Raw genomic sequence first — 57,671 nt, forward strand, 5'->3', positions numbered from 1 at the left:
ATCATATTTTCAAGCATAAAGACATGCGCGTTGCAACAAAAAAAATCCTGCAGGATACGTCCAGCAGGATTTTTTTAGTTTTATCCGCTTCATATTTGAAGTGGACATTATAGCTGAATTACTAGCTAAACTATAGCCAGATTTTTTGTCAGAAGCTCATGCTGAAAAGCCTGTAACCCTTCCCCGGCTTTGACGGGATGGCCAAGTTCTATTAACGCGCGTTCTAAGGAACTGAGCACTGCAATGAGATCGTTCGAAGAGACCGATCCCATATGGCCAATTCTAAAATAGGATGTCTTCAATTCCGGAAGTAAACCTCCGGCAAGGATAATCCCGTCTTTAGATAACTTTGCGAGTAAAGCAGAACCATCGACTCCTTCAGGATAATAAGCAGCCGTAAGTGTATTCGCCGAAATTTCATTTGATTTTGGTAGAAAATCGAATTTCAGCGCAGCCAACCCGGCCCTGAAAGCTCTCGCCAATTCGCGATGTCTTTTCACCCTGGTCTCCATGCCTTCTTTTTGAATAATTTTCAGGCTTGTTTCCAGGGCAACAATCAAATTTACAGGCGGTGTGCCAAAGTAAGAAGGTCTTCTTTCCTCGTATGCCTTTATAATTGGAAGCCAGTTATTCCAGTCGGAATAATAACTGCCTACGGATGTCTTTCTATTTTCCCAGACTTGTATGGCCTTTTCAGAAGCTACCAGTAAGGCCAGGCCGGGAGGAACTCCTATAGCTTTTTGAGACCCGGTTAATACCACATCGATTCCCCAATCATCCTGTTTTATTTCTTCTCCGGCAACCGAGCATACACCGTCTAAAATACTGAGGCAATTATATTTTTGAGCCAGTTTCGCAATGGGTTCAGGGTCTACCCGAACACCGGTTGAGGTGTCTACATGAGTCAGGGTTAAGGCCTTGTATGCGTTGTTTTTCAATTCAATTTCAATGGCATCCAGATCTACAACTTCACCGACATTCGCTTCTAAAATGGTGGTTTTCGCACCATATCTATCTATGATATCTTTATAGCGTTTACCAAAATATCCTGTCGAGATGACCAGAACCCGATCATCTTTTTCAATCAGGTTGGCGGCTGCCATATCCATGGCTAAAGTTCCGGTTCCGGCTACGATGAATGGCTGTCCCTTTGGCGATCTCCAGACTTCTCTCATCAGCTCGATACATGTTCCGAAGCTTTCTATAAAGTCTGGCGCCACATGACTGCTGGTAGCTCTGCCCATGGCGTGCAGTACTTCCGGTTCGAATTCTATGGGGCCGGGGATCATTAATAATTTTCTGCCTTTCATAATTTTAGTTATTCTGTTTTCTACTTCAAATCATTCGTCACCCTGAATTTATTTCAGGGTCTCAATTTCAGGTTAACTTTCATAAGATTGAGTTTTTTGGTTAACAATCGAAAGCAGAAAAGCACAAGGCGGTCAATTTCACGCCTTGTGCTTTTCATAAGATTTATTTATCCATCACCAGTTCGCGTTTGGCGGTTTTTTTCTTTTCAGCAAACTGGTTGCTGGTGTTTTTCTCTCCACCGGCTTTAAGCGCTTTTTCACCTGCGAAGAAGGTCTTATGATCATCTCCCAGGTCTGAACCTGCCATACGCTGGTGTTTCACGCAGGAAACTCCTTTGCGTATTTCCTGTCTTTGTACACCTTCCACATAGGCCAGCATTCCGTCTTCAGAAAAATAACCTTTGGTAAGATCATTCATATGCAATGCGGTAGTGTGATAAGTAGGCAGCGTGATGAGATGGTGAAAAACTCCGGCTTCCCTGGCCGCATCTTTCTGAAATGTCTTGATCTTTTCATCGGCACGGTGGCAAAGTTCAGATCCGTCATATTCAGCATCCATCAGGTTATTTCGGTCATAAGCCGTCATATTCTCACCTTCGGCAAGCATTTCTTCGTAAGCCTGGTTGCGGAAGTTCAGCGTCCAGTTAAAAGAAGGGGAGTTATTATAAACCAGTTTGGCGTTTGGCACCACTTCTTTTACTCGGTTCACCATATGGGCGATCTGCCTGACATTTGGCGTGGGGGTTTCTATCCACAACAGGTCTGCTCCGTTTTGCAAACTGGTGATACAGTCTAAAACCACGCGGTCTATATTAGAACCATCTTTGAATTTATAGAGTCCGTTAGGCAGTCGAACCGGGCGCACCAGTTTACCGTCTCTTTTTAAAAGCACATCGTCTTCCCGGGCATCTTCAATAGCTATACTTTCAGCCTCTACAAAGGCCAGGTACTTTGAAGCCAGGTCACCTTCCTGCTGACTTACCGGTAACTTCTGAGTTAAACCGGCACCTTCAGAATCTGTCCTCGCTACGATAACGCCGTCTTCAACTCCCAATTCCAGGAAAGCATATCTTACCGCATTCAGCTTGGCTATAAAATCTTCGTGAGGAACGGTAACTTTCCCGTCCTGGTGCCCGCATTGCTTGGCATCTGAAACCTGATTCTCTATCTGGATGGCACAGGCTCCGGCTTCGATCATTTGCTTGGCAAGAAGGTAGGTGGCTTCCTCATTTCCGAAACCGGCATCGATATCGGCAATTATAGGTACTATATGAGTTTCGAAATTATCGATCTCATCCTGCACGTCTTCACCGTTTTCCAGCCTTTTAAAAAGATCGTTCAGTTCCACGGCATCGGCCTGGCGCAGGAAATCATAGATCTCCTTGATAAGGGCCGAAACCGCCGTTTTTTCGTGCATGGATTGGTCTGGCAGCGGTCCGAATTCTGAACGTAAAGCGGCAACCATCCAGCCAGACAGGTATAAATACTTCTTATTCGTTGTTTTGTGATGTTTCTTTATGGCGATCATGTTCTGTTGCGCCACAAAGCCATGCCAGCTACCAAGCGATTGAGTGTATTGAGAATGATCCTGGTCGTATTCGGCCATATCCTTTCTCATGATAGCGGCAGTGTATTTCGCAATATCCAAACCGGTTCTAAAACGATTCTGGGTGATCATTCTGGCGGCATTTTCCGGGTTAATGGAATTCCAGCTTTCCCCGTATTTCTGTTTCAGGTTTTGAACCTTTTCCAGGGCAGATTGATACTTAGTTTGCGATAAATTTTTCATAATTTTGCGTTTGATTATTGAATTTTTCTGAAATTTTGATAATTAGGTCTCGCAATCTATGGCAGTAGTTGCGAGACATTTTTTTATAGGTGTTTATACGCCGGAAGCGTTAAGAATTCTTCGAACCTTTCTGAAATGGCCAGTTTGTCGAAGAGTTTGAAGGCTAATTCAAACCTGGTGTTCTTTTTAATATTTGACTCCCCGTATTCGGTAAGTATCTTTTCAACTTCATCATCGAAAATATCGATATACAGCTCCATGTTGAATTTTCTTCCGTCTTCTAGCACCACTTCATTTTTCAACCATTGCCATAACTGGGTTCTGGAGATCTCGGCTGTGGCAGCATCTTCCATTAAATTGTATAGCGCCACCGCTCCGAATCCGCGCAGCCAGGCTTCCATATAAAGGATTCCGACATTAATATTTTTCCTGATACCGGCTTCGGAAACGCTTCCCTTTGGAATTTCAACCAGGTCTTTTTCAGTTATCTGAACATCATCTCGGGTTAAATCTAACTGATTAGCTTGCGGCATATGCTTATTGAATTCGGTCATGGCAACTTCCACGAGCGCAGGATGTGCTACCCAGGTACCGTCATGGCCATTCTTTACTTCACGCTCTTTATCTTTTCGAACCTTTTCGATAGCGGCGGCATTCGCGCGATCGTTATTTTTGATCGGAATTTGTGCAGCCATTCCTCCAATTGCCAGGATACCACGTTTATGGCAACGCTGTATCACCAGTTTGGAATAAGCATCCATAAACGGAGAGGTCATAGTCACCTGGTCACGGTTAGGCACCACAAAATCTTTATGGTTCCTGAATTTTTTGATATAGGAGAAAATATAATCCCAGCGACCGCAATTCAAACCTACAATATGGTCTTTGAGTTCATAAATGATCTCGTCTAATTGAAAACTTGCGGTGATTGTTTCTACCAAAACGGTAGCTTTAAAAGTTCCTTTTGGAACCTCCAGATAATCCTGGGCAAAATTGAATACTTCGTTCCACCAGCGCGCTTCCAGGTAGTGTTCCAGTTTTGGAAGGTAGAAGTATGGAGCAGTGTCATTTTCCAGCATGGTCTTAGTATTATGGAAAACATACAATCCAAAATCTACCAGGCTTCCAGACATTTCTTTATCTTCAACCAGCAGGTGTTTTTCATTTAAATGCAGGCCCCTGGGGCGAACCAAAAGAACCGCGGTTTCTTCGTTTAGCTGATATGATTTTCCACGTTTGGCATCGGTCAGGGAAATAGTCTTTTTGTTGGCATCGATCAGGTTACGCTGACCTTCCATTACGTTTTTCCAGGTAGGAGCGGTGCTGTCTTCAAGATCGGCCATAAAGGTTCTTGCTCCCGAATTCAAAGCGTTAATGATCATCTTTCTGTCAACAGGTCCGGTAATTTCAACCCGCCTGTCCTGAAGATCTTCCGGGATCTCTCCGGCTTTCCAGTCTCCTTCACGAATGGCTTTGGTTTCAGATGGAAACTCCGGCAAATTACCTTTATCAAAATACTTCTGCTGTTCCTTTCTTTTTTCCAGAAGCGATAAACGCTGAGCATTAAATTTCTCATGAAGCGTGACGATAAAATCGAGAGCTTCATCGGTTAAGATCTCAGGGTAGTAATTGGTTACTTCTTTTGAAAAGTTTAGATCGGCAATTTTTAATGATGTGGTTTCCATGATTTTAATGTTTTATAGGACAATATTAAAACAAAGAATTTAATAAAACAAGCGAACGTTCGCTAAATGAATAAATTCGCATTTTGAGGTGTTTCGCAGAATTGTCTATATTTGAGATATGGAAGAAGATTATATCAAACTGATATTTGGCTTGAAGCTAAAGCAGATAAGGACCGAGAAGAATTTATCCCTGTTCGGATTATCCAAACTTTCAGGCTTGTCAAAGTCGTATTTGAATGAAATAGAGAATGGAAAAAAATATCCCAAACCGGATAAAATTGCCTTGCTTTCAGACAAATTAGAGGTGCCATATGATCAAATGGTGTCCTTAAAGCTGGACAAAAATCTTGCTCCGATAGGGGAGTTGCTGCAGTCGAAAATCTTAAAGGAAATTCCGCTGGACCTTTTCGGGATCAAGGAAAGTAACCTGATAGACATAGTCTCTAATGCCCCGGCGAAGGTGAATGCTTTTATTAGTACGATCATAGAAATCGCCAAGCATTATAACTTCAGCAGGGAAAGTTTTTTCCTGGCTTCGGTGCGATCCTTCCAGGAAGCGAACAATAATTATTTTGATGACCTGGAGCAGCAGGTGCTCAAGTTTGCCAAAGCTTACCAGGTAGACCTTACCAAATCACCTACCTCAAAAGAACTGGAGGAGATTCTGATCGAGGAATATGGCTATAAGATCAATGAAAATGAACTGGCTAAATACGAAGACCTGGAGAGTCTAAGGTCTGTTTTTATTCCGAAGACCAATACTTTATTGCTGGCAGATGGAATTGATGAAGCCCAGCGCACTTTTATTTACGCCAAGGAGATCGCCTATAATTTCCTGGAGATCTCAGATAGGCTGCATTCTTTTCCCTGGATTAAATTTGAAAGATTCGACCAGGTGTTGAATAATTTTTATGCTTCCTATTTTGCGGGAGCACTGGTAATTCCGAAAGAAGAACTGACCTTAAAACTGGAGGAACTATTTGAAAAGGAAACCTTCGATGCTGAGTTGTTCACGAAAATGCTTAACGGATTCAATGCTTCCCCGGAGACCTTCTATCAACGATTAACCAACATCCTTCCAAAAGCTTTCAATATAAAGAACCTGTTCTTTTTAAGAATTACGCACCGGGCAAATAGCGGTAAATATTATCTGAATAAGGAATTGCATTTGACTCACCATCACTCCCCCAGGGCGAATGAAACAAATGAGCATTACTGCAGACGCTGGATGTCTTTGAAAGTCCTTGAAGACATATCCAAATCTGGTAACTCCCATGAATTTGGCGTTCAGATCTCCAATTATCCCAGTCATGAAAACCAGTACCTGATATTTTCATCGGCGACCCAAGATCCTTTCCGGGAGAATCAATACCGTAGTATAAGTATCGGGCTCCTTTTGAATAAACAGCTGGAACGTAAGGTGAAATTTCTTGAAGATGAAAATATTATTCGTAAAGATGTCGGGGTGACCTGTGAACGCTGTGCCATCCAAAATTGTGAAGTACGCCAGGCTCCGGCCATCGTCCTGAAAAAAAGGGAAAGGAACAGGAAGATCGAATCTATAGTGGATGAGTTAACAGAGAAGTTTCAGGTTTAGACTATATCTTCAGACTCCAAACTTCCAATATTTATTTCCATCAATATCCTTTAATCTTAAGATTACATTGGAGTTTTTTTGATTGGAATTTTACCATTAACCTATTGGTAAAATTCAATATTTCATGCGTGGGATTTAATTCTTAGAAAAAGTATATCAACCTATCCAGGAATTATTTAGAGCGAATTTTAATGATATAAAATAGGCGAGATCTTTCAGTGTATTCTTTGTTGTTCTTTGCTTAAAAATTTGCGGATTTTCATCAATACAATGCCATTTCCTTCAATTTATTTTCCCTTAGACTTCTTTTTTAGAGAACTCCTTATTTCTTTAACACTAAACAGAAGTTAAACTACGGTTAGCGTTAATATTTTTATTAAATGCGTTAGTTGTTAATTGTAAGCCAATTTTCTTTCGGTTACTTTCGAAATCCCTTAAAAATGGATTTTTAAACTAAAGAGTTAAACTCTTATTAATCAAATTTAAATTGCATGAAAACATTGACAAATTATTTTAAAAATGAGGAAAAAGATAGTGATCGTTCGCTGTCTTTAATCAACCTGAAAGGATTAAAAAAACTAAGTGTTTTAGGAATAGGTGCACTTATGTTAGCTTCCTGTTCTACGGATCCTGAAGGGACTGAAATTCAGGAATCCAGCGTTTTGGCAAAAGACACTTTTGTCCTGAACGATTTTGAAGGTAAATATCAATACCTGGAATCTAAAGGAGATATTAGTTCAATTTCCAAGCGTGCAACCGAGAAAGCAGGCCCAGACCAGGGACGTTTTAATATTTCTCTGAAATTTTTGGTTCCTGTAAGCGATAGGCAAAAGGAGATTTTTGAATCTGCCGCAGCCAGATGGGAGCGTATTATTATTAAAGATGAATCTTCTATTCCTGAAGAGGCGCTTGTGGGACCTCTTCCTTCTGCCTTCTTTGGATTTCCTGCTTTAAATGCTGATGGACCAGTTGATGACGTGGTGATCGAGGTAGTTCTTATTCCTATAGATGGACCTGGAAAAATCCTTGGATCTGCCGGACCTAGATTTGTGCGCACCAGTAACCGTTTGACCATAAGTGGGGTTATGCAATTTGATACTGCCGATCTTCAGTTTTTAGATGGTTTAGGTTTATTCGAAGATGTTATTGTCCATGAAATGGGGCATGTTTTAGGTGTGGGTACCTTATGGAATTCTGGCACTAAAAGGTTGCGTCAGGGGCCAGCAAGTAACCCTTATTTCGCTGGAGAAATGGCTAATGTATTCTGGAATGCCGAAGGCGGTGAGTTTGAACTTCCAGTTGAAAATATTGGAGGTCCTGGAACTGCAGGAGGACATTGGAGAGAATCTGTACTGCGTAATGAATTAATGACCGGATTTCTTAATCTAGGTGAAAATCCTCTGAGCCGTATCACTGCAGGTTCTATGAAAGATCTTGGTTACGGAGCTGCGACTGTAGGTGAGCAGTATGAATTGGCAAAAGGAACTCCTGGAGTTGATATAAGTGAGCTTGATGCCATGAATGTTGATGGCAGCCAGGGTATTAATATTTCTGAAAGTGAAGTTCTTCTACAGCCAGTAGGTGAGTTTAAAGATAAATAGATAACTAACTTTTACTTTAACTGAATTTTTGAAATTATTTAGCCTGATCTTTTTTAAAAAAGATCAGGCTTTTTTTATTCCAGGACTGGAGTTGCCTTTAGTTTAATTTTGGTATTAACTCGTAATAATTCCAGATTAGAAAGAAAGTTCCCGAAACCGCAAGCGGGAAAAAGGATTAAGATTATTTGAAACACGGAAGTCAGTATCAAATCCTTTTATAGAGGAGCAATCCAATAAATATTAAAACAAATAATATTGAGATCAGGATCAAGGTCCTCCAGAAAAGTTTATCGATGATATCCTCTGTCCTGTTGAAGGTAGCGTCAATACTTTGATTCGTTAAAGCATTGAGATCCTTAAAACTGGCTTCCCGCTGAGTGTTTATTTGTTCAGATAGTTCAGCCAAAATGATTGCCCTTTCTTTTTTGAACTCCTCCAGAATGATTTCCCGTTCCTGACGAAGAGCCTGGATTATTGCTATTCGCTCACCACTTATGTCCTTAAAGGCCGCCACTCGTTGGTTATCGATCAAATCTGAGCTCGATTCCAGTACTAATACCGTTCTTTTTAATAAGTTAGAAATAGAGTCAAAGCGATTGTTTAATTCAGCATTTGTCAATGCGTTATCGATAAGGAATTCAGACTCCCAGCGAACTTGTTTTGGTAGGACTTCCATATATGAACCTAGTTGAGCACGCATTTGATCAAGGCTTTGGGACATGTCTTCAGCCAGTCTTTTAAAAGTAACTTTCTCCGCATTCTGGATTTTGGTCATCAGTGGGATCGTTGACTGCCGCACGAAATATGAGCTGGTAAGAGGATGTTGTTCGGCGAAATTAGTTACGATCCTGGTTCCTTCGGAAATATCATTATCAGGTACCAAACTCCGGCCAATATCCAGCAGATCTTCCCAGAGCGAATCCACAGTCCCTATGGCAATATCCTGTTGCTGCCCGAATAGATCTCTACCCGCGCCTTTTTCAAAGTAGAGTTTCATCTGGTAGGTAAAAACGGCCATATCAATGTATCCGAGAAACGGATCTGAATTGTAGATCGCGGTATTGGCAACGGGGATGGAATTCATTTTCCAGATCAGGGCTTCCTTATCCACGGCTGGATCTGGTGAAGCTTTCATGATACTGTCGGCCGACTCGGTTATGCTCCGCTCGAACCTATAGAAGAAATCGTTCATGGTTGAGCTCAACTCCTGTTGTGAGATTTCAATTTCCCCTCCGCCCGGACCAACAGATTTCTTGTTTTTTTGAGCGGTGCAGCCCTGAATTCCAAATACCAGAATTAGAAATAACGAGAAAATGAAATGCTTTCTATGGAAGAAATTAAAACTGCTAGTTGAATGAGGAAGTAACATGATGTCGCCATTTATTGATTTATATCCTATAGTCAGGCCCAAACTGACCTTGTTCGGAATTGTCTAAATTCTTTTTTTCAGCCCATCGGGTATTGAATTGCTTTTAACCCATCTTTTATTTAACCCGCTTTCCGTAAATAGCTTTATTGACAATCAACTTTCTAGGTAAGAGGTTATTCTTCCTGTTTCTCTCTTCAATTTTATTTCAATAAGCTTACAATAAAAATTTTTAGTTCACTGAATTTCAGTATTTAAAAGATATAAAATAAATAGGAATTAAGTAAAAAAATAAAAATCCCTCCAGTCACAAATCTTCCCATAGGGAATAAGTATTTGCAGTATATTATAATAGATAGATCGCTATAAGGTCAGCGCTAAGGAGTAAATAATCATAAAATGAGCTCACTTTCGCTCAATAATGAGCTTCCGCTAGAACGGTATTCTGAATAAATTAAAAAATCCAGTGGAGGCTAGTACTGGGTCAAAAAATATCTAATTACGTCTGTAGTGGTTACGATACCTATCAGGTTATCATGCGACACTATAGGTAAAGCATGAAATTCATTTTGAGTAAATATAGTAGCGACTTCCCTGATACTGGTTTCAGGCGAAACGCTCACTACTTTTTTTGTCATTACATGTTCTATAGAAAACATATCATAAACGGTAGTCTCAATCTCTTCTTCATCATCTTCAACGGCATCTGCGAAAGAAATTCTAAGCAGATCATTATAACTTAGCATACCTACTATATGCTCTCCTTCCACTACCGGTAAATGTCTTATACGGTGTTTTTTAAAGAGTGCTTCGGCCTGGGATAGTTCATCCTGCAGATGAAGCTTGATGAGGTTTTTCGTCATTATTTCGGAAACAGGAACTTGCTTATCCATAATCTATGTATTTCAGGAATTAATCATTCATTACGAATCATTAATTAATACTTAAAAATACGGCCTATTACCCTAAAAATAGCTGTTGAAGTCACTTTTTTGACTGCAAAGGAATACCCGGAACGGGGAGAAATTGGGAAAGAAAGATGTTGACATCCCAGACAATTAGGAAATTGTATTCAAATCTATAGAACAAGCTTCAATAGATTTAATTTATTCCGAGAACTTCTTTGGGCATATGCATTACTACGAGCATATGAGGTACATCTACGGTTTCTGCAATTTTTAGATCTCCGGCCAGAGAGCATAAAGCATAAGCCTCATTTTCACTCAAATTATGCTCCTGCATTAAATAATCTATCATGTATAAGGTTGCTTTCTTAGCAGCGTCATCTATCGTGGTTGCAAAACCTGTAGTCGCATAGTAATCTTCGGTTTCATATTGAGGTTCTTTCATGGTTTTGTTTTTTATAACCTCTAATTGATAAATAACTCTTAATGGAGCTTCAATGGCTGTCCCACATACCTCACCAAGACCCTGAGCTGCATGCCCATCCCCAACTGAAAATAATGCGCCTTCAACAAATACGGGAAAATAAACGGTAACGCCTTCTGTAAGATTTGGATCGTCCATATTTCCTCCATTTGCTCGTGGAGGAATGGTAGATAGCATCTCATCTGTTGGTGGGGCAACCCCCATAACACCTAAGAACGGTTTTAATGGGATTCTGATATTATCATTGAAACTTACATGAGTCCTGTCTTTACCCAGTTCATAAATTCTTAAATATTCTCCTTTTATGGAATCTGCGACAAAACTAAAACCGGGATAAATAGCATTAAAACCCCATTCACCAAGTTCAATTTTGTGCAAAGTAACTTTTAATATATCTCCGGGAGCGGCATCTTCAACATAAACGGGTCCGGTTAAAGGATGGATAGGTTCAAAATTTAAATTCTTTAGATCTTCTACTGTAGAATTTGGATTTAATTGCTCATCAAAAGCATCCTCTGTAAAGACTTCAATTATAGCACCCGATTTAACCTTTAGAATGGGTTCTATAGCACTGCTAAATTTATTATGAGTTTGATCTTTGGTAAGCGTGAATTGCGGAGTAATTGTATTTTCGTTTTTTTCTATCTCCAATTTATTAGTTGCCTGTTCTTGCTCGGTATTTTCATTTTTACAAGCAACCAGGATCAAAGTGAAAAGACAAAAGGCGGACAGTAAAATACTTTTTTTCATGATTTAGCTTATAAAAAATAATTAATAATAAAATTTCTAATTTAGATAGACGCTTCCAGCCTGGCTACGATATCTTCGGGTAATTTATCTTTGTGGTCTTTCAGGATAATTTTATAAATCTCCTTCCACTCCGCGGCATCAGGATTTTTTAATGCAGTACGGTTATCTTTTAAATATCTCAGCATCGAATTGAGGTTATACTTACGGAATTTCTCACCGTACTCCTCTAAAGCAGATATACTTCTATCAACATCTTTATTTAAGGCTGCGAGCAGTGCATCCTGTAAAAGCCTGCTTGCTTCCTTTTCTTTCTCTTCAGATCCAAAATCGATACTCCCAAACTGCAATTGTATACTACGATCTGCGATGTCCTGCTCGGGAGAAGAAGGGCTTAGATCATCTGAATCTTTTATAACTTCTTTTCCTTGATATTCTTTGATCGCCATAACCTGCGGATATAAACTGGTTTCCTCATCATAAATCTTTGATTTTATCGTCGCAAGTGCCTGCATGGCATTTTGAATCGTAGTTTGGTTGATTTCAGAAGGTAAAGGGATCAAAGAGGTGACTTCCTTTGATTTGATACCAATGACTTCAATTATGAGTGTGCCGCTCAATTTTCCCTGTTTCGCAGCAAGACCAATAGAATAGAGGTCACTTATGTTGATCCCGGCTTCAGCAGTATTGATCAGCGAAATTAAACGTAGCCCAACTCCAACTCGCCGGGATCCAATAAATTTTTGGTCTGAAAATTTCGCCAAAGTGGCATATTTCATATAATCCATGGTGATCTTATAGCTGGTATTCTTTTTTGAAAATGCAATGGGTAGGTATTCCAGCGATCCCTCCTGCTTAAATTCACCTATAGAAACCAGGACAGTTTCATTATTTAAGAACCCCAGAGTTTCTTCCCGGCTTAAAAGCTTTATAGCTTTAGAATCCAAACTGCCGTTTATATTCTTAATCTTGATTTCATCTTCGAATTCTACCGGATCCACCGGTTCATAGCCCCGAAAATTTTCAAAGCTTTTACCCTCCAGGAAAATATCCTCTTTAAACTGAGATGTTTTGCAACCGACGAAAATAAAGAGGAGGAAGAATGACCAGTATTTCATAAGTAAGGAATTTTAAATCAATGAAAAATTCATATTCCTTCATAATCATTCTATCAAATCCAGGGAATATTTATTGTAATATCGTAAAAAATTGAATATCAGTGGTTTTTGATGGGTTTTAAATGAATTGAAGTGACCAGAAGAGTAGTCACTATTGGATGTAAAAGCGGCTAGTAATTTTATTTTCTGAGAAATTTTAAGGACTGGTTTAGAGAGCTTATTTTCCAATTAGCCTGTTAATTCAATTAATAAAAAAACCCCGTAAACACAAGGTTTACGGGGTTTTGTAATGGAGTCGGAGGGGTTGACTGCGTCTTCCCCTAAAGAATCCCATACTGCAAATGTCAGCTAAGCTTAACCATCCCTGCGGGCTGGGCGTCTTAAAACAAAAAAAATCCTGCTCGAATAAATTCGGCAGGATTTTCTAGATTTCATTCGCAGTCCAGCTGCGTTTAATTGTGGAGTCGGAGGGGTTCGAACCCTCGTCCAAACAAGCAATTCAGATGCTTTCTACACGTTTAGTTTTCACTTGATTGTCGATGCAAAGCCGGCCGAAAACCACCAACTTTACACGTATCCTCACTCGAGTTTCGCAACCGCATCAAGGCCCTACGGTCACTATATTTACTTTATCGGTGCCTCTGGTGTGGACGCCGTAAATCAAGGCTTCCACGAGACATCTTGGCTCCCTGCCTTGCAGGGACTAAGTATAACCTACTGTGATTCGGTTACGCAGCCAAGGCGTAGTTATTCTCGCCGTTTAAAAAAGTGTGAAATATGAGATTTAAGAGCTATATCCCAGCGCTCTACGTGCTTACAACTCAATTAGACTCGCTGTCAAAACCAAGTCGACCCCATAAAATAATGAACATCTCGAAGTAGGAATTCCGAAGTTAGAATTACAAATTTTTTATCATTCGTACTTCGTTTTTCTTACTTCTAATTTCAATGATGGCGTTGCCACTACACTCTCGCTTCCTGGCCGGACTATTCGCTGCAATCTATTTATTTTATCAGCTCGAGCGGAGTCGAGAGCCAAAATAAAAAGGATTTTCGCAGCTATCCCTAACGCAAAATTTTCAAAGAAATCCGATCGTAGTTTACGATCGGGCCAGCAAAGATACTCATTTAAATTTATATCTTTGAGACACTACAATAAGAAGCAAAACCCATACCAGAATGATAAAATTCGCCCTGATCAAAGAACGAAAAACTCCGCCAGATAGAAGAGTGATTTTTTCACCGCAAATGCTAAAAAAAGTAGTTTCCCAATTTCCGGAAGCTTCTTTTAAAGTGGAAAGTTCTGATATCAGGATATTTAGCGATGAGGAATATCGTGAGGCAGGTTTTGAAGTTTCTGAAGATATAAGCGATTGCGACGTACTGCTTGGAGTAAAAGAGGTGCCCATCCCGAACTTGATACCTGACAAAAAGTACTTTTTCTTTTCACATACCATCAAAAAGCAGCCATATAATCGTGATCTGCTTCGTGAAATTCTGTCAAGAAACATTGAACTATACGATCACGAGGTGATCACCAACAAGAACAAGGCACGTTTAATTGGGTTTGGACGCTATGCCGGCCTGGTAGGTGCTTATAATGGAATTAGATCGATAGGGATTAGAGAAAACAGTTTTGAACTTCCTAAGGCCGAGACCTTGCCAGATTTAAAATCAATGCTGGCAGAATTGGATAAGATCAAATTGCCTGCTTATAAATTTGTATTAACTGGTAGCGGTAAGGTTGCGCATGGTGCCAAAGAGATCCTGGAGCATCTGAACATAAAACAGGTGGAACCGGAAACCTATTTGGTGAATGAATTCAATGAACCGGTTTTTTGTCATATAGACGTGCTGGATTATTCTAAACGTAAAGATGGCGCCCAGGGAAGCCGCAAGGAATTCTATAGGGTGCCAGAGAATTATGATTCAGATTTCATGAAATTTGCGAAGACCAGCGATGTATTTATTGCCGGTCATTTTTATGGGCAGGGCGCTCCGGTGTTCTATTCCAAAGAGGATATTGAGCATAAAGATTTCCGCATTAAATATGTGGCAGATATTTCCTGTGATATAGCAGGTCCTGTTGCCAGCACAATTCGACCTTCTACCATTGCTGAACCTTTTTATGGCTATGATCCCGAGACTGGTGCCGAAACCGATTTCCGTGATCCCAAAGCGATCACTATCATGGCGGTAGATAATTTACCCTGTGAATTACCCAAAGATGCCAGTGAAGGATTTGGAGAGATGTTCCTTAAGAATGTGATACCGACTTTTTTCAATAATGATAAAGATGGTATCCTGGGAAGAGCAAGAATGACCGAAAACGGAAAGCTGACTCCTTTATATTCTTATTTGCAGGATTACGTAGACGGTACCGCGTAAATATTTCTGGTGTATTCCAATAGCAGGCAGGTGAAAACTCCAAGGCTGTAAGCCAGCAGGTCCCGAACCGAAAAACTGCTGCCAAGAATGATCATCACTATTTTAGGTGGCTGATACTGCAGCACTTTTACAATGTTGATAAGCTGGAAAAACTCGACCGCGAAAGAAAATAAGAGTACCGTGATTAAACCTTTGATAACAGAGATTCTGCTAACGTCCATCAGGAAACAATAAATCAGGATCACCACCAGGAAATCTCCCAGGTTTGGCCTAATAAAATCATCCTTTATATAGCTTGCTATAAAGATCTCGATGACCAGGAGGATGGTAAACCCGAACCAATAGTAAATTCTTTTATTCCTTTTCAAATTCATCTTTTCTCCATAAAATCGGTACGATATTTTTTAAGTTTAGAGAAAATAAGCCGACTGTTTTCAGTCTATTAATTCTTCAATTTCAATCTTTCTTGCGCGGTCTTCCTCAAATTTTATTATCAAAGTATAAAATTTCCATCCCATGGCGTGTCCTTCATTTCCCAGATTAAACTGCCAGGTAGTTATAGTATCCTGATCACTTTTCTGGCTGGAATTTGGTGAACCCAGCATTTCAATAATTTCAGCTTTGCTCTTTCCAATTAAAATATCATTTTCGACCAGGTCTGTGCTCATTTCATGACGATTCTGAATTTCTTCATTCCAGCTTTCCTTATTGAAATCCCGTTCTGGGTGATATTCATAGAAAATAAGGCTGAAGAATGCGATCAATATTCCCTGGTAAATTAGTGGACTCAAAATAATGCTACATAAAGCAGCAAACGGGACTTTTGGAATTCTGTTCTTCCAGATCTTTCCAAAAAGCCCATAGAAAAAAAATCCAAGCAATACGCTTATTAATAGGATGTAAGGCCAACCTGTAAAAAAATCAATAAGATTGTTTTGAAAATAATTTGTCATAAAAGTTAAATAAGAATAGGCATAAAATTATACTGAGAAAGCATTGCTCTGTTTGTGATAGCTTTGATTCTGTCCTGATACATCAGCATGATATATTTTAATATTTGTTTTCAGTGATTTAATTAAGTCGGATTAAAGTCCATCGCCCTTATTTCTTTTTTATATTCCTGGGGAAGGATAAGCTCCTTTAGCAACCAGTCCAGGTTGATACTTCGGCTAATTTTATAGCCCAGGATCAAAGGGCTTAGAAGAGAGATACTCCGCAACATTAATAGTCGCCTTACTTTTTTTGGGGTAATAAGGATCTGTGTTTCTAAAAGCAGTCTATACCGAACCCAGCCCAGATGTTTTGAATATTGCCTGTAAAGATCTTTGGTGTACTCGCCATAATCAAGATGTTGCTCCAAATGATTCTTCCGCATTCTTTCATAGGCTGCAAAAGTTTCCGGAAGGTCTTTAAGATGCATGGCTTTCCCAACTCTGAAAAAGACATCAAAAACTTCTGCTTTTTCGGAAAGGTCTAGTTTTCTTTCCAGGATCTCATAAGACCTAATGGAATAATCTATAAGCATAAAAAGTACATCCCGGTATGCCCAGTCTGGAATACTGCTACCACGTTTTGACTCTACCGAAGCGTGGATCTTATTCATGCCATCAATGGCAGAAAGGGCAGACTGCTTTTCTGAGTAAACTATTTTCCTGGCATAGCCAACGGTAGAAAATAATCTGCCTAGCGGGTCTTTAGGTAAACGTCCCGTATAATAAAGCCAGTCAACAGCTTTGTTTAGGGCAAATTCGGCAGAGGCACCAGCGAAAATGAAAAGGATCGTATCGCTTTTCCCCCATATCTCCCTGACTATCGAATCTTTTTTTACAAAATAATCCATATTCTAATTTTTAAGATTTGATCTCGAACATCTAACTACCGGCAAATGGAGTACCAAAGATGCCTACAGCTAGTTCTGCCCAGATAAGGAATAGCCCGAACAGAATTAAAGCGCAGGCGATTATTCTGCTTTTCATAGTACGTAATCTGCTTAAGGCAAATTCTATGGCCAGGCCAGTACTAAAAAGCAGTATTCCCATGATGATAAAATCCCGGATATCCCAGTCTACACCTTCAGCTCCAAGTTGCATGGCAAAAAATGGGATCGAAAGGATTGTGGCGGCGATTGCTAAAATGATAATTAAGCGTGTACTTTTCATATTATGTGGTTTTAGTTAATTTAAGTACTTTGAAATTCAAAGTGAATAGGTAAAAAAATATAGTTTGGTTTCTTTTATTCTTTTTTGCCGAGGTCATTGCTGTTATGTAGCAATTTTTCTAGGGCATCCAGATGTTCCTGGAATGCCTTTCGGCCCGTGCCGGTAGCAATATACCTGGTGTTTGGTTTCCGGTCTATGAATGATTTTTCAACTTTAATATATTTCTGTTTTTCTAAAGCTTTGGTGTGACTGGCAATATTACCGTCTGTAGCACCCAGAAGTTCTTTCAGGGTTTTAAAATCGGCGTGATCGTTCACCATAAGTACACTCATGATCCCCAATCTGATCCTATGATCAAAAGCTTTATTTATATTACTTATTATGTTCTTCATTAAGCGCTTTTTCTGTCATATTTATTATGCATCCAGATGCCGTAAATAATATGAAAGAGTCCGAAACCGATCGCCCAGAAATACAATCCATAACCAATAAACTGGGTAGCCACAAGGCCCAAAATCAAATTGGCATATCCAAGACCCTTAAGGTCTGCAAAGGTATACTTACTGGCATGAATTAAGGCCAATCCATAGAAAATAAGCATACTGGGGGCAATAAGGCCAATCAGATTATATTGTAGCAGAACCACGCAGAAAAGGCCTCCTGCAATTAGGGGTGCAAAAAAGTTCACTACCAGTCTTTTGCTCGTACTATCCCAGATCTTCTGTTCATTTTTTCTTGCTTTCCGGGTAGTTAGGAAAATAGCCGTACCAATCGCCAGCACAAGCACTGCCAGGGCAATAGTAACTAATTGTAAGGTGACGTCTGTATTTGCAATTCCGCTTGAGACAGATTCATAGGATTCATTGTAATATGAAGTATTGCTGTTTAGAACCATTTTCGCCATTACGGCACCAAGAATAGCATAACATCCGGCAAACACTCCTGAAAGTCCGCTTAAAGAAATAAAACGGGAGGAGCGATTCATCATATTTTTGATCTCGCTAAGATCCTTAAGATACTTTTCGTTTTCCATATTAAAGTACTTTGAAATACAAAGTAAAATAAAAAAGTCTAATTTAAGCTTATAAATTTTTAAAATTTTGATTTGACTCTATCTTTATATGGAATTTCAAAACTTATAAAAAATTCAATTTATGAGAATACTTTCACTCTTATTCTGTGTTTTCCTTTTTCAAATTAGCGTAACTGCGCAGGAGATCGAGGTAATGACCTATAACATAAAATACGCCAATGAAAATGATGGTGAGAACAGCTGGTCTAAGCGCAAGGACTGGATCACTAACCAGATACATTTTTATGAACCCGATGTTCTGGGAGTGCAGGAAGCCCTGAAATCTCAATTGGATCATTTTACCGATCATATTACTAGCTATAAAATGCTCGGAGTAGGCAGGGATGGAGAAGATAAAGGTGAATACAGTGCTATTTTATATAAGCAGGAAAAATTTGAGGTACTGGAATCTAATACGTTCTGGCTTTCGGAAACACCCGATAAAATAAGCATAGGCTGGGATGCCGCACTTAACAGGATCTGTACCTATGCTTTATTTGAAGATAAAGCTTCCGGAAAAAAGTTCTGGATCTTTAATACTCATTTTGACCATATGGGGGAGAAAGCGAGATTAGAAAGTTCAAGGCTTATCGTTCAGAAAATTAAAGCGATGAACCAGGAAGATCTTCCCGTTTTCCTTATGGGAGACTTCAATCTTGAACCCGATACAGAAGGAGTAGGGAGCATCCTTAGCTATCTCGATGATGCTAAACAAGAAGCCGAATATACATTTGGTCCCGCCGGAACTTTCAATGGTTATAATTTTTCTGAACCGGTGACCCGACGAATCGATTGTATTTTTATCAATGATAAAGTTGAAGTAGAAAAGTACGCCGTAATTAGTGATTCAAAGGATCTTAAATATCCTTCAGATCATTTGCCTGTTCTGGTAAAGGCGAAACTTATAGAATGATCTCAAATTGGAATAATTAAAAAAGCCCCGGCAAGTTGCCGGGGCTTTTTTATTTATTTTCTATGATTTAAGCTTGCGGAGATTTACTTTCCTGAGTCAGCTCAATCATCAAACTGATCTCTTTCAGCATTTTTTCATTATTCCCGCTATAGCCTACTTTCTTAAAATTCACTTTACCTTCAGGCCCAACAATGATCTTGGTTGGAATACCATTTATACCGAAGTTAGAAGTAGTCGTGAATTCACGACTTCCTTCAGCAACTGGTTCGTCCATAAGTACGTGGAAAGAATAATTGTTCTCCTCAATGAATTCTGAAACATCCCTTTTTCTGCTATCGCCATTTTCCCAGGTATTTACAAATAGAAATTCTACATTTTCATTATCTGAATATTCTTCCACCGCTTTTTGCATTCCCGGAAATGATTGTTTGCAAGGTCCGCACCAGGTTGCCCAGAAATCAAGGATAACGGTTTTACCTCTCAGGTCACTTAATTTCACCGTATTTCCTTCAAGATCTGTAAGTTCAAAATCCTCTGTCTTTTCACTCAGCATGTTCTTCTTTAAATCTTCCCTGGCTTTGGTTGTCGCTTTTTCTTCAAGCCTTGCCAGATAAGTTTCAAATTCTTCTGAATTATCATTTTCGGCATAAGCTGTTTTTAAATAATCGGTCATTTCAGCATTTGCCCGGTTATCTGCAATAAATTCTTCTGCTTTTTCCTGGGCCTTCTCAAATTTTTCAGCTTCTATAAGATACTGTACATATCTTGTGGTCATATCGGCGCCAGATTCTTCTGAAAGAGCTTCTTCCTGGGTTTCTATAGCACCTTCAAGATCACCTTGTTTGAACTGGATCAAAGCATAAGTATCTGAATACATGGAATGACTCCATTTCATTGCTCGGTCATATTGCTTGTTAGAATAAAATTCCGGTTTTGCTGAATAGTCGCCTGTCGCAGAAGAAATGATATTAATAGATTCTTTAGAGATCTCTGCTGCTGTATCGAGGTTCTCGCCATCTTCTGCAAGCTTCCAGGCCGTTGAGTTATAAAGCCTTGCTTTTTCCCTGGGCTCATTAATTTGAGAAGCATATTTTTCAAAAGCTTCCCAGTTTTCTTCTTCAGCAAATTTTGAAGCGATGAGGCGCAGCATTACGTCTTTTTCATAAACTGATTTAGCCCCATATACTTTTTCAAAATCTTCTAAAACTTTTACCTGCTCGTCAGAAGATTTCGCCTCAAATACCTTGATAAGCCAATCACGACGGGCAATTTCACTTTTTGGATACTTTTCTGCCACAAGTTTTGTAATAGAATCATTCTTGGCCTTATTTTTCTTGAGAGAATATAATCCGGAGAGCGCCTCATAATTTTCATAGTTCAGCGAATCCTTGGAATTATAATAATCGATCCTCTTCTGAATATACTTATCTGCCTTCTTCTGGTCTGCGGCCAAAAGAGCATTAGAATAATCCACATCAAAACTTTCCTCGATCTCTGGATCTTCACTAATAGCGTTTTCAAGGATTGCTGCAATCGAGTCGTTTTCAAGCTTTATATCAAAAGTATTCGCTGCACGTGTAAAATATACGCCTTTGGTAGCCTGAGATCGCTTTAGTTCTTCACCATTTTCATCATATAATGATAATACATAGCCATTTTTATTATTACTGTCGTATTTGTCGCCAAATTTGAAATTAAAGGCCATGGCATGTACCGTATCCGGGATGCTGATTTTTCCAAAAAGTGCATTTGCAGAATCTTTCAGTTGTATATCGGTAGGATAATACTTTTTTCCAACCAGGTAGTTAACGGTTGCCTCAGGCGCTTCAGATTCCTGATTATCGTATTTGATCAAAAGATCTTCTCCCGGTTGTGGTTTCGAATTTGAAACATAGAGATTGCCCATTTCTATGCCTGTATCTTTCGTTTTATCCTCCTCACAGGAAGACAATGAAACAAATATGGCCATAGCCAGTAATTGGGTTAAATTTTTCATTTTAAATTTAGGTATAGATTGATAGATGCCTAAATCTAAATAAATTATCCCCGATATTATAAAATTTCAGGACTTATTCGACGACTAACGCTTAGGAATGCAAATTTACTTCGCTATCCAAAGAGGAAGCTTCAGTGTAAGATCGAAAAGTTCATCCGTAACACTTCCCACTAAAAGTGAAGAAAATACGTTGCCTCCTTTATCTGCAACCATTAGTAGATCGGCTCCCGCCTTACCAGCTTCTGAAGTAAGTTTTTCAGCTACGCTAACATCGCGCCCGCGAATGATCTTAACATCGCAATCGGTTATTTTATATTTCTTGGCGAACTTTTCAAATTTCTCCCGGGTATGCTTTTCAATTTTCGGCACCATTTCCTCCTTGTTGAGGTAAGGGGTGAACTGTACCGGAACATTATAAATATTTACCGCAGAGATGCTCGCTCCGGTGTGGTTCGCCAGGACAGAAGCAGTCTGGAAAACCTTCGCAGATTGCTTGGAGAAATCTGTACCTCCCCAAATTTTATTCATACTGCATTTCACATTCTCCGGAACAGAAATAATATCACATTTAAGCAGTCGCATTAATTTATCGGAGACTATCCCAGTTCCTTCGCTTTTTGATTTATTACCAACCATTACCAGGTCGATCGCATATTTATGGACGATATAGTTAATGAGGGATTCTGTATAGGGATCTTCAGAAATAAGTACCTGCGATGGAGTGTCTGCTTTAAAATGCGTAGCAACCTTCTCGTCCAGTTCGTCGCTAATTAAAGTTTCCAGGTCCAGTTTTTCCAATTGTTCCTGGAATAGTTCTGAGATCTCGTATTTCTTAATATTATGTACAAAATATACCTTTTCTGGTTTCAGGGTATCACATAAGAATGAAGCATACCGTATGAGGTCTGTATCGGTTGAAGTAAGGTCAAGCGCGACAAGGATCTTATCTATATTTTTCATAATTACTGTTTTTTATCTGATTCCTGTAAATTTCTTTTGTTCACTATATCTGAAACGATCTCCTCGTAATTCTCCAGTTGTTTTTCGTCTTTTTTCTCTTTCAGTTTTTTCAGGTCTTCATTTAAACCTTTATAGAGGGAATAACACATGACCATTAAAATGATAGCGAAAGGCAAACCGGTAACTATAGTTGCTGTTTGCAGGGCCTGTAAGCCACCACCAACTAATAATACTGCAGCGACAGTACCTTCAGTAACCGCCCAGAAGATTCGTTGTCCCACAGGAGCATCTATTTTTCCTCCGGAAGTAAGGCTGTCTACCACTAGAGAACCTGAATCTGAAGATGTGATAAAGAATCCTGCAATTAATAGCACTGCAACCACATTAATGACCATCGATAACGGGTAATCCTGGAAGAATACGAATAATGCCGTAGCGATATCATCATTCACGGCCTGGCTTAGAGCGTCATTTCCAGACATGATCTCATTGATGGCAACGCTACCAAAAGCTGACATCCAGAAGAAGGTTACCAGAGAAGGAACCAGCAGTACTCCCAGTATGAATTCTCTTATCGTCCTTCCCTTGGAGATCCTGGCGATGAACATTCCCACAAACGGAGACCAACCTATCCACCAACCCCAGTAAAATACGGTCCAGTCGTTTTGCCAGTCGCCTTTGGTGAAGGTTTCACTCCAGGTAGAGATTTCCAGAAAATTGAAAAGATAACTTCCGGTATTTTCTACAAAAGATCTGAAAATAAAAATCGTTGGACCAAGAATAAGTGCCAGAATGAGAAGTACCACCGCGATTCTCATGTTCCATTCACTCAGAACCTTTACTCCTTTGTCTACTCCCAGGACCACTGAAGTTGTGGCAATTGCGGTTATTGCTGCAATAATGAGGATCTGGGTAGTAGTGCCATCGGGCAGGCCAAAGACATGGTTTAATCCTGAAGCGATCTGCTGAACCCCGAATCCTAGTGATGTAGCCAGTCCGAATAAGGTTGCCAGTACGGCAAAAATATCTATGATATCTCCAATTCTTCCGTAGATACGGTCCCCCAGGAATGGATAAAAGATAGATCTAATGGTAAGAGGAAGTCCCCTGGTATATGTAAAGTAACTAAGAGAAAGTCCCACCAGGGCATAAACGGCCCAGGCATGAAAACCCCAGTGCAAAAAGGTAAAATTCATGGCCTCTTTTGCTGCTGCCGCAGTACCAGCTTCAGCCATAGGAGGAGAATTAAAATGCATTACGGGCTCACCTACACTAAAGAATAAAAGACCAATCCCCATCCCGGCACTAAAAAGCATGGCGAACCAGGATAAGGTCTTGAATTCTGGTTTGGCATTCTGTCCACCAATACGAAGTTTTCCAAACCGGCCCAAAGCCAGGTAGAGAAGGAACACAAAAAAGATATTTATGGCGAGGATAAAAAACCAATCGGCACTCTCTGCCACCGTGTTTTGCAGTTCTTCAAAGAAGGTTTCTGCCTGTTCTTTGTAAATTAAGGTTAATGCGATGCTTATAATGATGAAAATAGAGGACGTAAAAAATACCGGACCGTTAACTTCCAGTCCGAATATGGATTTTTTCTCATCACTTCTGGTAACTTTCTCTGCCATATATCTAGTTTCTGTAGGGTTTAAAAATAATATCCGATATTAATATTGAATCTTGCTTCCCATTTTGCGTCAGGATTTCCAACACTAAAATCATCCACGAAATTTCCACCAAGCCACGAATGATTATAGCCGGCAGCGTAATCTATATATGTATAAACCTTCCCGGCGCTCACAAGAACTCCGGTAACGTTCATAAATGAATCTTCGAATCGATCAACTTTTTTATCCATGTAACCGAAGTCATTATAAAACTCCAGGTTACTAATAGGACCAAGTTTTACGGGAATACTTTTGGAAACAGCCGCAGTATATACACTAAAATCTGAAGCTACTTCATAAGGGACGCCGTAAGCTCCCATTTGCAGAATCTCGTCAGATTCTCCGGGTAAGTTCTTAGGATCATGATTAATGATCATTCCCTGTAATTTGATATTCCAGTTTTGCACATTCATCTCATAATGCAGAGCCAGCCCATTATGTGAGCCGGTCTCTTTAGTATCGAGATTGTATAAACCACCATATTGTGCCGAAACACCAAGCCTGCTCTTAATGGAATCACCGAACTTATAGATCAGTTTCCCATTGAACTGGTTTACTTCTTTATTCCTGCCCACTACATCATAGGAATACCTGTTGGGAGAAGATTCACTATCACCACCAAATGTCAATTCTTCAGAATTTTTATAGAAGGCGAGGTTGTATTCGAACCTGTCGTCTACATGCAAATATTTTACCCCCATATCGTGATCATCTTCCAGGCCAAAATAATAGGTGAGGTTGAAAAACCAGTTGTGCGAATTGTACTGCTGTATACCGAAAGGAACCTGGTTTAATCCAACCTGGATCTCATCCTGCTCATTGAAATGATAACCTACCCAACCCTGTTTTAGGAATCCTCCTCCAAATGCTTCAGAATACAGACGGTATTCAGCATTCAGATATATTTCTTTATAGGAACTGTTGAAATTGACTCTGAACATGTCGTACCCAAAATCACCACCACGGTTTTTCTGGCCTTCTTTCCACGAGGAAAGGTTATAGTTAAATCTTAATGCGCCGCCAACATCAACCTCCAGTTTATCCTGGGCATAAAGAGTCTGGTTTCCAGAAAGTGAAAAAAGAGAATAAATTGTGGCTAGAATGGTTAGTTTTTTAATCATCGGTAGGGTTGTAGAATTTCAAAATTAAAATAAAATCGCGTTAATGCTTGTGGTATGAGGCCTATTAACTTTAATTTAGAATGCTGAGGTTCAATTACTAAATTGTGTTAAAAGACAGTTTTAATTCGAAAATTGAAATTTTTGACCTGGTCAGTTACCGAAAATAAAATGATGAGATCTTGCTGAACTTTACTGTTTTTAGAAAACCTGAAAAAAAGAAAAAGCCACCTGATCCAGGTGGCTTTTTCTTTTGACTGAAATATAATATTTTAAAGTGTATTCACTGTCTTTCTGATAGCTACAAGATTTGTCAGTAGCTTTTCCAGGTGCGCAAGATCCAGCATATTTGCCCCATCGCTTTTGGCGTTTGCAGGATCAAAATGCGTTTCAATGAAAAGGCCATCTACATTATTTACAACTCCTGCCCGGGCAATAGTTTCAATCATATCTGGTCTTCCTCCGGTAACACCACTACTTTGGTTAGGCTGTTGTAATGAATGCGTTACATCCAGAACAGTAGGAGCGAATTCACGCATGGTTGGGATCCCTCTGAAATCTACGATCAGGTCCTGGTAACCGAACATGGTTCCGCGGTCTGTGACCATTACCTGCTCATTATTACAATCGGTTACTTTGGTCACCGCATGTTTCATAGCATCCGGGCTCATAAACTGGCCTTTTTTAAGGTTTACCACCTTGCCTGTTTCAGCCGCAGCAACTACAAGATCTGTTTGTCTTACCAGGAAAGCAGGGATCTGGAGAATATCTACATATTCCGCAGCCAATTTAGCATCGCTAATCTCATGAATATCTGTAACCGTAGGAATGTTGAAAGTCTCAGAGACCTTGCGAAGTATCTTTAGAGCCTTTTCATCTCCAATTCCGGTAAAACTATCAATTCTACTACGGTTTGCTTTTTTGAAGGAGCCTTTAAAAACGTAAGGAATTTCAAGTTTATCTGTGATAGCCACAACTTTTTCTGCGATCCTCAGGGCCATATCTTCGCCTTCGATAGCGCAGGGACCTGAAAGAAGAAAGAAGTTATTACTATCGGTGTGTTTTATATTAGGTATTTTGTCTAGTCTCATTATTTCAAAATTTGTCGCAAAGATAACTCAATTAATGCCGCATTGCAATTAAGCTATATTTTGAAATTGAATACCTCTGATTGTATTTTTCTGTAAATTAGGTAATTGTTTAATTTCAAGAATTTCAATTATGAAGATCCATGAGTTTCTAATTCCCCAATTGCAGCAGGAAGTGGCCTTAACCGAAAAGTTCTTAAAACGTATTCCGGAGGATAAAATGGGATGGAAGCCTCACGAAAAATCCATGACCATACAGCAGATAGCAAACCATTTAGCTGAAATTCCCGCCTGGATCACCGGTACTATGGAGGCCGAAGCCTTGGATCTAAAAGGATATACCTCGCCAGATCATGGAACGGTAGATGAGATCATAAAAGAGCTAAAGCAAAATACCGTCGCTGCCGAAACTTCGCTAAGAAAGTCTGATGAGGAATTTCACAGGACCTGGAAGATGACTAAAGAAGGAGAGACCTTATTTGAGATGCCAAAATTCAATGTTTTACAATCTATGGTATTGAATCAATTTCCTCATCACCGGGCACAACTGGGTGTCTATTTCAGGCTGCTGGATATTTCTGTACCCGCTACTTATGGGCCTTCGGCAGATGAGTCTTAAAATAAAAAAACCGCCAACTGGCGGTTTTTAGTTTTCCTATATAGTTTCTACTACATTTCATTCAGTTGCCCACAAGCTACTGGAATGGTGGCAACATATTCACCGTCATTATTAAGACCGTGAAGTACGATTACACGATCGTCAAGATCTGCCAGTTGAGCTTCGGTTAACACGTCATTCATACCTAGAGTGAAGGTTTTTTCATAAGATATGTTTCCATCGGCATCTGCCATTGGGAAATCATCTAGTGGCAATAATACCTCTCCGTAGAATGGAGCTCCTTCAGGAATTGTGATAATTCCATCTTCGTCTGCATCTGCAGAGGCTGGAGGACAGGTTGCTTCTTCACCATCACTCAATCCATGGATGTGCTGTGGGTGAGGCTGGTTTGGTTCCAGTCCCTGTGCTAATACAGTTACGGTTAATTGATCTCCGTTTTTGGTAACGGTCGCAGTTCCGCTAACTCCAGAGTCATTAAGATCTCCAAGTTGTGCGGTGTATGACATCATTTCGTTCATGTCGTCATTGTCATCGTCATCATCGCAACTAGCGAATCCAAGAAATAGTGTGGCTAAAAATAATCCTTTAATAATTTTCATAATATGATTTTATTTTGGCCGAAACTAGATAGAAAGCAGATTCTTCTGAAACTTTTTAGAATGGGTTTAACAGCATGGCGATTTTAATTTAACAGCACTAAAAAGCTAAGCTCTGCAGATTATTCTGTAGTTCAATTTGCTATGGAATATTTACAGGAAAACCGGATTGAAAAGATTAACGTTTTTGGGAATTTTTTTCATCCTGCGCTTTAATCTTGAATTTTTGAAATGCTTCCGGTTAAAATTAAATGGAGTGAGTGGTTGAAAGCTTCTGATTTACAGTAAATTAAAATCTTTTCATTATGCGCTGGTTTAGAGAAAAATAGCTGTACATTTGCAGCCTTAAAAATAAGGCTTCATGACAGCTATTAGAAATATCGCGATTATCGCACACGTTGACCACGGTAAAACAACCCTGGTAGACAAAATAATGCATCACTGTGAATTGTTCCGTGATAACGAATCTACGGGTGAACTTATCCTGGATAACAATGATCTTGAAAGAGAGCGTGGAATTACCATTACTTCCAAGAACGTTTCTGTAACCTATAAGGATACCAAGATCAATATTATCGATACTCCTGGCCACGCCGATTTTGGTGGTGAGGTAGAACGTGTTTTGAACATGGCCGATGGTGTTTTACTATTGGTAGATGCTTTTGAGGGACCAATGCCTCAAACGCGTTTCGTACTTCAGAAGGCGATCGATCTTGGATTGAAACCTTGTGTGGTAGTAAATAAAGTAGATAAGGAAAACTGTACACCAGAGGAAGTTCATGAAAAGGTATTCGACCTTATGTTCGAACTTGGAGCAGAAGAATGGCAGTTGGATTTCCCAACCGTTTATGGTTCAGCTAAGAACAACTGGATGAGTGACGACTGGAGAAACGAAACCGAAAATATCGAGCCTTTGCTTGATATGGTGATCGAGCATATCCCGTCTCCAAAAGTAGATCTTGAGGGAACTCCTCAAATGCTTATTACTTCTCTTGACTTCTCTTCTTTCACAGGACGTATCGCTATTGGTCGTCTTCAAAGAGGAACTTTGAAAGAGAATCAGCAGGTTTCTTTGGTGAAGCGTGATGGTAGCATCAAGAAAACAAGAATTAAAGAATTACATACTTTCGAAGGTTTAGGCCGTAGAAAGATCGAAGAGGTGCAGGCAGGTGATATTTGTGCGATCGTTGGTCTTGAAGGTTTTGAAATTGGTGATACTGTTGCCGATTTTGAAAATCCTGAAGGATTAAAGACCATCGCTATCGATGAGCCTACTATGAGCATGCTTTTCACAATTAACGATTCTCCTTTCTTCGGAAAAGACGGGAAATTCGTTACTTCAAGACATATCAAGGAAAGACTGTATAAGGAACTTGAAAAGAACCTTGCACTTCGTGTAGAGGAGACTGATAGTGCCGATAAATTCATGGTCTTTGGTAGAGGGGTTCTGCACTTATCTGTACTTATCGAAACGATGAGACGTGAAGGTTATGAACTTCAGATCGGTCAGCCGCAGGTAATCATCAAGGAAATTGACGGAGTTAAATGTGAGCCTATAGAAGAGCTTACTATCGACCTTCCGGAAGATGTTTCTGGTAAAGCCGTGGAAATGGTGACCATGAGAAAAGGGGAGATGTTGAGCATGGAAGCTAAAGGAGAAAGAATGAACATTCAGTTCCTTATTCCTTCTAGAGGTATCATTGGGTTGAGAAACCAGTTGCTTACCGCTACTGCAGGAGAAGCGATCATGGCTCACAGATATAAAGAATACCAGCCTTTAAAAGGTGGAATTCCAGAAAGACAGAACGGTTCTTTAGTATCTATGGAAAAAGGAAAAGCAATTCCTTATTCTATCGATAAACTTCAGGATAGAGGTAAATTCTTCGTAGATCCGGGTGAGGATATCTATGAAGGTCAGGTTATCGGTGAGAATTCACGTCAGGATGATATGGTAGTGAACATCACTAAAACCAAGAAGCTTTCTAACGTACGTTCTTCTGGAGCAGATGATAAAGCGAAGATCGTTCCTGCGATCAAGTTCTCTCTGGAAGAAGCTTTGGAATATATCCAGAAAGATGAATATGTAGAGGTAACTCCACATTTCTTAAGACTGAGAAAAGTTCTTTTAACTGAAAATGAAAGAAAAAGATCTAAAGCGATCTAATTGAAATTATATAATATTGAAAAGCCTGCCGTAAGGCGGGCTTTTTTATGAAATAAAACTAATCCCATGACTGAAATTTTTGGAATCACTATCACCGAATGGATAGGCTACCTGGCTTCTTTCTTTGTGTTGCTTTCTTTTCTTATGAGAAACATTGTAACCCTAAGATATGTGAACAGCATTGGCTGTCTTTTTTTCGTGGCCTACGGAATTCTTTTAGATTCATGGCCGGTGATCATCACCAACGTGGCGATCGTTTGTGTGAACATCTATTACCTGTTCATCAATAAAAAGCAGGTGCAGGAAGCTTAAATTTAGGTACTGTATTTATTTTTTGCAGCGTAGGCTGCACCAAGGATACCAGACCTGTTTCTTAATTCTGCTGGCACTAATTCGGTATTTACTTTCAGGAAATCCTCATATTGTTTCCAGTGTTTAGAAATTCCACCGCCAACGATGATGAGGTCTGGATTCAGTATTAAATGGGTGTAATTCAGAAAGACGTTGAAACGCTTTGCCCATTCCTTGTAGCTAAGGTCCTCTTTTTTCTTTGCCGAGGAAGCCGCCCAGTCTTCGATCTTTTCATAATCCAGGTAAGGGGTTTGGCCGAGTTCAAAATTGGGGATCAATTCACTATTAAGATAGGCGCCACTTCCTAATCCGGTTCCAACCGTTATCATTAATATAAACCCATCTTCGTTTTTACCGGCGCCGTAATTTACTTCGGCCAGCCCGGCAGCGTCGGCATCGTTGATCACTGTAAAATTAAGGCCTGTGGCTTTTTCAAATTCAGCCTCAACATTTAATCCCACCCATTTTTCACTTAGATTTCCTTCATCCTTGCAGATACCTTTCTTTATGATCGTGGGGAAACCACAACCTACAATTCCCTCGTAATTAAAATGCTCTACCATTTCTTTTACTTTTTCGGTGATCGCTTTGGGGGTGCGGGATCTAGGCGTAGGAATTCTGTGTCTGGGAGTTATAAGTTCACCTTTATAAAGGTCTACTACAGCTCCTTTAATGCCAGATCCCCCTATATCTATACCGAGTATTTCCATTTTATTTATTGAAGTAGCTACAAGTTATCAAAAATGAAAATTTCAGGGAAGGATTTTAGAAAGGATTATGAAGGAAAGCGATATTAAATTCCTTTTTTCATGCATCACGTCATGCTGTCCGATTGCTATCGGCATATTTCAGCATTTGTTGAGATACAGGAAGAGTTTGCTTCGTCGTTGCACTTCTCGCAAAGACGTTTCTTTGAAGAGTCTCTGCGAGCATAGCGAAGCAGTCTCACCTTAATAGGTTTTTCATGCTTTCCTGATTGCTATCGAGATATTTCAGCATTTCAGATACTGGAAGAGTTTGCCTCGTCATTGCATTCCTCGCAAAGACGTATCCTTGGAGTGTCTCTGCGAGCGAAGCGTGGCAATCTCATTTAAAGTATTTAAGACTCTTTCTTATTCCTTCTGTTATGCCGAATGGAGATAGTCATCGAAATTAGGATAAGAATATTTGCGACTGTGCGAAGCCAAAATCCAAGGTCAAAATCATTAGGATAGGCGTTCCAAAGATTTGCGAAAAGAAGTAATACAGTTAATATCGCAACGCCATAGGCGACCCTAATATCCTTCATTACACCGATTTCTGAACTACTTCAAAAACCCTTTGCCCGTCGCATTTTAAAGTTTTAGAAGGATACTTTAATAGAAGGGCATAGTCATGGGTGGCCATTAAGATGGTATTTCCATTTTTACTGATCTCCTGCAATACTTCCATTACTTCCACCGAAGTCTGAGGATCCAGGTTCCCGGTAGGTTCATCTGCCAGGATCAATTCTGGGTCATTAAGCAGGGCACGGGCGATCGCCACACGTTGTTGTTCCCCTCCAGAAAGCTGATAAGGATATTTAAATCCCTTGGTTTTCATGCCTACCTTATCAAGAACTTCGTCGATCTTGCTGTCCATTGCTTTTTTGTCTTTCCAGCCGGTTGCTTTCAGCACAAAAAGCAGGTTGTCCTTAATATTCCTGTCTGTAAGTAATTTAAAATCCTGGAATACCACTCCCAGTTTTCGGCGTAGGTAAGGAATGTCCTTTTCCTTTAAAGTTCGCAAGTTGAAATCCACAATATGGCCTTCTCCTTCGGTTAGGGGAAGATCTCCATAAAGGGTTTTCATAAAACTACTTTTTCCTGTTCCGGTCTTCCCGATGAGGTAAACAAAATCGCCTTTGTTCACTTTTACGTCCACTTCAGATAAAATAAGGCTTTCGCGCTGGTAGATTGCTGCGTTTTTTAATTCCAGAACAGGTTGAGACATGAAATTATTGGTTTGGTGTATTATACTGAATTATTTTTTCTTTAAAATCAATCGTCCTGATTATCATTTTATTGCCTCGTGGCACATTAAAATCAGGTATTGAAATAGCCTTTAAGGGCATTCAAATATACATTTTTCAAAAGGCGCTTACATACTTTTTTTTTCATTAACATAATTATAGAACTTAATCGCCGTTATAGAAGCAAGCTTTAAATTATCTTTGAATTCCAATCTAAAACACCTTAAATGACACTTAAAAGAGCTTACCTGCTAGTCGTTTTTATATCTATCTCATTTTCTGCTGTTTGCCAGCAATCTGCCGCATATACCCATGAGCTGGTAGACTTTAATCGCGCTCTGGAATTATATAATAACGAACAGTATTTAGCTGCCCAGAATCTCTTTGATGAGGTGATGGATGAAACCGATGATGAAAAGATCAAAGGGGACGCGGCTTATTATATTGCCAACGCGGCGGTTAGAATGAATCAGCCCGGAGCAGACCGGTTGATGGAGAATTTTGTGACCAGATATACTACGAGTACAAAGACCAATTCGGCCTATCTTGATGTAGCCGACTATTATTTCCAAACCGGAAAATATGCCCTTTCCAGGAGATGGTATGATCGTGTGGATGAAAAGGCCATGAGCAAGAAGGACCGTGAGCGTTTTTACTTTAATAATGGTTATGCCTATTTCAGGGCAAACCAGTTCGAAGAAGCTCAAACTTACCTGAACAGGGTTCGTGATTCCAAAGAATATGGAGCACAGGCGAAATACTATTTAGGATATATCGCTTATGAGGGCGATGATTATGAAGAAGCCAATGAATATTTCGAAGAAGTAAAAGGTAACGATCGTTATACCGAAGATCTTTCCTATTTCCAGGCCGATATGAACTTTAAACTTGGAAATTTCGAAAAAGCCATAGAGCAGGGACTGGAACAACTTCCGAAAGCTAATCGCCAGGAAATTCCTCAGCTGAACAAGATCATAGGTGAAAGTTATTTCAATCTTGGAAAATATGAAGAAGCCATTCCTTACCTGAAAGGTTATAACGGATTGCGCGGTAAATGGAATAATACAGATTATTACCAGTTAGGCTATGCTTATTACAAGCAGGGTAATTATGAAGCAGCGATCAATGAATTCAACAAGATCGTGGATGGTAAAAATGCTATCGCCCAGAATGCGTATTATCACCTGGCTCAATCTTACCTTGAATCTGGACAGAAGCAACAGGCCTTGAACGCCTTTAAGAATGCCAGTGAAATGGAATTTGATGCAAAGATCCAGGAAGATGCCCTTTATAATTACGCCAAGCTGAGTTATGAAATTGGTAACTCTTACGAGAGCCCTTCACAGGTTTTGATCAATTACTTGAACAAATATCCTGAGTCTGAGAACAGGCAGGCGATGGAAAGTCTTTTAATAGATTCATTCATCACTTCAAAGAATTATGAAGAGGCGATGAGATTACTGGAAAACAACAGGAATTTCAGCGATAAGCAGGCTTACCAGAAAGTAGCTTACTACTATGGTCTGGAACTTTTTGAAGAAGGGGATTATGAAGCTGCGATTCAGAATTTCGATAAAGCTTTAAAAGAACCTCGTGACCAGGATATCACTGCGAAAGCCACATTCTGGAAAGCTGAAAGTGAATACAGCATCAATAGAATGGAAGATGCCATCCTTGGATACCGTGAGTTTAAAGGAATGAGTGCGGCCAAGAATACCAAGGAATATGATGACCTGGATTATAATATTGGGTATGCTTATTTCAAAAAGAACGATTATTCCCAGGCGGTAAATTATTTTAAATCTTATACCTCCAGCCCGAATGCTGAAGGTGCCAAGAAAAATGATGCTTACCTGCGACTTGGTGATACTTATTATGTGACCAGCCAGTACTGGCCGGCTATGGAAGCCTATCAAAAAGCTATAGATAACGGGGTAAGCAACGCTGATTATGCGGCATTCCAGAAAGCGATAAGCTATGGCTTTGTAGATAGAAACGATACCAAGATCGAAGAGCTAAGCAGCTTTACCAGAAAATATCCGCGTTCGCCTTACCGTGATGACGCAATGTATGAACTGGGAAATACCTACGTGGCGGCAAATAATGTAAGCCAGGGGATCGAATCTTACAACCGATTGATCCGTGAGGTGCCTGAAAGTGCCCTTGTACCAAAAGCAATGTTGCGACAGGGACTTATTTATTACAATAATAATGACGGTAATAAAGCACTGGAACGCTTAAGAAAAGTGGTGGCAGAATATCCAAATACTCCGGAAGCCAAGCAGGCGGTTTCAACTGCCAGAAACGTATATGTAGATCTTGGAAGAACTGATGAATATGCCAGCTGGGTTAGAAATATAGATTTCGTGGAGGTAAGCGATGCAGATCTTGACAACACTACTTACGAGGCTGCAGAAAATCAATACCTGAACAATAATACCGATAAGGCGATCGCCAACCTGGAGAAGTATATTCAGAATTTCCCTAACGGAATTCATTCCATAAACGCCAATTTCTACCTGGCGCAGTTATATTACCGCAATGGAAATGTAGACAGGTCTATCCCGCATTATCGCTATGTAACTTCTAAACCTAAGAATGAATTCAGCGAACAGGCTTTAGCGAGATTATCTGAGATCTATCTGAAAAAGAACGATTATGCCCAAGCTTTTCCTTTACTTGAAAAACTGGAGGTACAGGCAGATAATGAGCAGAACGTGGTGTTCGCCCAGCAAAACCTGATGAAATCATATTACGAGACCGGTAACTTTAATAAAGCGAACGCTTACGCCGAGACGGTTTTAAACAATTCCAGCGCTGAAACTGCCGCCAGAAATGACGCCAGGATCATGGTAGCCAGAGCGGCTATAAAATCAGGGAATGATAACAAAGCTCGTTCAGCATATAAAGAAGTACAGAAAACCGCGACCGGGGAACTGGGAGCTGAAGCCCTTTATTACGATGCTTATTTCAAGCATAAAGACGGAAATTACGAAGCCTCAAATGCTGCCGTACAGATCCTGGCCAAGGATTTTTCAGGATATAAATTATGGGGAGCAAAAGGACTTGTCTTAATGGCCAAGAACTTTTATGCCCTTGATGATGCCTACCAGGCAACCTATATTCTGGAGAACGTTACCAAGAACTTTCAGAAGTATCCGGAAGTAGTAAAAGAAGCCCAGGCCGAATTATCCAGGATCAAAGCCCAGGAAGCAAAGACCAATTCTTCCGTAGAAACAAATAACTAAACTTAATCTAATAGATTCACTGCTATATGCAATTTAAAGCAATCAAGAAAAGTCTGTTTTTTAGTCTGTTCATATTTAGTGGGGTCCTATATGCCCAGGATCCTATTGGAAGCGAAAAAGTAACCGTTGTCAAACCTTATACGCCTTCGGTAAGAGATGCAAATAAGATAAGAGAAACCCCCAGCAGAAGCGATTCGGTAAGCCTGCAAAAGAAACCGGTGCAGTATTCGATATTTTCGGTGCCGGTAGCTTCAACATTTACCCCGGCGAAAGGTAGAGCGACTACTGTAGAAAGAGTAAGACCGCCTAAGGTGTATGATAATTATGCCACCCTTGGTTTTGGTAACTATTCTAACGTTCTCGCAGAATTCTATTCTAACCTGGAAATTGACCGAAGCAGTAATTTCGGGATCTTTCTTACCCATAATTCTTCCCAGGGTGGGATCGAGGATGTTCGCCTGGACGATAAATTCTATGATACCGAGTTAAACCTGAATTATAACACCAGGAACAGAGATCTTTCCTGGATGGCCGAAGTAGGTGGAGAGCACCAGCTATTCAACTGGTATGGCCTTCCAGAAACTGCCATCTTAACAAATGAGGAGCTGGCTAATATAGACCCGGCACAGAATTATTATTCGGTTTATTTAGGAAGTGAAATAGAATTGTATGATTCTTTCTTTGATAGTGCTAAAGCGCGTTTTCGCCATTCTGGTGATTCTTATAGCACGGCTGAAAATCATTTTAATGCCGAGGGATTATTTGAATTCGAGATCGCAGAAGAACTGATCTCGACAAAAATAGAAGCCGATATCGTAAATGGTGTTTTTGATAGAGCATATGATGTGAACAATGGTTACGATTATACTTTTATGAACTTTAGTGCGACTCCAAGCCTGCTAATTTTAAGAGATGATCTTAGTATCAATCTTGGGGTGGATTTCGTGTATGGAATGGATGTGGAAAATAGCGACGGAAGTTTTTATATCTATCCGCAGATATCTGCGAGTTACAGGCTTGCCGGCGATTATTTCACGGCCTATGCCGGGGTAGATGGAGACCTGCAGCAAAATACCTATTACAATTTTTACCAGCAGAACCCATATGTTTCTCCAACCTTGACGATCCAGCCTACAGATAATGAGTATAAAGGATATCTGGGTGGTAAAGGTAAACTGAGCAATGCCGTTTCTTATAACGCCAGGGCTAGCTACCAGTCGCAATTCAATAGAGCTCTTTTCAGAAGAAATTATGAAGCGGCTACTTTAGGTGGAGAGCCTTATACTTATGGAAATAGTTTTGAGGTGGTTTACGATGATGTAAAAACGCTTTCTTTTTATGCGGAATTGAATGTTGATGTAAACCGAAATTTCAGACTTGGAATAAACGGAGAATTCTTCGATTATAATACCGATGAACAGGCTGAAGCCTGGAACCTTCCTGCAATGAAGGCAAGCCTTAATGCCGATTACCAGATCACCGAAAAATGGTACACCGGCGCGAACCTATTCTATGTGGGAGAACGTAAGGATGAAAACAGGTCTATCAGCCTGGTTTTTGATGATCCTGTCGTGACCCTGGATAGCTATTTCGATGCGAATGCACATTTAGGATATCGTTTCAATGATCGATTATCTGCTTTTGTAAAAGGAAGTAACCTGCTGGATAATAACTACCAGAAATGGCTGGATTATGATGTACAGGGAATCCAGGTATTAGCTGGAGCGACCTATAAATTCGACTGGGATTAATAGAGACAAACTGAATAAAAAAACCGGGCTAATTTTAGCCCGGTTTTTTTTTGTCTTTATGTAGCTGTGAAGAAAATCGTTCATAAAGTAAAACCTCATAAACCTATTTTTAAGAAGCAGAAGGCGGCGGATATTTCTGAAGAATTTTATCACGATTTATATCAAAAATGAAAATGGAGTAAAAAGAATCATCCTGTTAATTTTTAACTGAATTAGTGATAGATGGTTTCAGCTCTGAAACCTTTAAAACCTTATTCTTTGTAACCACTGCATTGATAGATTCAAGATTTTCAATACTTTCCATAGGATTTTCAGAAAGGATAATAAGATCTCCGATTCTGCCTCTACCTATTTTTACATATAAATGTTGCAGGTCAAAGAATCTTGGGCCGTTCTTGATAGAGGTGAGCAATGCTTCCTGTGTATTTAACCCGGCATCAACTAAGGCTTTAAGTTCCTGATGTAAGGATTCTCCGGGATAAACAAAGGAGTTATAGGGACCGCAATCTGATCCCGCCAGTATCCTTATTCCCGAATCATACATAGGTCTGATCATTTTCTGAAAAACATTCTCGGGATAATCGCGCATACTGGAACCTGATTCTTTTGCCCGTTTAGCAGACATGATCCTGCCCTGATAAGTTTCCTGAATTCCCGGACCAATAAAATCAAGCAATTCGTCTCTGCTATGATCTGCGTCTGCGAGATCTTTCAGGATGCTTCCAATATTTAGAGTAGGGGTAACATAGAATTCTGCTTCCGCAAGTTCCTCAAAGACTATCTTTGCCACAGAATCATTGTAGGTACGGGCAAGTGGAATGATCATGGAATATCCTGATTTAACCTTTTCGATACTATCTTTTTTACCTGAAGTGGCTTTCATTACATAATACAGATGTTCATTCCCGTCTAAACCGAACTTTACAGCTTCCGTCACATCTGCAGATAAAGGCATGTGCCCTGTTACTTTCAATTTTCTTTTTTCAGCTTCTTTAATGATCTCGTAATACATCTCTTTGGTGATACTTCCGTCGTAAATTTTAATGTAGTCGGCATTCATCTTTTCAAGAGAATCCAGAGCCATCTGAACATCATCTTCAGTACTTACCGAAATTGATCCAGGCCAGGCCGGATTTTCGCCATCCAGTTTCGGGCCGGAAGAAAATATTCGCGGACCTTCCAGCTCTCCGTTTTCTATCTGTTCTCTCCACTTGAACACAGATTCACTGATATCTCCGCCTGCATCTCGTACGGTGGTAATGCCGTATTTCAGAAAAAGCGGTAACAGATCTTTGTTTTCAGAAATCAAGGTATCACCACCTCTAAAGTGTACATGGTTATCCCACAGCCCTGGCATCACGAAATTACCCTCGGCATCGTAGACTTCAGTAGCATTAAAATCGTTCCTGTTCCGCATGGTTTTTACCGCAATAATGGTATCATTTCGAATTGCCACAAACCTGTTGGGCCATTTTTTGTTTTGCTCTATATCCAGAACCGTAGCATTTGTAATAAGAAGATCCACCTCTTCTGGTTCTGAATTACAGGAAATCAGGCCTATCAAAAAGGAAAGAGAGAGCAGGAAAATTCGGTTCATAGATGTCGGAATTTGGAGATTTTTGTTTTTAAAAGTATCAATTTTAATTCAAATCGAATATCTATTGTGAACGCTGAAATATTCAAAACTCCTTATATAGAATAGCTTTCTTAATTCCTTTCTTTATTTTTAGGCAAAATTCTTTTAAATGAAAAAATTATCCGGATTACTATTATTAGCCATTTTCATGGTGAGTTGTGGCTCAAATAAAGAAAAAGCAGATCTGCTTATCTATAATGCGAAAGTCTATACAGTAGATGACAATTTTAGCGAAGTAGAAGCTTTTGTGGTAAAAGATGGAAAATTCCTGGAAACAGGAACTTCTGAAGCGCTAAGAGATAAATATGAATATTCAGAAAGTATCAATGCCGAAGGAAAAGCAGTATATCCTGGCTTTATCGATGGCCATGCTCATTTCTATGGTTTAGGAATGCAACAACAGCGGGTGGACCTTACCGGGACCAAAAGTTTTGATGAGGTAGTGGTGAGAATTGTTGAGTTTCAACAAAAGAATGGGGTAGATTTCATCGTGGGAAGAGGATGGGACCAGAATGACTGGGAGGTCAAGGAATTTCCGGCGAAGGATACCCTTGACGATCTTTTTCCTGATACGCCGGTAGCGATTACCAGAATAGATGGTCACGCCATGCTCGTAAACCAGGCCGCTTTGGATAAAGCAAATATCACTACCGAAACCGAATTTGATGGTGGCGATATCGAACAGAAGAACGGTGAACTTACCGGGATTTTGGTGGATAACCCCATGCTTAAAATAGAAAAGATCACCGATGATCTTGATATGGAAACTCAAATTAAAGCCTTGAAAGACGCCCAGGAGATCTGTTTTGGTTATGGCCTTACTACGGTGGTTGATGCTGGAATCGATAAGCAGGTCATCGAATTGATGGACAGCCTTAATGAATCTGATGAGTTAAAGATCAGGATCTATGCGATGGTAAGTAACACCAAAGAAAACCTAGACTTCTTCCTGGATAAAGGACCTTATAAAACAGACAGGTTGAACGTAAGATCGGTTAAATTCTATGGTGATGGGGCTTTAGGTTCCAGGGGAGCAGCTTTGAAAAAAGAATATTCAGATAGACCCGATCATTTTGGAGCTTTGCTTTCACCGGTTTCAGAATTCAAAGCTACGGCAGAACGTATCGCGAAATCTGAATTCCAGATGAATACTCATGCCATTGGGGATTCTGCCAATTATCTTGTATTAAAAACTTACGACTCACTTATTGGGGATGCTGATGACCGCAGGTGGAGAGTGGAACATTCGCAGGTGATAGATTCGGCAGATTTTAAATATTTCAGTAAAAACATTATTCCTTCTGTACAGCCAACCCATGCTACCAGTGATATGTACTGGGCTGAAGACAGGTTGGGATCTGAAAGGATCAAAGGAGCCTACGCATTTAAGAAGCTCCTTGATCAGGCTGGTATCGTAGCTCTTGGAACCGATTTTCCGGTAGAAGAAGTGAATCCTTTTTTAACCTTTTACGCAGCAGTAGATCGACAGGATACAGATAATTACCCTGAAGGAGGTTTTATGAAAGACCAGGCGCTTAGCCGTGAAGAAATATTAAAAGGAATGACCATCTGGGCAGCCTTTGCAAATTTTGAAGAAGAAGAAAAAGGGAGTATTGAGCCCGGTAAATTCGCAGATTTTATTATTCTGGACAGGGATATTATGAAGGTTGAAATAGACAGTGTACCAGATACGAAGGTCATCTCAACTTTTGTGGATGGCGAGCAGGTCTATAAAAATTAAACTGGATATCTTTGCACTCATCAAAAATTAAAAAAATGAACGACGGATTATATGCTAAATTTCATACTACCAAAGGAGAGATCCTGGTAGAACTGGAATACGAAAAAACGCCGGGAACTGTAGGAAACTTTGTTGGCCTGGCAGAAGGTAAAATAGAAAATGACCCAAAAGAAAAAGGAGAGCCATATTACGACGGTTTGAAATTTCACCGTGTGATTCCCGATTTTATGATACAGGGAGGTGATCCACAGGGAACCGGTGCTGGTGGCCCGGGATACCAATTCGACGATGAAATCCATCCCGAACTTAAGCATGACGCTCCTGGAAAACTTTCTATGGCTAATGCCGGTCCTGGAACCAATGGTAGCCAGTTCTTCATTACTCATGTGGAAACTCCTTGGTTAGACGGTAAGCATACCGTTTTTGGAAGTGTAGTAGAAGGTCAGGAAATTGTAGATAAGATCCAGCAGGGTGATAAACTTGATAAAGTAGAGATCATTCGTGAAGGTAGTGATGCTGAAAACTTTGATGCTGTACAGGCATTTGCAGATTTTAATGCTGAAAAAATAAAAAAAGAAGCCGAGGCAAAAAAGCAGGCGGAAGCTGAACTTGATAAACTGGCCGCAGGTTTTGAAAAAACTAAAAGCGGACTTCGTTATAAACTTATACAGAAAGGTGACGGTAAGAAAGCTGAAAAAGGTAAGAACGTTTCAGTTCATTACAAAGGCCAGTTGGCAGATGGTACTGTTTTCGATTCTTCATATAAGAGAAACAAACCTCTGGAATTCCCTGTTGGAGTAGGTCATGTTATTCCGGGCTGGGATGAAGGTATTCAATTACTTCATGTAGGCGATAAGGCGAGAATGGTAATTCCATCTCACCTCGCTTATGGCGAAAGAGGAGCGGGCGGAGTGATCCCTCCAAATGCGATCCTAATTTTCGACGTGGAGTTAATGGACGCTAAATAGAACTTTAAATAGTTTCCGTAGAATTAAAGTTATAACGTCACCCTGAACTTGTTTCAGGGTCTTCTAAAAAAGAGATGCTAAAACTCCCCAGGCTTTGGGACAGCATGACGATCTAAACGAGATTTATTTTAAGGTTCTAAACCCATAATATAATGATAAAACGCGCTGAAGTCTCAGCGCGTTTTTTTATTTTTAAGAATGAGTACAGATGAATTAGAAGTTTTGAAATATCCTATCGGGAAAGAAGAGATCCCAGAGGAAATAACTTCGGTCGAGATCAATGAATGGATCGATGATATTAGTGAATTGCCTCAAAAATTAAAAGAGGCTGTAAATAAGATTACCAAGAAACAGCTGGACACTCCATATCGCCCTGAAGGCTGGACCTTGAAACAATTAATACATCATATCGCCGATAGCCATATGAGCGCTTTGCTTAGATTTAAATGGGCGCTAACAGAAGATGAGCCAACCATCAAAGCTTATGATGAAAAGGCTTTTGCAGAGCTTTATGATTCCAGGCTGGCTCCCGTAGAAATATCTCTTGATTTTATTAGTGCCCTGCATGGGAAATGGGTGATCCTCTTAGAGAACATGAGTACAGATGATTTTGATAAGACCTTTGTGCATCCGGAAACGGGCCAGAGGTATACCTTAAAAGAAAGCCTTGGGCATTATTCCTGGCATAGCAGGCATCATTATGCCCATATGCACAATTTATTGCAAAGAAAAGGCTGGTTATAATACCAGCCTTTTTTATTGATCCAATTATTTTTTCAATTCCGGTTCAGGAGTCATTCTTAAATAAGGTTTTATCTCCTTATATCCTTTTGGGAACATTTTATCTGCTTCTTCATTGCTTACAGATGGGCTTATCACCACATCTTCGCCATGTTTCCAGTTAGCCGGTGTGGCTACCTTATTGTAAGCGGTAAGCTGCAGAGAATCTATCACCCTTAATAACTCATCAAAATTCCTACCGGTACTGGCGGGATAGGTAAGGGTCATTTTAATGGTCTTATCTGGCGCGATCACAAATACAGATCTTACGGTAAGTGTATCATCGGCTTTAGGATGGATCATTCCGTAGAGATCAGAAACCTTTCTGTCTTCATCGGCGATGATAGGGAAATTAACCGTGGTATTTTGAGTTTCGTTAATATCCTTGATCCAGCCTTTATGTGATTCCAGGCCATCGACACTGAGTGCCATAACCTTTACATCGCGTTTTTCGAATTCAGATTTATAATTGGCAACTGTACCTAATTCTGTTGTACAAACTGGAGTATAGTCTGCCGGATGCGAAAAAAGTATCCCCCAGCTATCCCCAAGGTAATCGTAGAAATTGATTTTTCCTTCTGAGGTTTCAGCGTCAAAGTTCGGGGCTTTGTCTCCTAATTTCAAATCACTCATAATCAATATATTTTTTTAATTAATAATAAAAACCTATTAAATCTATAGGTTTATAAATTTAAAGAAAATAACAGGCCAAAAATGCAAGATTCAGTTAAATTAATCCCTCCATTTTATATTACACCCAATACTGGGTTTCTGGTTCTCGGCAACCTTTCGGTTATTCAGTACTGCGTCCATAGCTTCTCTAAGATCTCTCCCGTTAGGGTGAATTCCATTTCCCGGCCGGCTTTCATCTAACTGGCCGTGGTAAATAAGTTTGAGTTCGTCATCAAATAGGTAGAAATCCGGGGTGCAGGCGGCATCATAAGCTTTGGCGATCTCCTGGGTTCCGTCAAAAAGATAGGGAAAGGAATACTGATGTTTGGCAGCATGCTCTTTCATCTTTACGGGACTGTCCTGCGGATATTTTGAAACATCGTTGCTCATGATTCCGGCGAAGCCGAAGCCAAGCTGCCTGTATTCATTAGCGATATGCACGATCTCCTCATTCACATGCTTTACAAAAGGGCAGTGGTTACAGATGAACATAATGACCGTGCCTTTCTCTCCCTTTATTTCGTCCAGGGTGATAAGGTGATCGGTGATAGTATCCACCAGTTTAAAATCGGGAGCTTTCGTTCCCAAAGCGATCATATTAGAAGGGGTAAGTGACATCTTTTTCTTTAAAATTAATTATTAATGCTGAATATTAGCTAATTTGAAGCCTTTAAAATAGAAAGATGAAAGAGATCGATTGGAATGATTTTGAAAAGATAGAAATGAGAGTGGGAACTATTATTTCTGCGGAAGATTTTCCGGAAGCAAGAAATCCTGCCTACAAGCTAACCATAGATTTTGGAGAAGAATTGGGTGAGAAGAGATCTTCTGCTCAAATAACCCGCAGATATACCCGGGAAGAATTATCGGGAAGGCAGATCATAGCGGTGGTGAATTTTCCAGTAAAGCGAATTGCGGGATTCAAAAGCGAATGCCTGGTGCTTGGTGTTCTTGGAGATAATAAAGATGTTGTTTTGCTTTCTCCAGATCAAAAAATGCCTAATGGATCTGTGATCGCTTAACCCAGGTCTCCTTCTTTAAATTTCTTATGCTCCTCAAGTAGTCTTTTGATGTTCTTATTGTGGCCGTATAAAACCATGATATCATCTTTATAAAGTACCGTATCGGCCCTGGCCACTCCGTTCACAGAAGCTTTTTCTGTTTCGGTGCCCAGTTCGTTTTTCGACGGTGACACGCTCATGGTGGTAAGTATAATGATATCGAACTGGTCTTTAATGTTCAATTCCTTAATGGTCTTCTCGTGGTATTCCTCAGGGATCTTGGTTTCTACGATACTAAAATCACTATCGATCTCGAAACTGTCTACCACTCCTTCCAGGTTCAGTTTTTGCGCCCAGCGGTCTGCGGTTTCCTTTTCTGGATGAATGATCTCATCTACCCCCATGGTTTCAAGTACCGTACGTTGTAGCGGATCTACAGCCCGGCTGATAAGTCTTTTTACCTTCATTTGTTTCATCACGGCGGCAGCCATGATATTTGCTCCCTTGTCTTCCCCGATTCCAATGATCACAACATCTGTATCATCCAGAGGTAAATTCTTTACCGCCTCCATATCTGTAGCATCAAGACTAATCGCGTGGGTGATCTTTTCCTTAATGGCTTCGACCTTGCTCATGCTAATATCCACGCCAATCACTTCATTTCCCATTTCGGCCAGTTTTTCTGAGATCGAAGCTCCAAAAACTCCCAGTCCTACAACTATATATTTCATCTGTTTGTCTTTCTTTTTTAGTTGATTAATATTTCATCTGTCGGGTAGCGGTAATTAAGGTGCTTAGCCCTTCTTAAAATGGCGATCAATAAAGTTAGCATACTAACCCGACCTATGAACATTGTAAAAATAATAACCACTTTGGAATATGATGACAGGTCTGAGGTAATTCCCGTTGATAGACCTACGGTACTATATGCCGAAAATGATTCGAACGCAATGCTAAGTAGTGACTTATCCTTGTCGAAGGTGGCTATTAAAAATATTGATAGTCCTATCACCAGCAGGGAAAGCGAGATTATAGAGAAGGCCCTTCTTACTGAGGCTTGTGAAATTTCCCTTCTATAGACCTCTATCCTGTCCTTCCCTTTGGCAAGGCTTAGAAAGTTTAAGGTAGCTACCGCGATGGTGCTTGTTTTAATACCACCACCCGTAGAGGCCGGTGATGCTCCAATCCACATAAGCAGAAAGATCATCATTAAAGTGCTTAAATTCAATGCGGTAATGTCTACAACATTAAATCCCGCAGTTCTTGGTGTGGCCGCGCTAAAAAATGCCGTAACGATCTTCCCGAACCAGTTATGTTCGGCCAGGGTGTTATTGTATTCAAAGGCGTAAAACCCAATTGTTCCAACTCCAAGTAATACAAATGTGGTTAAGATCACAATACGGGTGTTCAGGTTGATCACCCAGGGAGAATAGGGTAGGGGCCTGTTTTTCTTGATCTTCAGGATGAGGTTGGTGAAGATATATTTAATGTATTTATAAATATTCAGCACGATAGGAAAGCCAATTCCTCCTAATATAAAAAGCAAAGCGACGATGAGCTGTAAGGGATAATTGAATCTGAAATCCGGCTCATAGAGACTATTTTCTAAAGTGGAAAATCCGGCATTACAGAAACCGCTAACGGCATGGAATATCGAAAAGAAAAGCCGGTCTCCAATATGGGAAATTTCAGAGCTATTAAGGCTGAAATAAATAAAAATGGCTCCCAGTAATTCAACAATAAAAGTGATAAAAAGGATCTTTTTCAGGACACTGAAAACTTCTCCTATTTTTTCTGAATTGGTAGCATCCTTCAGCAATAATTGATTCTGATAGGAAGTTTGACCCCTGAAAAAATAACTGAAATAACTGGCAAAGGTCATGATCCCCAATCCGCCTATCTGCATAAGGAATAAGATGATCGACTGGCCAAAAAGAGTAAAATAGCTACCTGTGTCTACCACGATCAAACCGGTTACACATACTGCACTGGTAGAAGTGAATAGCGCATCCAGCAGGCTTATACCCTCATAAGTCGCCCTTGGCAACATAAGCAGGGCTGTTCCCGCCAGGATGATCAATAAGAAGCTGCCAATAAATATCTGTGCCGGATTAAGGTACCGGTTATTAAAATTGAATTCTATCGTAGAAAACTCCCTGATGAAGTAGACCAGGGCGGCAAGATAGAGGTAGGCCATTCTGTTCATGAACTCCAGCAAGGGAAAACTTTCCAGAACGAAATCTATTTTTACGAGGATAAGGATCGTCAAAAGTGCCCCAAGTAAGATATCGAAGATCCTGACCTTTAACCTAAAACGGATCCGGAACAAAAAATAACGCAGCAAAATTGCGATTACACCTATTAATAAGGCTCCAAAGTAGAAGTGGTTAAGTTGTTCTTCTTCTTTTTGAAGGTGCCTGAAGCCAAGATCGTATAAGGCGACCAGGACGGTAATAAGGCTTAATAAAAATGAAAATCGATTGAGATAGTTTAGGAACCTCTCATTTTTAAGCCAGCTTCTAAATCCTGAAAATTTCACCGAAAAGTTGTTTTTAGCATAAAGAAGGAAAATTTAAAACTAAAAAGTCCGGAAAAGACTTCCGGACTTTTATTAAGCTTTTAGTCTGTTACAAAGTTATTCAATTTGCATACAAGACTGCTAAAATTTCCCTAAACTATAGACTAAGGCTACATTTCTTCGCCAAAGAAAATGGCATTCATCAGTAATTTATTGGTTCCATACCAGAATGCTCTGAAGTTCGTATTATCTGTAAACAACATCACTTCACCTTTACCCAGGCTTTTGTGCTTGAAAGGAACAGTCATGGCCAGAGAGTCCAGGTTTTGTTTGCTTATATAACCGCTTAGAAGAGGATCTTCGGTATACTGGATCGGGTTATTATAGCTTTGCTCATCGGCTTCCATAAAAATAGTGGTATTCCTGAACATTGCGATCTTTTCATCATCATAGCCAAAGGCAATTGGATGTGTTCTATCCAGTTTTACTTCAAAAATAGCTCCTCCAATTCCCTGGGCACCTTTAAAATCTCCCCGGTCTCCAAAACTTATATTTTTGGCAGTAAGCTCATTCTTTTTGGTTTCAAATTTTATAAAATCATTTTCCTTCATCCAGTTCACGGCATTTCTAAAGGCTATGATAGTTCCGCCATCTCTGGTCCATTCTTTTAATTTAGTAGCGTGTTCTTTATCTATACCGCTACCGTAAGCAGATGGCAAAATAATGTCTGTGTACTTGCTAAGATCTGTTTTTGAAAGATCGCTTACATCCAGTTTGGTGATCTTCATATCATATCTTTGATCGAATAGATGCCAGATCTCCCCGGCATCGTAAGGAGTGATAGATTCACCTACGATAAGTGCTACTTTCTGTGGCTTTACACCTCTAAACTGGTTACTTCCAAGGTTGATGCCCCGGGTCATCCCGGTTTCTATAGCTGAAATTTCAACGCCACTTTCTTTGGAAACCTCTTTAATGAATTCATAAAGTTCTGAGCGATCTAATTTTTGATTCTGTACCGGGATCATAATAGTTCCCGTGCCATATTTACTACCATTTATACGGAATTCCTCCATAGCCACTTTAGCTCTAAGACCTTCATCAAGGATCTGGTTCAGGGCAGCGGGAGCCATGTAATTATTCCAGTTCAGCAAATAAGCATAGTCGCTTTCTTCGGGAGCCTGAGGAGCTGGCATATTTAATTCCTCGATCTTGTTTCCTGCATTTTTCATGGATACATCTTCAGCGAAATCAAGGTTAAAAGCAAGCGGGAATGTCCAGGCTGAAATATCATAGAAAAGGCTATCTCTAAATTCGGTCCTTTTCTCGAACATCGCCTTTATAAGCTTGTATTGTCTTTGATCTTTCGGGACAATATATGCGGAGCCTTTTTTGAATTCTTCCCCGTTTTGTTTGAATTCGTTGGCCACCTCATGAACTTCTATTTTATGTCTTTTCAGGATCTCTGCAAGTTTGTAAGCGCTAACCGGATCCTTCGAACTACCAAAAGCATAAGCACCAGTGGTGGCAGCTTCGCGGGCATCATTAAAGAATTGGCGCTGGTAATTCAATAGTTCTTTCCTCATTTTCTGAGCTGCCTCCAGCGTAGAAAGGGCAGCGGTAAATTGATTCCTGATAGTAAATGGAAAAGTAAGCAGGCCATTTTCAGTTTCCTGGGCGTGACCACGGGAGCTTCCCTGTTCGAACAAGATCCCTACACTTCCATTAATATCCGGGAAGGTAGAACCTTTTCCATAGTAGAAATCATCATAGTTTTCTTCGGTGTAATACAATGAACCGATCTCATCCAGGGCATCCGCATGATAAGTACCTATCTCTTTGGTAAGGTCCTGATTAAGTTGCGGGGTGAGGGGATGGGTTCTCGAAGGAATTCCCGGTTGAAAAAAGAAAGTGGAATTAGATCCCATTTCGTGGTGGTCTGTAAGGATATTAGGATACCAGTTATGGAATGTGGCTATTCTCGCCTGAGATTCCGGTAATTGCACCGGTAACCAGTCACGATTCATATCGAACCAGTAATGATTGGTTCGTCCTCCCGGCCATACCTCACTATATTCCCTGTCCTGCGGATCTGGGTTTATATTTTTGCTTTTATTGGTATTTGCCCAGTAGGCAAATCTTTGCAGTCCGTCAGGGTTAAAAGAAGGATCAAGAAGAATTACCGAGTTGTCAAGGGTTTTTTCTATTTCATCACCTTCGGCAGCAGCCAGGTAATAGGCATATAACAGCGCAGCGTTAGAACCACTAGCCTCATTTCCATGAATGGAAAATCCCTGGTTTATCACTACCGGCATGGTTTCGATGTCCAGTTTTCCAGAATTCTTTTCAACTAAAGAAACATGCTTTTTTCTTATTTCCTCGAGATTCGCGAGGTTCTTTTCAGAAGAAATGGTTAATAGTACAAGAGGTCTGCCTTCATAGGTATATCCCCTGTTCTCGATTTGAATACGGGGAGAAGCATCGGCAAGTTTATGCATATACATTAACAGGCGATCGTGACTTACATGCCATTCACCAGGAACAAAACCAACCACTTCTTGCGGAGTTGGGATTTCGGGATTATAAGTAATATCTGATGGCAGGTAGTAATCCAGGCTGATATCTTCCTGCTGGGCCTGGGTAATAAAAAATGAAAATAATAAGAGTAAGCTAAAAATTTGTCTCATTGCAATAGTTTTGGAAAGCCTAAGATAAAAAAAACCGTCCTGAAAGGGACGGTTTAAATAGCTGATAGTATTTGTTTGTTATATGTCGTCGAAACTTACATCTGTAAATTTCTCAGCAGTAGATGATTTTTCACTGCTTTCGTCAGTGCTTTCATCATCATATTCTTTCTTGAAATCTTTTTGATGACGTTCGCTTATTACTTCTTCACCTTTTTCATTGATGATGAAGTTGGTCATCTCCTCAAGGATCTCTCTAAACCCATCAAAATCTTCTTTATAAAGGTAGATCTTGTGTTTCTTGTAGTAGAACGAACCGTCGTCATTCGTAAATTTTTTACTTTCGGTGATTGTAAGGTAATAATCATCAGCACGAGTTGATCTTACATCGAAAAAGTAAGTTCTTCTTCCCGCTCTTAAAACTTTAGAGAATATTTCTTCTTTCTCCATCATTCCCTTGTCGCTCATATAAATAGATTCTTTAATGGTTTGTTATTGTCGAGTCCAAAAATCTAAAAATTTTTAACATCTAACAAAATATTTTCACATTTCTTTTTCATTTAGCTGTTTTGCGTACAATTCTTTATAATATCCCGGAGTATCCAGCAACTGCTGGTGTGTGCCTTTCTGGACTATTTGTCCGTCTTCCAGGATGATTATTTTGTCGGCATTTTTAGCTGAAGAAATTCGGTGACTTACAATAATGGTCGTTTTATCCTTAGTGATCTCGAAAAGGTTGTTCAGGATCTCTTCTTCGGTCTCTGTATCTACTGCTGAAAGGCAGTCGTCGAATAACAGGATCTCGGGATCATGAATGATGGCCCTGGCAATAGAGACCCTTTGTTTTTGTCCACCAGAAAGGGTGATTCCTCTTTCTCCCAGAACAGTATCGTAGCCTTTGCTGAAGCCCATGATGTTTTTATGTACCGAAGCATTTTTCGCTGCTGCGATGATCTCCTCTTCACTAGCTTCGGTCTTTCCGAATTTGATGTTATTCCTTATACTATCGCTGAACAGGAATGCATCCTGAGGGACATAGCCGATACTTTCTCTCAGGCTTTCCAGGTTCAGGGATTCAATATTGCGCTCATCGATAAGGATCTCTCCCTGGTCGATATCATATAGCCGGCCTATCAATTCCAGGATCGTGGATTTACCAGATCCTGTTTTACCTATTATCGCCAGAGTTTCCCCTTTGCTAACTTTGAATGATACATTCTTAAGGGCGGTGATGTTAGTATCGTCGTAGGTGAAACTTACATTCTTGAACTCTATGGTACCGTTGATGGTATCTGGTTCAGATTTTGGATTTGTGATCTCTGGCTTTTCGCTAAGGAATTCATTGATCCTTTCCTGAGAAGCTTCGGCCTGTTGTACCAGTGAAGTTACCCAGCCTATAGACGCAACCGGCCAGGTAAGCATATTTACATATAGAATGAATTCTACCAGGACATCGATATTTTCGATCTCACCAGAAATTATTTTTCTTCCACCAACATAAATAACGATGATGTTGCTTATCCCGATCAGTAATACCATTAGAGGGAAAAAGAAGGCCTGTACCTTAACCAGGTCAATATTCTTATCGCGACTGCCGTTGGATAGTTCGGTGAAATTATCATTGGTCTGTGGTTCTATTCCGTAGGATTTTATCACCGCTATCCCGCTGAAACTTTCCTGGGTAAAGGTGTTCAGCCTTGAAAGGTATTGCTGTACCACCGTACTCCGTTGATGTATGGCCACACTAAGTTTATAGATCGCGAAGGATAGAATAGGTAAAGGAATGACCGTATATAATGTAAGTCCCGGTGCAGATTTAAGCATAAAAATCAAAACCACTATAGTAGAGGTGAAGGTGGTTACACTATACATAATAGCCGGGCCCAGGTAAAGTCTTACTTTCGAAACATCTTCACTTATCCTGTTCATAAGGTCCCCGGTACGGTTCTTTTTATAGAAGTTAAGGGAAAGATCCTGGTAATGTTGAAAAACCTCATTTTTAAGGTCGTATTCCATATGCCTGGAAACTACGATAAAGGTTTGTCGCATTAAAAAGGTAAAAAATGCCGAAACCAGGGTGGTACCAATAATCAGCATAATATTGAATGCGAGTTCACTTTTCACCGTGGAAATATCGGTCACGGTACCATTGATATATTTTTCAATGATCACGGTACTTTTTCCAATAAAAGGGATGTAATAAATGGCGAATATCCTGGCAGCGATGGTGATCACCAAACCAATCAATAACTTCCATTTGTACTTGTAAAAATATTTATTGAGGTGCTGAAGGTTTTTCATTCAGAGGATTTTGGCTTATTTGAGGATTCCGTAATTTAACACGTTTTAAATCCTTGTTTTTTAAAATATTATTATTTTTGCGGTGGATTTTTGATCAAATTCAAAATCTGAAATTTTTAAAAATCAACAAACTATGCAAGTTGACGTTCTAAATGCAAATGAACTAAAAAAGTCTGCTCCGGTATTCGGACAGGTGTCGTTTGACGAACACGAACAAATCGTTTTTTGCAACGACAAAGATACAGGTTTAAAGGCAATTATTGGTATTCATAATACTGTTTTAGGACCTGCGCTGGGAGGTACCAGAATGTGGAATTATACCAGCGAATGGGAAGCGGTGAACGATGTTCTTCGTCTTTCTCGTGGAATGACTTTTAAGAGTGCTATTACCGGGTTGAATCTTGGTGGAGGAAAAGCGGTGATCATTGGAGATGCTAAGAAAGATAAGACTCCGGCACTTATGAAAAGATTTGGTGAATTTGTACATTCTCTGGGTGGTAAATATATCACGGCAGAAGATGTGGGAATGGAAACTTCAGATATGGATATCGTAAGAGAGGTGACTCCTTATGTGACCGGGATCTCAGAATCTAAAGGTGGAGCCGGTAACCCATCACCTATTACCGCTTACGGAGTATTTATGGGAATTAAGGCATCTGCAAAATTCAAATATGGAACAGATGATCTTGAAGGTAAAAAAGTACTGGTACAGGGAATTGGCCATGTAGGTGAAACTCTTGTAGAGTATCTTACCGGAGACGGGGCTGAGGTTTTTATCAGCGATATCAACGAAGAGCGTCTTGAAGAAGTAAGCAAGAAATATGGAGCTCATGTTTATACGGCAAGAGATATTTATTCTGCAGATGTAGACATTTACGCGCCATGTGCTTTAGGTGCTACTATTAATGATGATACTATTCATAGATTAAAAGTAGATATCATTGCGGGAGCTGCCAACAATCAGCTTTCAGACGAGGTTTCTCACGGGGAGATCCTTCAGAAGAAAGGTATCGTTTATGCTCCAGATTTTCTTATCAATGCTGGTGGGATCATCAATGTTTATGCAGAACTTGAGAACTACGACAGGCAGGAGATCATGCGTAAAACTGAAAATATCTATAACACCACACTTAGAATTCTTGAGAAAGCTTCTAAGGATGATATCACTACTCATTTTGCTGCCTTGCAAATCGCAAGACAAAGAATTGAGGACAGAAAAAATCAAAATTTAAATTAGTCAGTTCTAATTTATTGATATTTTTGCAGGGCGAAAGTGAATGCTTTCGCCCTTTCTAATTTTCTAAAAAGTTCTTTTACAATTATGTTGACAAGAAGACATATCAGGGTTAAAGTAATGCAGTCGCTATACGCCTTTAGCCAAAGCCAGAATGATAACCTTGCTACCGAAGAAAAATTCCTGATCAAAAGCATGCAGGAAATGTATGACCTGTTTCTGCTTCAAATTAGTCTGATCACCGAATTAAGAGAACATGCAGAATCCTATTTAGAAAAATCCCAACAAAAACATTTAGCTACCAGCGAAGAGAAAGATCCCAACCGAAAGTTTGTGGATAACCAGATCTTCCAGATCCTTAATGAAAATGAAAGCCTCCAGAATGCTCTGGAAAAGCACAAGATCAACCAGTGGAAACAGGATGATGAATATGTGGCTATTATCTGGAACGAGGTTAGGAATAGTGCTGCTTACGAGGAGTATATGGAAACCCGCGACCGGGATTTCAAGGAGGATAAAAAGTTTATTATCCATATTTTCAAAGAGATCATAGCGCCTAACGAAAAGCTTTATGATTACCTGGAAGATAAGAAGCTTACCTGGTTGGATGACCTTCCACTGGTAAATACGGCCATCCTTAAATTCTTACAGAAGATTAAGGAGTCTACAGGAAGAGAAAAGAAGATCACTCAACTTTTCAAAAATGAGGAAGATAAGGAGTTTGCGATCAAACTTTTTAGAAAGACCTATTTAAATGACGATGATCTGGCCGAAGAAATGCTTGGTAAAACACCAAACTGGGATAAGGACAGGATCGCTGAGGTAGATATGGTACTTATTAAAATGGCTATCTGTGAATTTTTAAAATTCACCAGTATTCCGGTGAAGGTAACTATCAACGAATACCTGGAGATTGCAAAGGAATACAGCACGCCAAAGAGTAGTATTTTCATCAACGGGGTACTGGACAAATTATCCAAGGAATATCAAACAGAGGATAAGCTAAATAAAACCGGAAGGGGACTAATGTAGTTCAGAATTTTTATTATTTTTATCAATTAGAAATTTAACAAAATAACTTCACCATGAAAAAAACAATTTTAATGTTTGCAGCAGTAGGGGCGATGCTGTTCACCGGATGTAAAGATAACGCTTCAGATAAGGTAAAAGCTGAGAACGTAGAGGCTTCTGCTGAACGTGACGCACAGGAAACTCAATATCCTGAGATCACTTTTGAAGAATCTGAATTCGATTTTGGTAATATCGCAAAAGGAACTGCTGTAGAGCACGTATTTAAATTTACAAATACAGGAAATGCTCCTTTAGTGATCACAAACGCATCAAGCTCTTGTGGTTGTACAGTACCAACTTATCCTAAAAACGAAACTATCGCTCCGGGAGAAACTGGCGAGATGTTAGTGAAGTTTAATGGATCTGGAAATGGTCAGGTTACTAAAACAGTTACTGTATCTGCAAATACAGAATCAGGAAAAGAACAAATTAAAATCAAAGCTTTTGTAGAAGCTGACGAAAACGCTAGCTAAAAGCATATATGGATCAATTAACACAGTTTGCACCAATTATTTTAATGTTTGTGGTCGTGTATTTTTTTATGATACGCCCACAAATGAAAAAAGCTAAACAGGAAAAGAATTTTGCCGCCGAGCTCAAAAAAGGAGATCGTATAGTTACCAAAAGTGGTATGCACGGTAAGATCGTTGACTTTAGCGAAAAGAATAATTCGGTGATAATTGAAACCGGAGCAGGAAAAATTACTTTCGACCGTTCTTCAATTTCAATGGAGATGAGTCAGAAACTTAACGAACCTGTAAAGGAAAAGAAGTAAAAAATAATTCTTTAGAATAGAAAAAAGCAGCTGGAAACAGCTGCTTTTTTTATTTAGCAGTTTTTATACTTATCATTTAAGCCAACGCCGCTCTTGATCATTGGGATGACCTTTTCCAATCTGCTTTGCCTGGTAGCTTCTCTTTTAGCTTCAGAAATATGATCTGCATATTCCCTTTGTTTACCTGGGGACAGCTTCTTGAAAGCTGACTTTAATTCCGGGTCTTTTTTGAAAGCCGAAGAAAGTTCAGGAGGTACGATCAATTCTTTCTGTTTGGCTGGTTTGATCTCTATTCCTTCTTTCTGGTTTTGAATAGCCTCTTTGATATAAGGTAAAAGAATAGAGGTGTTAATTTCATCGCCTTTTTCAAATTTGATCTGCCTGAGAGCTTTCGTCTTGCCCTCCTGGGCGTTTACAAGCAAAGCCGTATTTTTCTTCAGCAGGGCGCCATTGAAGAACCAAATTCCGTAATGGTTCTTAAAGGCTCCAATTCCAACTACATTTTTACCGTCGATGGTGTAGACCGGAGCTCCCCACTTTATTGTAGGCTCCAGCTCTGTAGTGAGCATCATCTCGTGCAGCTGTCTTAATTCTTCCTCCCAGTAGGAATGACAGGAAATATATTCTTCAACACTTTTAACCGGCATGATCTACAATTTTAATTACTCATACTTTCTGGCGGTCAATTCTGCTAATTTCACGATAACCTCCGTGGCCTTTTGCATACTTTCTACAGGTACGTATTCATATTTTCCGTGGAAATTATGACCTCCTGCGAAAATATTCGGGCATGGAAGCCCCATAAAGCTTAGTTGAGCACCGTCTGTTCCTCCTCTAATTGGTTTTATTATTGGAGTTACATCTACTTCTTCCATGGCTTTTTGGGCCAGGTCTACGATGTGCATTACGGGTTCTACTTTTTCCCGCATATTAAAATACTGATCTTTGATCTCTATACTAATGCAGTCCCTCTCATATTGCGAACAGATATCGCTAACCAGGTCCTGCATCATTTGTTTTCTCGCTTCAAAATGGGTTTTATCGTGATCTCTGATTATATATTCCAAAATGGTCTCTTCTACATCACCATTAATACTGCTAAGATGAAAGAATCCCTGGCGACCTTCGGTATGCTCGGGGGTCTCCATTCTGGGCAGAGAATTAATGAAATCCTGAGCGATATACATGCTGTTCACCATCTTATCCTTGGCATATCCAGGGTGCACACTTTTTCCTGAAACCTTTACTACAGCCTGTGCCGCGTTAAAGTTTTCGTATTCAAGTTCACCGATCTGGCTGCCGTCCATGGTGTAAGCCCATTCCGCACCGAATTTCTCAACATTGAATTTATGAGCTCCGCGTCCAATTTCCTCGTCTGGAGTAAAACAGATCCTGATCTTTCCATGTGGAATTTCTGGATTGTCAACCAAATATTCCATAGCGGTCATGATCTCGGTGATCCCTGCTTTATCATCGGCACCTAACAAGGTGGTTCCATCTGTGGTGATCAATGTCTGACCTTTATATTGTTCCAGGTCTTCAAAATAGTCTGGAGAAAGTATGATATCCTTTTCTTTATTCAGCACGATATCTTTCCCGTCATAATTTTCAATGATCTGAGGATTTACATTTGTTCCGGTAAAATCTGGGGTAGTATCAAAATGAGAAACAAAACCTATTACGGGTACTTCGTGGGGTACGTTCGCGGGAAGGGTCGCCATTACATAGGCATGCTCGTCTATAGTAACCTCCTGTAATCCTATTTCTTTAAGCTCCTGAACGAGTTTATTCGCCAGATCCCATTGCTTTTTAGTGCTGGGTGTATCTGTGCTTTTTGGGTCACTTTGAGTATCGATCTTTACGTAACTGATAAACCTATCAATTATATGCTGTTTATTGGTCATTTTTGGTTTGATTTAATCCAAAAATACATATATAGAAAACTGCTTCAAAACCTTTTAAGTTTTCATATAGTTTTTTCCATATTCATTCTATTTTTGCACAAACCTCACAACCATGTATAAATCTTTAATTAGACCTGCACTTTTTAAATTTGACCCTGAAGAGGTGCACTATTTTACTTTTAATTTTTTAAGAAGATTTTGTAAAATTCCAGGCGCCCTCTCTTTTTTAAGGTCTAAATTCGGAATGGAAGACAAAAGACTGGAGCGAGAGGTTTTTGGTTTAAAATTCAAGAATCCTGTGGGCCTGGCGGCAGGTTTCGATAAAGATGCCAAGTTGTACAACGAACTTTCAGCTCTTGGGTTCGGTTTTATCGAGGTAGGTACGGTAACACCAAAGCCGCAACCTGGAAATGAAAAACAAAGACTTTTCAGATTAAAAGAAGATTCAGCTATAATCAATAGAATGGGCTTCAATAATCATGGGGTCGAAGAAATGGTAGAGCGTCTTAAGAAGAATAAAGATGTTCTAATTGGGGGGAATATAGGAAAGAATAAGATCACGCCGAATGAAAAGGCAAAGGATGACTACCTATTTAGCTTCGAAGCTTTATTTGATCATGTAAATTATTTTGTGGTGAATGTAAGCTCGCCAAATACACCGAACCTTCGAGAACTGCAGGATAAAGAGCCTTTAAAAGATCTACTCAATACACTTCAGCAAAGAAATGAGCAGAAGCCCGCTCCAAAACCGATCTTATTAAAAATTGCTCCAGATCTTACCGATGAGCAATTAATGGATATTATCGAAATAGTGAAGGAAACAAAGATCGCCGGGGTCATCGCCACCAATACCACTATTTCCCGTGAAGGTCTTAAATCTGAAAATAAGGATGAAATGGGAGGTCTAAGTGGTAAGCCGCTTACTAAAAGGTCTACCGAGGTGATCAGGTTCCTTTCAGAAAAAAGCGGGAAAGCTTTCCCGATCATTGGAGTTGGCGGGATTCATACTGCTGAAGATGCCATAGAAAAGCTGGAAGCCGGGGCTAGTCTGGTGCAGCTTTATACTGGCTTTGTATATGAGGGACCAGCGCTAATCAAGGCAATTAATAAGAAAATTCTGGAAAAAGGGCTTTAATCTATGTTAGAGCAGTTAATTCCATTTTTAACCGCTTCCATTCTTCTAACCTTTTCCCCGGGACCCGATATCATTTACGTGCTGGTGAGGTCTATAGCGAACGGAGCAAGGGAAGGAATAGTTACGGCTTTAGGACTGGTTAGCGGAATTTTGATACATACCAGTCTGGTTGCCTTCGGGGTTTCAGCCATTATCAAGCAATCTGATAATATCTTTCTTTTCATAAAGATACTGGGGGCGATATATCTATTATACCTGGCCTGGCAGGTCTACAAAAGTGATCCCGATATCGCATTTTCTTCGGAAGGAATTCGTGATAAAAATTTATCTAGCTTATTTAGGCAGGGATTTATCATGAATGTTCTTAATCCGAAGGTTGGAATTTTTTTCCTGGCCTTTTTTCCCGGTTTCCTGTGGGAGCCAGAAGGGAATACCATACTTCAATTTTATATACTGGGATTTGTGTTCATGTTGCAGGCGCTGCTAATATTCAGCCTGGTCGCGGTTCTGGCCAATAAGATATCTGTTTATATTAAATCACATCCGGGATCTGGTATGTTTCTAAAATG

General features: G+C 39.9%; 50 protein-coding genes and 1 other RNA gene (1 of these 51 only partly in view). 19 read left to right on the top strand and 32 right to left on the bottom strand.

Annotation, left to right across the window (positions count from 1 at the left end; translation table 11 throughout):
• Positions 1-125: 125 nt before the first annotated feature.
• The 3 genes from C8P64_RS12805 to aceB all read right to left on the bottom strand — a co-directional run bounded on the left by C8P64_RS12805 (position 126) and on the right by aceB (position 4,784).
• Positions 126-1,310 (bottom strand): pyridoxal-phosphate-dependent aminotransferase family protein, encoded by a 1,185-nt coding sequence (locus C8P64_RS12805; protein ID WP_108172479.1) that lies wholly within the window; start codon positions 1,308-1,310, stop codon positions 126-128.
• Between the two features lie 163 nt (positions 1,311-1,473).
• Positions 1,474-3,099 (bottom strand): isocitrate lyase, encoded by a 1,626-nt coding sequence (locus tag C8P64_RS12810; RefSeq protein ID WP_108172480.1) that lies wholly within the window; start codon positions 3,097-3,099, stop codon positions 1,474-1,476.
• A gap of 83 nt (positions 3,100-3,182) precedes the next feature.
• A complete protein-coding gene (aceB, locus tag C8P64_RS12815) occupies positions 3,183-4,784 on the bottom strand; it encodes a malate synthase A (protein WP_108172481.1) in 1,602 nt (533 codons plus the stop codon).
• Between the two features lie 118 nt (positions 4,785-4,902).
• On the opposite strand from aceB, the gene C8P64_RS12820 reads away from it, so the two are divergent.
• Both C8P64_RS12820 and C8P64_RS12825 read left to right on the top strand, forming a co-directional pair.
• Positions 4,903-6,381 carry a helix-turn-helix domain-containing protein gene (locus C8P64_RS12820; RefSeq protein WP_108172482.1) on the top strand — a complete coding sequence of 493 codons (1,479 nt, stop codon included), beginning with the start codon at positions 4,903-4,905 and terminating at the stop codon, positions 6,379-6,381.
• 491 nt (positions 6,382-6,872) lie between these two features.
• Positions 6,873-7,982 (top strand): leishmanolysin-related zinc metalloendopeptidase, encoded by a 1,110-nt coding sequence (locus C8P64_RS12825; protein ID WP_108172483.1) that lies wholly within the window; start codon positions 6,873-6,875, stop codon positions 7,980-7,982.
• A gap of 205 nt (positions 7,983-8,187) precedes the next feature.
• Here the strand turns inward: C8P64_RS12825 and C8P64_RS12830 are convergent, their stop codons facing one another.
• The 5 genes from C8P64_RS12830 to ssrA form a co-directional block, all read right to left on the bottom strand.
• Positions 8,188-9,351, bottom strand: a complete 1,164-nt coding sequence (locus tag C8P64_RS12830; protein WP_146167223.1) for a hypothetical protein — start codon at positions 9,349-9,351, stop codon at positions 8,188-8,190.
• Between the two features lie 470 nt (positions 9,352-9,821).
• Positions 9,822-10,241, bottom strand: coding sequence for a CBS domain-containing protein (locus C8P64_RS12835; protein WP_108172485.1), 420 nt, complete (start codon positions 10,239-10,241; stop codon positions 9,822-9,824).
• 208 nt (positions 10,242-10,449) lie between these two features.
• Positions 10,450-11,487 (bottom strand): acetamidase/formamidase family protein, encoded by a 1,038-nt coding sequence (locus tag C8P64_RS12840; protein WP_108172486.1) that lies wholly within the window; start codon positions 11,485-11,487, stop codon positions 10,450-10,452.
• A gap of 41 nt (positions 11,488-11,528) precedes the next feature.
• Positions 11,529-12,602, bottom strand: a complete 1,074-nt coding sequence (locus C8P64_RS12845; protein WP_108172487.1) for a hypothetical protein — start codon at positions 12,600-12,602, stop codon at positions 11,529-11,531.
• Between the two features lie 456 nt (positions 12,603-13,058).
• Positions 13,059-13,458: a transfer-messenger RNA gene (gene ssrA / locus C8P64_RS12850) on the bottom strand.
• Positions 13,459-13,781: 323 nt separating this feature from the next.
• Here ssrA and C8P64_RS12855 point away from each other — a divergent pair.
• Positions 13,782-14,990: an NAD(P)-dependent oxidoreductase gene (locus C8P64_RS12855; protein WP_108172488.1), complete on the top strand. Its 1,209-nt coding sequence runs from the start codon at positions 13,782-13,784 to the stop codon at positions 14,988-14,990.
• Here the strand turns inward: C8P64_RS12855 and C8P64_RS12860 are convergent.
• The 6 genes from C8P64_RS12860 to C8P64_RS12885 form a co-directional block, all read right to left on the bottom strand.
• Positions 14,969-15,364, bottom strand: coding sequence for a ribosomal maturation YjgA family protein (locus tag C8P64_RS12860; RefSeq protein WP_108172489.1), 396 nt, complete (start codon positions 15,362-15,364; stop codon positions 14,969-14,971). The two genes, C8P64_RS12855 and C8P64_RS12860, sit on opposite strands and share 22 nt — an antisense overlap.
• Positions 15,365-15,424: 60 nt before the next feature.
• A complete protein-coding gene (locus C8P64_RS12865) occupies positions 15,425-15,871 on the bottom strand; it encodes a hypothetical protein (RefSeq protein ID WP_146167224.1) in 447 nt (148 codons plus the stop codon).
• Positions 15,872-16,065: 194 nt separating this feature from the next.
• Complete coding sequence (locus C8P64_RS12870; protein WP_108172491.1) at positions 16,066-16,830, bottom strand: oxygenase MpaB family protein; 765 nt, start codon at positions 16,828-16,830, stop codon at positions 16,066-16,068.
• Positions 16,831-16,861: 31 nt separating this feature from the next.
• The gene (locus tag C8P64_RS12875) at positions 16,862-17,149 is read right to left on the bottom strand and encodes a hypothetical protein (RefSeq protein ID WP_108172492.1); all 288 of its coding nucleotides are present in this window, start codon (positions 17,147-17,149) and stop codon (positions 16,862-16,864) included.
• A gap of 74 nt (positions 17,150-17,223) precedes the next feature.
• Positions 17,224-17,541, bottom strand: a complete 318-nt coding sequence (locus tag C8P64_RS12880; RefSeq protein ID WP_108172493.1) for a winged helix-turn-helix domain-containing protein — start codon at positions 17,539-17,541, stop codon at positions 17,224-17,226.
• Complete coding sequence (locus tag C8P64_RS12885; protein ID WP_108172494.1) at positions 17,541-18,182, bottom strand: hypothetical protein; 642 nt, start codon at positions 18,180-18,182, stop codon at positions 17,541-17,543. The genes C8P64_RS12880 and C8P64_RS12885 overlap by 1 nt, the downstream gene beginning before the upstream one ends.
• Before the next feature lie 121 nt (positions 18,183-18,303).
• On the opposite strand from C8P64_RS12885, the gene C8P64_RS12890 reads away from it, so the two are divergent.
• Positions 18,304-19,134 carry an endonuclease/exonuclease/phosphatase family protein gene (locus tag C8P64_RS12890; protein ID WP_108172495.1) on the top strand — a complete coding sequence of 277 codons (831 nt, stop codon included), beginning with the start codon at positions 18,304-18,306 and terminating at the stop codon, positions 19,132-19,134.
• Between the two features lie 67 nt (positions 19,135-19,201).
• Here the strand turns inward: C8P64_RS12890 and C8P64_RS12895 are convergent, their stop codons facing one another.
• From C8P64_RS12895 to kdsA, 5 genes are all read right to left on the bottom strand, one after another.
• Positions 19,202-21,130 carry a TlpA disulfide reductase family protein gene (locus C8P64_RS12895; RefSeq protein WP_108172496.1) on the bottom strand — a complete coding sequence of 643 codons (1,929 nt, stop codon included), beginning with the start codon at positions 21,128-21,130 and terminating at the stop codon, positions 19,202-19,204.
• Between the two features lie 105 nt (positions 21,131-21,235).
• On the bottom strand, positions 21,236-22,090 hold the full coding sequence (locus tag C8P64_RS12900) for a universal stress protein (RefSeq protein WP_108172497.1): 855 nt from the start codon (positions 22,088-22,090) through the stop codon (positions 21,236-21,238).
• 2 nt (positions 22,091-22,092) lie between these two features.
• On the bottom strand, positions 22,093-23,718 hold the full coding sequence (locus tag C8P64_RS12905) for a BCCT family transporter (protein WP_108172498.1): 1,626 nt from the start codon (positions 23,716-23,718) through the stop codon (positions 22,093-22,095).
• Positions 23,719-23,738: 20 nt separating this feature from the next.
• Positions 23,739-24,878, bottom strand: coding sequence for a hypothetical protein (locus C8P64_RS12910; protein WP_245889703.1), 1,140 nt, complete (start codon positions 24,876-24,878; stop codon positions 23,739-23,741).
• Positions 24,879-25,147: 269 nt separating this feature from the next.
• Positions 25,148-25,966, bottom strand: a complete 819-nt coding sequence (gene kdsA, locus C8P64_RS12915; protein ID WP_108172499.1) for a 3-deoxy-8-phosphooctulonate synthase — start codon at positions 25,964-25,966, stop codon at positions 25,148-25,150.
• 130 nt (positions 25,967-26,096) lie between these two features.
• Between kdsA and C8P64_RS12920 the strand changes: the two genes are divergently transcribed.
• Positions 26,097-26,582, top strand: a complete 486-nt coding sequence (locus C8P64_RS12920; RefSeq protein ID WP_108172500.1) for a DinB family protein — start codon at positions 26,097-26,099, stop codon at positions 26,580-26,582.
• Between the two features lie 50 nt (positions 26,583-26,632).
• Here C8P64_RS12920 and C8P64_RS12925 read toward each other — a convergent pair whose 3' ends face one another.
• On the bottom strand, positions 26,633-27,181 hold the full coding sequence (locus tag C8P64_RS12925; protein ID WP_108172501.1) for a hypothetical protein: 549 nt from the start codon (positions 27,179-27,181) through the stop codon (positions 26,633-26,635).
• 358 nt (positions 27,182-27,539) lie between these two features.
• Here C8P64_RS12925 and typA point away from each other — a divergent pair, with 358 nt between their 5' ends.
• Both typA and C8P64_RS12935 read left to right on the top strand, forming a co-directional pair.
• Complete coding sequence (gene typA / locus C8P64_RS12930; RefSeq protein WP_108172502.1) at positions 27,540-29,342, top strand: translational GTPase TypA; 1,803 nt, start codon at positions 27,540-27,542, stop codon at positions 29,340-29,342.
• Positions 29,343-29,408: 66 nt separating this feature from the next.
• A complete protein-coding gene (locus tag C8P64_RS12935) occupies positions 29,409-29,654 on the top strand; it encodes a uroporphyrinogen decarboxylase (protein ID WP_108172503.1) in 246 nt (81 codons plus the stop codon).
• 2 nt (positions 29,655-29,656) lie between these two features.
• Here the strand turns inward: C8P64_RS12935 and ppgK are convergent, their stop codons facing one another.
• The gene (gene ppgK, locus C8P64_RS12940; RefSeq protein WP_108172504.1) at positions 29,657-30,403 is read right to left on the bottom strand and encodes a polyphosphate--glucose phosphotransferase; all 747 of its coding nucleotides are present in this window, start codon (positions 30,401-30,403) and stop codon (positions 29,657-29,659) included.
• Between the two features lie 577 nt (positions 30,404-30,980).
• On the bottom strand, positions 30,981-31,664 hold the full coding sequence (locus C8P64_RS12950; RefSeq protein ID WP_108172506.1) for a cell division ATP-binding protein FtsE: 684 nt from the start codon (positions 31,662-31,664) through the stop codon (positions 30,981-30,983).
• A gap of 246 nt (positions 31,665-31,910) precedes the next feature.
• Between C8P64_RS12950 and C8P64_RS12955 the strand changes: the two genes are divergently transcribed.
• On the top strand, positions 31,911-34,931 hold the full coding sequence (locus C8P64_RS12955) for a tetratricopeptide repeat protein (protein WP_108172507.1): 3,021 nt from the start codon (positions 31,911-31,913) through the stop codon (positions 34,929-34,931).
• Between the two features lie 26 nt (positions 34,932-34,957).
• Positions 34,958-36,682 (top strand): TonB-dependent receptor, encoded by a 1,725-nt coding sequence (locus C8P64_RS12960; protein WP_108172508.1) that lies wholly within the window; start codon positions 34,958-34,960, stop codon positions 36,680-36,682.
• Between the two features lie 196 nt (positions 36,683-36,878).
• Here C8P64_RS12960 and C8P64_RS12965 read toward each other — a convergent pair whose 3' ends face one another.
• Positions 36,879-38,279 (bottom strand): amidohydrolase family protein, encoded by a 1,401-nt coding sequence (locus C8P64_RS12965; protein WP_108172509.1) that lies wholly within the window; start codon positions 38,277-38,279, stop codon positions 36,879-36,881.
• Between the two features lie 148 nt (positions 38,280-38,427).
• On the opposite strand from C8P64_RS12965, the gene C8P64_RS12970 reads away from it, so the two are divergent.
• The 3 genes from C8P64_RS12970 (at position 38,428) to C8P64_RS12980 (ending at position 41,771) form a co-directional block, all read left to right on the top strand.
• On the top strand, positions 38,428-40,059 hold the full coding sequence (locus C8P64_RS12970; RefSeq protein ID WP_108172510.1) for an amidohydrolase: 1,632 nt from the start codon (positions 38,428-38,430) through the stop codon (positions 40,057-40,059).
• Positions 40,060-40,094: 35 nt separating this feature from the next.
• Positions 40,095-41,027 carry a peptidylprolyl isomerase gene (locus C8P64_RS12975; protein WP_108172511.1) on the top strand — a complete coding sequence of 311 codons (933 nt, stop codon included), beginning with the start codon at positions 40,095-40,097 and terminating at the stop codon, positions 41,025-41,027.
• 198 nt (positions 41,028-41,225) lie between these two features.
• A complete protein-coding gene (locus C8P64_RS12980; protein ID WP_108172512.1) occupies positions 41,226-41,771 on the top strand; it encodes a YfiT family bacillithiol transferase in 546 nt (181 codons plus the stop codon).
• Between the two features lie 24 nt (positions 41,772-41,795).
• Here the strand turns inward: C8P64_RS12980 and C8P64_RS12985 are convergent, their stop codons facing one another.
• Together C8P64_RS12985 and C8P64_RS12990 are read right to left on the bottom strand one after the other, a co-directional pair.
• The gene (locus tag C8P64_RS12985; RefSeq protein WP_108172513.1) at positions 41,796-42,440 is read right to left on the bottom strand and encodes a peroxiredoxin; all 645 of its coding nucleotides are present in this window, start codon (positions 42,438-42,440) and stop codon (positions 41,796-41,798) included.
• A gap of 99 nt (positions 42,441-42,539) precedes the next feature.
• Positions 42,540-43,097 (bottom strand): thioredoxin family protein, encoded by a 558-nt coding sequence (locus C8P64_RS12990; protein WP_108172514.1) that lies wholly within the window; start codon positions 43,095-43,097, stop codon positions 42,540-42,542.
• A 65-nt stretch (positions 43,098-43,162) separates the two neighbouring features.
• Between C8P64_RS12990 and C8P64_RS12995 the strand changes: the two genes are divergently transcribed.
• Positions 43,163-43,501: a tRNA-binding protein gene (locus tag C8P64_RS12995; RefSeq protein WP_108172515.1), complete on the top strand. Its 339-nt coding sequence runs from the start codon at positions 43,163-43,165 to the stop codon at positions 43,499-43,501.
• On the opposite strand, the gene C8P64_RS13000 is transcribed toward C8P64_RS12995, so the two are convergent.
• The 5 genes from C8P64_RS13000 to C8P64_RS13020 all read right to left on the bottom strand — a co-directional run bounded on the left by C8P64_RS13000 (position 43,498) and on the right by C8P64_RS13020 (position 50,983).
• The gene (locus C8P64_RS13000) at positions 43,498-44,211 is read right to left on the bottom strand and encodes a potassium channel family protein (protein WP_108172516.1); all 714 of its coding nucleotides are present in this window, start codon (positions 44,209-44,211) and stop codon (positions 43,498-43,500) included. The two genes, C8P64_RS12995 and C8P64_RS13000, sit on opposite strands and share 4 nt — an antisense overlap.
• Before the next feature lie 17 nt (positions 44,212-44,228).
• Positions 44,229-46,019: a TrkH family potassium uptake protein gene (locus C8P64_RS13005; RefSeq protein WP_108172517.1), complete on the bottom strand. Its 1,791-nt coding sequence runs from the start codon at positions 46,017-46,019 to the stop codon at positions 44,229-44,231.
• A 149-nt stretch (positions 46,020-46,168) separates the two neighbouring features.
• Positions 46,169-48,685, bottom strand: a complete 2,517-nt coding sequence (locus C8P64_RS13010) for a M14 family zinc carboxypeptidase (protein ID WP_108172518.1) — start codon at positions 48,683-48,685, stop codon at positions 46,169-46,171.
• A gap of 78 nt (positions 48,686-48,763) precedes the next feature.
• A complete protein-coding gene (locus tag C8P64_RS13015; RefSeq protein ID WP_108172519.1) occupies positions 48,764-49,150 on the bottom strand; it encodes a PUR family DNA/RNA-binding protein in 387 nt (128 codons plus the stop codon).
• Between the two features lie 75 nt (positions 49,151-49,225).
• Complete coding sequence (locus C8P64_RS13020) at positions 49,226-50,983, bottom strand: ABC transporter ATP-binding protein (protein WP_108172520.1); 1,758 nt, start codon at positions 50,981-50,983, stop codon at positions 49,226-49,228.
• A gap of 133 nt (positions 50,984-51,116) precedes the next feature.
• Here C8P64_RS13020 and C8P64_RS13025 point away from each other — a divergent pair, with 133 nt between their 5' ends.
• From C8P64_RS13025 to yajC, 4 genes are all read left to right on the top strand, one after another.
• A complete protein-coding gene (locus tag C8P64_RS13025; protein ID WP_108172521.1) occupies positions 51,117-52,220 on the top strand; it encodes a Glu/Leu/Phe/Val family dehydrogenase in 1,104 nt (367 codons plus the stop codon).
• 84 nt (positions 52,221-52,304) lie between these two features.
• Positions 52,305-53,249: a transcription antitermination factor NusB gene (gene nusB, locus C8P64_RS13030; RefSeq protein WP_108172522.1), complete on the top strand. Its 945-nt coding sequence runs from the start codon at positions 52,305-52,307 to the stop codon at positions 53,247-53,249.
• A 53-nt stretch (positions 53,250-53,302) separates the two neighbouring features.
• A complete protein-coding gene (locus tag C8P64_RS13035; RefSeq protein WP_108172523.1) occupies positions 53,303-53,761 on the top strand; it encodes a DUF1573 domain-containing protein in 459 nt (152 codons plus the stop codon).
• Positions 53,762-53,769: 8 nt separating this feature from the next.
• Positions 53,770-54,063 (top strand): preprotein translocase subunit YajC, encoded by a 294-nt coding sequence (gene yajC, locus C8P64_RS13040; protein ID WP_108172524.1) that lies wholly within the window; start codon positions 53,770-53,772, stop codon positions 54,061-54,063.
• A gap of 53 nt (positions 54,064-54,116) precedes the next feature.
• Here yajC and C8P64_RS13045 read toward each other — a convergent pair whose 3' ends face one another.
• Positions 54,117-54,710 (bottom strand): YdeI/OmpD-associated family protein, encoded by a 594-nt coding sequence (locus tag C8P64_RS13045; RefSeq protein ID WP_108172525.1) that lies wholly within the window; start codon positions 54,708-54,710, stop codon positions 54,117-54,119.
• Between the two features lie 15 nt (positions 54,711-54,725).
• A complete protein-coding gene (gene pepT / locus C8P64_RS13050; RefSeq protein WP_108172526.1) occupies positions 54,726-55,967 on the bottom strand; it encodes a peptidase T in 1,242 nt (413 codons plus the stop codon).
• Positions 55,968-56,079: 112 nt separating this feature from the next.
• On the opposite strand from pepT, the gene C8P64_RS13055 reads away from it, so the two are divergent.
• On the top strand, positions 56,080-57,102 hold the full coding sequence (locus C8P64_RS13055) for a quinone-dependent dihydroorotate dehydrogenase (protein WP_108172527.1): 1,023 nt from the start codon (positions 56,080-56,082) through the stop codon (positions 57,100-57,102).
• Positions 57,103-57,105: 3 nt separating this feature from the next.
• Positions 57,106-57,671 carry the 5' portion of a LysE family translocator gene (locus C8P64_RS13060; protein WP_108172528.1) on the top strand. 49 nt of this gene lie beyond the right edge of the window, so only the first 566 of its 615 coding nucleotides appear in the window; the start codon lies at positions 57,106-57,108; its stop codon lies off the right edge, out of view.

Origin of the sequence: Christiangramia gaetbulicola (genome assembly GCF_003054225.1) — a bacterium.
In the GTDB taxonomy this organism is placed as follows: domain Bacteria; phylum Bacteroidota; class Bacteroidia; order Flavobacteriales; family Flavobacteriaceae; genus Christiangramia; species Christiangramia gaetbulicola.

What these genes read in the sequence shown, in the direction of transcription:
- C8P64_RS13025 (WP_108172521.1), top strand. Translation starts at nt 51,117, where the DNA reads ATGCAAGTTGACGTTCTAAATGCAAATGAACTAAAAAAGTCTGCTCCG.
- C8P64_RS12970 (WP_108172510.1), top strand. Translation starts at nt 38,428, where the DNA reads ATGAAAAAATTATCCGGATTACTATTATTAGCCATTTTCATGGTGAGT.
- C8P64_RS12825 (WP_108172483.1), top strand. Translation starts at nt 6,873, where the DNA reads ATGAAAACATTGACAAATTATTTTAAAAATGAGGAAAAAGATAGTGAT.
- C8P64_RS13045 (WP_108172525.1), bottom strand. Translation starts at nt 54,710, where the DNA reads ATGCCGGTTAAAAGTGTTGAAGAATATATTTCCTGTCATTCCTACTGG.
- typA (WP_108172502.1), top strand. Translation starts at nt 27,540, where the DNA reads ATGACAGCTATTAGAAATATCGCGATTATCGCACACGTTGACCACGGT.
- C8P64_RS12835 (WP_108172485.1), bottom strand. Translation starts at nt 10,241, where the DNA reads ATGGATAAGCAAGTTCCTGTTTCCGAAATAATGACGAAAAACCTCATC.
- C8P64_RS12805 (WP_108172479.1), bottom strand. Translation starts at nt 1,310, where the DNA reads ATGAAAGGCAGAAAATTATTAATGATCCCCGGCCCCATAGAATTCGAA.
- C8P64_RS13020 (WP_108172520.1), bottom strand. Translation starts at nt 50,983, where the DNA reads ATGAAAAACCTTCAGCACCTCAATAAATATTTTTACAAGTACAAATGG.
- C8P64_RS12840 (WP_108172486.1), bottom strand. Translation starts at nt 11,487, where the DNA reads ATGAAAAAAAGTATTTTACTGTCCGCCTTTTGTCTTTTCACTTTGATC.
- C8P64_RS13010 (WP_108172518.1), bottom strand. Translation starts at nt 48,685, where the DNA reads ATGAGACAAATTTTTAGCTTACTCTTATTATTTTCATTTTTTATTACC.
- C8P64_RS12985 (WP_108172513.1), bottom strand. Translation starts at nt 42,440, where the DNA reads ATGAGTGATTTGAAATTAGGAGACAAAGCCCCGAACTTTGACGCTGAA.
- C8P64_RS12980 (WP_108172512.1), top strand. Translation starts at nt 41,226, where the DNA reads ATGAGTACAGATGAATTAGAAGTTTTGAAATATCCTATCGGGAAAGAA.
- C8P64_RS12810 (WP_108172480.1), bottom strand. Translation starts at nt 3,099, where the DNA reads ATGAAAAATTTATCGCAAACTAAGTATCAATCTGCCCTGGAAAAGGTT.
- C8P64_RS12820 (WP_108172482.1), top strand. Translation starts at nt 4,903, where the DNA reads ATGGAAGAAGATTATATCAAACTGATATTTGGCTTGAAGCTAAAGCAG.
- C8P64_RS12910 (WP_245889703.1), bottom strand. Translation starts at nt 24,878, where the DNA reads ATGATTAAAAAACTAACCATTCTAGCCACAATTTATTCTCTTTTTTCA.
- C8P64_RS13055 (WP_108172527.1), top strand. Translation starts at nt 56,080, where the DNA reads ATGTATAAATCTTTAATTAGACCTGCACTTTTTAAATTTGACCCTGAA.
- C8P64_RS13015 (WP_108172519.1), bottom strand. Translation starts at nt 49,150, where the DNA reads ATGAGCGACAAGGGAATGATGGAGAAAGAAGAAATATTCTCTAAAGTT.
- C8P64_RS12905 (WP_108172498.1), bottom strand. Translation starts at nt 23,718, where the DNA reads ATGGCAGAGAAAGTTACCAGAAGTGATGAGAAAAAATCCATATTCGGA.
- nusB (WP_108172522.1), top strand. Translation starts at nt 52,305, where the DNA reads ATGTTGACAAGAAGACATATCAGGGTTAAAGTAATGCAGTCGCTATAC.
- C8P64_RS12855 (WP_108172488.1), top strand. Translation starts at nt 13,782, where the DNA reads ATGATAAAATTCGCCCTGATCAAAGAACGAAAAACTCCGCCAGATAGA.
- C8P64_RS12830 (WP_146167223.1), bottom strand. Translation starts at nt 9,351, where the DNA reads ATGTTACTTCCTCATTCAACTAGCAGTTTTAATTTCTTCCATAGAAAG.
- C8P64_RS12920 (WP_108172500.1), top strand. Translation starts at nt 26,097, where the DNA reads ATGAAGATCCATGAGTTTCTAATTCCCCAATTGCAGCAGGAAGTGGCC.
- C8P64_RS12895 (WP_108172496.1), bottom strand. Translation starts at nt 21,130, where the DNA reads ATGAAAAATTTAACCCAATTACTGGCTATGGCCATATTTGTTTCATTG.
- pepT (WP_108172526.1), bottom strand. Translation starts at nt 55,967, where the DNA reads ATGACCAATAAACAGCATATAATTGATAGGTTTATCAGTTACGTAAAG.
- C8P64_RS12880 (WP_108172493.1), bottom strand. Translation starts at nt 17,541, where the DNA reads ATGAAGAACATAATAAGTAATATAAATAAAGCTTTTGATCATAGGATC.
- C8P64_RS13000 (WP_108172516.1), bottom strand. Translation starts at nt 44,211, where the DNA reads ATGAAATATATAGTTGTAGGACTGGGAGTTTTTGGAGCTTCGATCTCA.
- yajC (WP_108172524.1), top strand. Translation starts at nt 53,770, where the DNA reads ATGGATCAATTAACACAGTTTGCACCAATTATTTTAATGTTTGTGGTC.
- C8P64_RS12935 (WP_108172503.1), top strand. Translation starts at nt 29,409, where the DNA reads ATGACTGAAATTTTTGGAATCACTATCACCGAATGGATAGGCTACCTG.
- C8P64_RS12990 (WP_108172514.1), bottom strand. Translation starts at nt 43,097, where the DNA reads ATGTCACTTACCCCTTCTAATATGATCGCTTTGGGAACGAAAGCTCCC.
- C8P64_RS12960 (WP_108172508.1), top strand. Translation starts at nt 34,958, where the DNA reads ATGCAATTTAAAGCAATCAAGAAAAGTCTGTTTTTTAGTCTGTTCATA.
- C8P64_RS12860 (WP_108172489.1), bottom strand. Translation starts at nt 15,364, where the DNA reads ATGAATTTGAAAAGGAATAAAAGAATTTACTATTGGTTCGGGTTTACC.
- C8P64_RS12900 (WP_108172497.1), bottom strand. Translation starts at nt 22,090, where the DNA reads ATGAAAAATATAGATAAGATCCTTGTCGCGCTTGACCTTACTTCAACC.
- C8P64_RS12890 (WP_108172495.1), top strand. Translation starts at nt 18,304, where the DNA reads ATGAGAATACTTTCACTCTTATTCTGTGTTTTCCTTTTTCAAATTAGC.
- C8P64_RS12975 (WP_108172511.1), top strand. Translation starts at nt 40,095, where the DNA reads ATGAACGACGGATTATATGCTAAATTTCATACTACCAAAGGAGAGATC.
- C8P64_RS12925 (WP_108172501.1), bottom strand. Translation starts at nt 27,181, where the DNA reads ATGAAAATTATTAAAGGATTATTTTTAGCCACACTATTTCTTGGATTC.
- aceB (WP_108172481.1), bottom strand. Translation starts at nt 4,784, where the DNA reads ATGGAAACCACATCATTAAAAATTGCCGATCTAAACTTTTCAAAAGAA.
- ppgK (WP_108172504.1), bottom strand. Translation starts at nt 30,403, where the DNA reads ATGGAAATACTCGGTATAGATATAGGGGGATCTGGCATTAAAGGAGCT.
- C8P64_RS12845 (WP_108172487.1), bottom strand. Translation starts at nt 12,602, where the DNA reads ATGAAATACTGGTCATTCTTCCTCCTCTTTATTTTCGTCGGTTGCAAA.
- C8P64_RS12995 (WP_108172515.1), top strand. Translation starts at nt 43,163, where the DNA reads ATGAAAGAGATCGATTGGAATGATTTTGAAAAGATAGAAATGAGAGTG.
- C8P64_RS12955 (WP_108172507.1), top strand. Translation starts at nt 31,911, where the DNA reads ATGACACTTAAAAGAGCTTACCTGCTAGTCGTTTTTATATCTATCTCA.
- C8P64_RS12875 (WP_108172492.1), bottom strand. Translation starts at nt 17,149, where the DNA reads ATGAAAAGTACACGCTTAATTATCATTTTAGCAATCGCCGCCACAATC.
- C8P64_RS12870 (WP_108172491.1), bottom strand. Translation starts at nt 16,830, where the DNA reads ATGGATTATTTTGTAAAAAAAGATTCGATAGTCAGGGAGATATGGGGG.
- C8P64_RS12965 (WP_108172509.1), bottom strand. Translation starts at nt 38,279, where the DNA reads ATGAACCGAATTTTCCTGCTCTCTCTTTCCTTTTTGATAGGCCTGATT.
- kdsA (WP_108172499.1), bottom strand. Translation starts at nt 25,966, where the DNA reads ATGAGACTAGACAAAATACCTAATATAAAACACACCGATAGTAATAAC.
- C8P64_RS12950 (WP_108172506.1), bottom strand. Translation starts at nt 31,664, where the DNA reads ATGTCTCAACCTGTTCTGGAATTAAAAAACGCAGCAATCTACCAGCGC.
- C8P64_RS13035 (WP_108172523.1), top strand. Translation starts at nt 53,303, where the DNA reads ATGAAAAAAACAATTTTAATGTTTGCAGCAGTAGGGGCGATGCTGTTC.
- C8P64_RS12885 (WP_108172494.1), bottom strand. Translation starts at nt 18,182, where the DNA reads ATGGAAAACGAAAAGTATCTTAAGGATCTTAGCGAGATCAAAAATATG.